This is a genomic window from Paenibacillus sp. E194 (assembly GCF_000935845.1).
GTDB lineage: Bacteria > Bacillota > Bacilli > Paenibacillales > Paenibacillaceae > Paenibacillus_B > Paenibacillus_B alvei_B.
In genome coordinates this window covers 1-43,298 of record NZ_JMDX01000017.1, presented here as the reverse complement: position 1 = coordinate 43,298, position 43,298 = coordinate 1, and the positions used below count along the sequence as shown (strand labels likewise).

Below are 43,298 nucleotides of genomic sequence, written 5' to 3'. Positions count from 1 at the left end.
AATACTAAGTTTGTTACTAGTAGTTGCGATAGTAGTCACGTTCTTGCCTGTTGGCACAGGTGTAGCGATGTCATCAAATGTAAATAATTTATTTCCGAATGGTGATTTCGAATCAACTGCAGCGCCGAGCGGTACTTGGACTCAATATACGGATACGAACCCTGTACCTGTTAATTGGGACACATGGATTCCTGTAGGTTCTGGTAAACCAACTGGTAGGACAGTAAGTGTAACGGTTGCTACCTATCATTCTTATAGTGGTCAGCAATCGATGCTGATTGATGCTTCTCAAACAAGCCGCGTGTCAATTAATGCTAAGGCACCTGTTGCAGCAGGCAAATCGTACCGCTTGCAAGTGTGGTATAAAACCGAAAATATTGCAGGTGGCAGCGGCGCTTATTTCCGCACTTCTGTGCTGAATCCTTCTAACACAAAATTAATAGATGGACCTACTTCAACGAAGGTGTATGGTACGAACGATTGGACGATGCAGCAAGTTTTTATAACGGTGCCGGCTGGTGGTGCCAAATTTTTTGTTGAATTGTTTTTAGAAAATAGCACCGGCAAAGTGTGGTTTGATAACATTCGGCTGGAGGAATATGACGGCATAACGGGGTTAGCGCTTGAACCGACGGCAACGATGATGACGGTTGGAGAGACGAAGCCGCTCACATTAACCGTCACTCCAAAAAATCTTCCATCTCCCAAAGTAATATGGAGTACTAGTGATGAGAACGTAGCTACTGTTGATCAAGATGGTAATGTAACAGCAGTTGCTGCGGGTGTAGCAACAATCACTGTTGCAACAGAAGACCAGATGATAAAGGCACAAAGTAACATTGGTGTAGACTCCACAGAAACAGCAGCTGCTTACGACCAATTGCGTACGCGCTGGAAGCAGAAGTTAGTAGGAGCTGTAGACGATAACCTCGCTTCTGATCTCGCTATTCAGGCACTAGTAGCTGAGATGGACAATAGTGTATCCAATGCCGCTAAGACGGGTTATCTCGATACACTTAGTGCTAATGATAGCAGCCGCAAATACTTATGGTCGGATCTTGTCGATAACGTGGACACGAAGGAGCAGCATGCCAACAACATCGTTAGCGAGTTTACTCGTATTAAAACAATTGCAATCGCTTACAGTACAGAGGCTTCCCGTTTCTATCACGATCCACAGTTGCGGGATGCAATTATAGGAGCTCTGGATTGGATGTACGCTAAGCGTTATAACGAGCGTTTATCCTACAGCAGCGCCAGCAGCTGGTGGGGATTTGAAATCGGTGCACCGCAGCTGTTAAATGATTGTCTGATCCTTATGTATGATGAGTTGAACGATCAGCAAATAGGCAACTTCATGCGGACAATTGATAAGTATTGTCCTAACCCAACAAAGCGGGTGCAAAATAGCTCCGTGATCGAGACCGGTGGCAATTTGCTGGACAAAGCGCTTGTTGTAACTTTGCGCGGCGTAATTGGTAGAAATAGCGCTAAAATTACGCAAGGACGGGATTCGATCGGTTCAGAGTTTAATTATGTCACAAAAGGTGATGGTGTATATGAGGATGGTTCACTGGTGCAGCATGCGAATATCGCTTACACTGCTGGCTATGGTGCAGTCTGGCTCAGCCGCACGGCGGACATCACTTATTTGCTCAACACTTCACCATGGCCTGTGACTGATCCACGTGTGGCTAACATTTATAAGTGGGTAAGTGATACATTCGAACCGGTTATTTACAAAGGGCTGTACATGGATATGGTTAACGGGCGGGGGATCTCCAGAAAAGACTCGGGTACGGCTCGCGGTACGATTGTAGCTTTAGCAAGTTTAGCTGAGGGTGCACCACCAGAGGTTAGTGCTAATATTCGCAGTATGGTTAAGGAATGGGTAAGCAAGGATACAACCTTTGATGATTACTATAGAGGCTTGCCGATTTATAGTGTGATGTTGTTGAAGAAAGTGATGAACGATGATACTGTCGCACCGCGCGGTGAATTGTCGCGCAGTTATATGTTCAACGGTATGGCCCGTGTCGCGCATCATCGTCCGAACTACGCTTTTGGGCTAAGTATGTTCTCAGACCGCATTTCTGCCTTTGAAATGGGCAATAAAGAAAATGTAAAAGGTTGGGATACTGGTCTTGGCATGACCTATATCTATAACGATGACTTATTGCAATATCGCGATGGATTTTGGGCAACGGTTAATAGTTTCCGTTTGCCAGGCACGACAACAGACGGTTCTGGAGAAGGAAAGATGCCGGGCGAATGGGCGTACTATTACAATACGAAAAGTCATGTTGGCGGTGCGACACTAGATCATTCATATAGTGCAAGTGGCATGGATTTCTCATTAACGAAAGTAACGGGCAGCGATTTAAGTGGTAAGAAATCATGGTTTATGTTCGATGATGAAATTGTTGCCCTCGGTACAGATATTAGCAAAACATCGGCCGCTACAAAATCAGTAGAAACGATTGTTGATAATCGCAAGTTGAATAGCAGCGGAGATAACGCATTTGTGATTAACGGTGAACAGGTGCCTACAGCATTGGATTATGCAGCAGATATTAACGATGTGAACTGGGCGCACTTGGCGGGCAATGGTGCAGGTTCTGGTGCGGATATGGGCTATTACTTCCCAACAGCACCCACACTGCATGTCGTACGCGAGGCGAGAACAGGCTCGTGGTCTGAGATTAACAACGGTCAATCGAAAGATAAGCTGACACGCAACTATGCAAGCATTGCCTTTGATCATGGGAATAATCCACAAGCAGCTAGTTACGAATATGTGTTGCTTCCGGGTAAGACAACGGCACAAACACAAGCTTATAGTGAACAATCAGCAATCAAAGTGCTAAGCAATACATCAACCGTACAGGCTGTTAGCAATACGCAGCTTGGCATCACCGCAGCGAATTTCTGGAGTGCGGATACTGCAGGAAGCATCCAAGCTAAATCCGCAGCTACTGTCATCATGAAAGAAGACAGTGGCGAAATGACAATTGCGATATCCGATCCAACGCAAAAGCAAAACACAGTAACGATTGAAGTCCATCAACCGAACTTGACATTGCTAACTGCAGATACCGGGATGAAAGTTACACCGATACAAGATGGAGTTAGCATTGAAGTCAACACTTCGGGATCGCTTGGCAAGACGTACACGGCAACATTTGATCTCGGAAAGACCCACATTGTAACCGCGGAAGGTGCAACAGCAGATAAACAGACTGCGAAGAAAGGTGAGACCGTAACGGTAGCACTGGATACACCTATGGGTAAAGCGTTCGACAAGTGGATCGTTACGCCAGCAAGCTTGACGTTAACCCAAGATACAACGAATACCAACATGTATACGTTTATCATGCCAGGTGAAGCAGTTAAAGTAACAGCAACGTATAAAGACGATACACAGGTAGGAGGCGGATCGACGCCATCACCGGATCCAACACCAACATTGCCGACACCAACACCTAAACCTAAACCAACTGAACCAGTGAATCCAGTGAAACCTACTGATCCGGTGTCCCCTAAGATAGATTTGTCGGATATCGCAGATCATTGGGCTAAGGCTTCCATTGAAAAATCAGTTGAACTTTGTTTTGTAAGTGGCTATGAGGATGGAACCTTCAGGCCGAATGGTACGATAACTCGCGGTGAGATTTCAGCAATGTTAGCTAGAGCGCTAAAGTTGGAACCAGTAAATACAGGGTTTATTTTTGCGGATCAAAGTCAAACGCCAGTATGGGCACAGCCATACATTCAAGCACTTGCTAAAGCAGGATATATTTCAGGATATGAAGATGGTACATTCCGTGCGAATAAAGATATCACCAGAAGTGAACTCGTTGTAATGATTGTTCGTGCACGGGGCCTTGAAGTACATCCAAATGCAACTCTGACGTTTACAGATGCAGATCAAGTGCCAGGCTGGGCTAAGCTTTATGTAGCAACTGCAGAAGAAGCAGGCCTGATTAAAGGAAATGGAGATGGTAAATTCAATCCTAATGCTGCTGCAACCAGAGCTGAAGCAGTTACTTTGATTCTAGGCATGTTAAATGATTTGAAATAAGAGATGCTGTCTATTCAAGCCATCCGCAATAGACACGTCTTAAGGTCACCGACTTAAGTAGGTGCCAAACTGTATCATCTAAGTGAAGGTGACTTCCCAGCAGGCTTGAGGTTATATGAAGATATTTCCAGTTTACAGTTAGTAGAGGTTAAAATAACCAATCGAAAGCCAAGGTCCGATTTTTAGGATCTTGGCTTTCGATGTTAAGGTCAAAATATTGCATATATATATATAAATAATGCGTGTTTCTACCTATCTTTGATTTGCTATTATTAGCCTAAGTTAGGTTAGGTTTTTAATTTCTATATAGATATGTATTATATCTTTTTATATTTTTCAAAATGTTGCGAAGGGAAAAATGAGAGGGGGGAAATGGTTATGAACAGCAGTGGAGTTATAAGAACAGAGCAAGTTAAAGCGGCAGCGTTGGTGCGGCCGACTGAGCGGCAGTTGGCGATACAAGAGATGGAGTTCTATGCTTTTGTACATTTTACAGTAAATACGTTTACGGATCAGGAATGGGGCAGTGGGCAGGAGCAGCCGGATATTTTTAACCCGACACAGTTGGATGCACGGCAGTGGGTGCGTGCTTGTATGGCCGCAGGGATGAAAGGGCTGATTCTGACTTGTAAGCATCACGATGGTTTTTGTTTGTGGCCGAGTGAGTATACAGAGCATTCGGTGAAGAATAGCCCATGGAAAGATGGCAAGGGTGATGTCGTTCGTGAGGTGGCAGATGCTTGTCGTGAAGGCGGGTTGAAGTTTGGGATTTATTTATCGCCTTGGGATCGTCATGAGCCGTGTTATGGGGATTCGCCAGCTTATAATGAGTACTTTACCAATCAACTGCGCGAGCTGTTGACAAGGTATGGGGATATTTTCTGTGTGTGGTTTGATGGGGCTTGTGGTGAAGGTCCTAACGGCAAACGGCAAATATATGATTGGAATGGCTACTATGCACTGATTCGTGAATTGCAGCCAGAAGCGAGTATTTCGGTTTGTGGACCGGATGTGCGCTGGTGTGGCAATGAGGCGGGGCATTGTCGCAAGTCGGAGTGGAGCGTAGTACCTGCGCAGCTGCAGAATAAGGAGAGAATTCAGGAAAATTCACAGCAGGAAGATAATGCTGAATTCGCCAAGCGTTTCACTTCAGAGGATGAAGACTTGGGTAGCCGCGACATTATCGCCAACGTATCGGAGCTTGTCTGGTATCCAGCGGAAGTGGATACGTCGATTCGTCCGGGATGGTTCTATCATGCGAGTCAAGATGATCAAGTCAAGTCGCTGGATGAGCTGCGGCATGTGTACTATGGTTCGGTCGGAGGCAATGCTACGCTCTTGCTTAATATTCCTGCCGATACGCGTGGTCTGCTCCACGAGAATGATGTGCAGCGGTTAGAGGAGCTCGGGGCTTGGATTCGCAATACGTTTGAGACGAATGTAGCGCGCGATGCTGCTGCTACGGCTAGTGAAGCGATGGCTAGACATGAAGCTGCCAATGTATTGGATGGCAATCGAGATACATTTTGGGCTCCTGAGCAAGGTACAGAGGTGGCGAGTATCACTGTCGACTTAGGAACAGTGCAGACGTTCGACCATATCGTACTGCAGGAGTATCGCTATACGCAGAGGATTGAGCGTTTCAGCTTGGAGTATTGGCAACCCGATGATGCTGAGGCTGCAGAGGAAAGTACGGATACAGCAGCAGGTACAGGGGCATGGCAGCCAATTCTGAATGGTACGATTATCGGTCACAAGCGAATTTGTCATTTTCCAGCCATAAGCAGCAGTCGCTTGCGTCTTGTAATCACTGGCTCGCGCTGGTGGCCAAATTTGTCCTCATTCGAAGTGTACAATAGTCAAATTCAGGGTGGTGAAGATGAATGAATAATCGAAATGCTCATCCGGAAGTGGTCACCTTCGGGGAAAGTATGGCCTTATTGATCGCCGAGGGAGGAAAAGGTCTAGAATACACATCGAATTTGACGCCATCCTTTGGCGGAGCTGAGACGAATGTAGCAATCGGGTTGTCAAGGCTTGGACATTCTGCAGGCTGGTGCGGCAGGCTTGGAGATGATCCGTTTGGGCAGCGGATTTATAAGATGGTTCGGGGAGAAGGCGTAGATGTTACACGCACTTCATTCACAGATGAGGCTCCAACAGGACTAATGATTCGAGAGAATGCGGGTGGAAGAAGCTCTGTTTATTATTACCGCAAGCTATCGGCGGCTAGTAAAATGACACCTGAGCATTTGGATGAGGAATATATTGCTGGAGCAAAGATTTTGCATGTTACCGGAATCACACCTGCGTTAAGTACAACCTGCGCGGAGACGGTGGCGGCAGCGATGGACATCGCGAAGCAGCACGGAGTCAAAGTGAGCTTCGATCCGAATTTGCGCTTGAAGCTATGGGATGTAAATGCAGCCCAAAAGGTTCTGTTGCCATTGGTGCTAAAAGCGGATTATTTCTTACCGGGATTAGATGAATTGAAACTGCTGTATGAGACGGAATCGATGGATGAGATCGTTGCCAAGCTCGGTGAGTTGTCCGCTGTAAGCATTATTAAAGGTGGCGAGGACAAAACCTATATTCTGGAGAACGGCAAACTGTCATCAGTTCCTTACTATAAGGTTGATCATGTAGTCGATACGGTAGGAGCTGGAGATGGCTTCTGCGCTGGATTTCTAGCTGGTTTGCTGCGGGAATATAGCCTTGAAGAGGCGGTTCGTCTCGGTAATTTGATAGGCTCGCAGGTAATCCAGACGGTTGGCGATTGGGAAGGTCTCCCTAGTGGAGCACAAATCGAGCGATTGCTAGCCGGTAAGATGCATGTTGAACGATAACGCGTTTTGTGAACGGAAATGAATGTCCGATGAAAGTGAAAAAGCGATGGGAGTGGAGAACGATATGAAGAAAATGCAGATTATTCAGAAGATTATGCAGGAAGGTGTCGTTGCTGTACTTCGCGGAGAAACGGCAGAAGAAGTTGTTGCAATGGCCGAGGAAGCGATACGCGGTGGAATTAAAGTGATAGAGATTACGATGACGGTTCCGTTTGCATTGAAAGCGATTGAAAAATTAGCTCAAACCTATAAATGGGATTCGTCGGATGAATCTACTTATGCGATTATTGGCGTAGGGACCGTGCTGGATGCTGAAACGGCACGCGCGGCGATTCTCAGCGGCGCCCAATTCGTAGTGTCCCCGTTCCTTAGCGCTGAGACCGTAACCATGTGCAACCGATATCGCGTACCGGTTATGCCAGGAACGATGACCATTAAGGAAATTAATGAAGCGCTTGAGCTTGGAGCCGATATCGTCAAGCTGTTCCCAGGCAACCTGTATGAGCCATCCGTAATCAAGGCGATCAAAGGCCCATTGCCGCAGGCTAACATTATGCCAACCGGCGGTGTATCGTTGGATAACCTAGGTGAATGGGTGAAAGCCGGAGCGGTAGCGGTAGGGATCGGCTCCGATTTGACGAATGAAGCAGTTAAGAACAAAGATTTCTCGTTGATTCGGAAGAAAGCTGCCGCTTATGTAAATGCCTATCGTCAGGCAAAAGAGATATAAAATATTCGAAATAATATACGAGGATCGGACGATTCAGCATGTATGAATCGTCCGATTTTTTTGTGCATCATGACCAGCAAAGTAGAGTGACGAGTATAGGCTGTTGCAATTCGAATTGATCATGATGGAAGCAACTGAAGCGTACGAGTCAAAAAGCGACACACACATGGTCATAAAAGTGCATCTATTTTTAGGTGGAATGTCGATATAATGGTGCGAAGTACAGTATTGGGGATACGAGCTATTACACAGGATTCTGTAAAGAAATGAGGGTAGCTTAATGAATCATATAAACAATTATTACTTGCTTGAACGGACAGCGGCTAGCAAATGGACGGAAGCATTTCCAATCGGCAACGGGCGCTTAGGGGGCGTTGTATATGGTGGGATACTGCGCGAGCAGATTCAATTGAATGAAGATTCGATTTGGTATGGTGGTTCCAGGGATAACGATAACAGAGCAGCGCAAGCGGCATTGCCGGAAATTAAAAACTTGTTGCTGCAGGGTAACGTGCGCAAGGCAGAAAAGTTAGTGTTGAAGCATATGACGAACGTACCGCAATATTTCCACCCTTATCAGACATTAGGCAACTTGTTCTTGGATTTTGATACGGATATAGATGTTCATGCAATCAATCATTATTGTCGTGAGCTAGACTTGGATAATGCTTTGGTTCAGGTAAATTATGAAGTGGGACGGCATGCTGAGGAAGGAAGTACGGCAACGGTAACTAAGGCAACGGGTGAAGCTCAGAAAGAGGCAATTCAGTATAGCCGTGAGATATTTTCTAGTGCCGCTGATCAAGTGCTGGTAATCCGGATGACTACGACCGATGCCGCAGGCTTAACCTTTGCAGCTAAATTCGACCGTAGACCATTCACGGGTGAAATCGTTCAGACAGATGATGGACAGGCTATTGCCATGCAAGGAAAAGTAGGAGCAGATGGCGTACATTATGCCGTTGTGTTGCGGGCAGTAGTTGAGGGTGGACAGTGTCAGACGGCGGGCAGTTATCTTGATATTCGCCAAGCTCGTGCAGTCACGCTTATTGTTGCAGCGCAGACCTCATTTCGCTGTGCTGATGCTTATGCTGTTGCTTGTCAACAGGCAAAACAGGCAGCAAAAGTGCCATATGAGACATTGAAGCAGCGGCACTTGGATGATTATAAGCCGCTGTTTAACCGTGTGACGTTGGATTTGGAAGCGGAGGAAGGAGAAAGAACTGAGCCACAGCAGAAGATTACTAGACAGCAATGCTTGTCCACGTCGCAGCGACTAGAACGATACCGGCAAGGTGCCGCTGATAATGGGCTGGAGGCGCTGTTTTATCAGTACGGGCGTTATTTACTGCTTGCCAGCTCCAGACCGGGAACTCTACCAGCTAACTTGCAAGGGATTTGGAACGATAGTTTTACTCCTCCATGGGAATCAGACTATCATCTTAACATTAACTTGCAAATGAACTACTGGCTTGCCGAGACGGGGAATTTAGCGGAATGTCACATGCCGCTATTTGATTTTATTGAACGCTTAGTCATCAATGGACGCCAAACTGCGCGCAACATTTATGGTGCACGCGGATTTGTTGCTCACACGAGCAGCAACCTGTGGGCGGATACAGGCATTTACGGTGAATATGTGAGCGCCAATATGTGGCCGATGGGTGGCGCATGGATTGCGCTGCATATGTGGGAGCACTATTGTTATAACGGCTCACTTTCGTTCTTGCGCGAACGTGCGTATCCCGTGTTGAAAGAAGCGTCGTTATTTTTCTTAGACTTCTTATTGGAGTTGCCATCAGGACAGCTGGTGACCGTACCATCACTATCACCAGAAAACTCATATCGTAGTGAACAGGGGGAAGTCGGGGCGCTATGCTATGGTCCATCGATGGACTCGCAAATTTTGTATGCGTTGTTTACAGCATGCATCCGTGCTGGTGAGTTGTTGCAACTGGATGAAGGGTATATGGAACAGGTGTGCCAAGAGGACAAAGATTTATTGGCACAGTGGAAGCAAGTACGCAGTAAGCTGCCACAGCCGCAAATCGGACGCCATGGACAAATTATGGAGTGGGCGGTTGATTATGAGGAAGTAGAGCTGGGGCATCGCCATATTTCTCATCTATTCGCTTTGCATCCAGGGGAACAGATCATTCCTCATCGCAGTCCTGAACTTGGACAGGCTGCGAAGTTCACGCTGCAGCGGCGCCTAGCCCATGGTGGAGGACATACGGGCTGGAGTCAAGCGTGGATTGCAAACTTCTGGTCTAGGCTGGATGAAGGGGAACAGGCACATCTGAGTTTACGCAATCTATTAAGCAAAGCGGTACACTCGAACTTGTTCGGCGACCATCCTCCATTCCAAATTGATGCCAACTTTGGTGGAGCAGCAGCGATGCAAGAGATGCTATTGCAGTCGCACGGGGATGAAATCCGGTTACTGCCAGCTCTTCCGCTTGCATGGCGGAAGGGTCATGTTACTGGCTTACGTGCCCGCGGTGGATTTACCATTGATATTGCTTGGCAGGCAGGCAAGCTGCAGCAGGCGCAGATAACGTCTACGCTTGGTAAGCCTTGTGTTATTTATAGTACGGTTCCGCTTACTTTTTGCACTGGTAAGCCATCAATGGCAGTGGCAGTAACACAGCCCGCGCCACATACGTATCAGCTGGATATCCCGCTTGGAGCTATGGTTACAGCAAGCTTAGCGTAGGTCATTTTTTCGATTTAACATAAAAAGGAAACAAGATAGTTAAATAGGCAAGAAAGTCAAAATTGTTCACAATCGAGCAAAATAATTGACTTACTATTGTTGGGTGCATTCACTATGATTGTTGTAGATCCAATATCGAATGATCGCATTGTTTATTGTGATGATTCCAAGTCTATGAAATCGGGAGGAATTAGAAAAAATGCAAACTATGGAGACGCGCTACGCGTATGCGCCACAATCGATCGCACGCATGACAACAGAAGAATTGCGCAAGGAGTTTCTAGTGGAGCAGGTGTTTGTTCCCGGTGAAATTCGCTTGACTTACTCGCATAATGACCGTTTGATTTTTGGTGGCGTAACACCTACGAAAGAGCAGTTGGAGATTAAGCTTAATAAAGATTTGGGTGTTGAGTATTTTCTAGAGCGCCGTGAACTAGGTGTCATTAATATAGGTGGTCCTGGGTTTATTACGATTGATGGTGTACGCGAATCGATGAACAATCAGGATGGCTATTATATCGGTAAAGAGACGAAAGAAGTATTGTTTGCTAGTGCAGATGCTAGTAATCCAGCGAAATTCTATATTGCTTCTAGCCCGGCTCATCACAAATATCCGAATGTACGTATTTCCATTGATAACATTAAGCCAATGGAGACAGGTGCTGATAACACAATGAATAAGCGCAAAATTTATCAGTACATTCATCCGAATGTGTGTCAGTCATGCCAGTTGCAAATGGGCTATACGCATCTAGAAGAAGGCAACGCTTGGAATACGATGCCATGCCACACGCATGAGCGACGCATGGAAGCGTATGTATACTTCGATTTGGAAAGTAACAACAAGGTATTTCATTTCATGGGCAAACCTGATGAGACGAAGCATCTCGTAGTTGGCAATGAGCAAGCGGTTATCAGTCCAAGCTGGTCCATTCACACTGGCGTTGGCACTAGCAACTATACGTTTATTTGGGCAATGTGCGGCGAGAATATCACATATACCGATATGGATATGGTCGCTATGGACGATCTAAAGTAGATAGATGAATAGATATGGTATATAGAGAAGGGAGTATTATAATGTCACAATTTTCGGTAGATCGTTTTCGCCTTGATGGTAAAGTCGCTCTCGTAACAGGTGCAGTGTACGGGATCGGATTCGAATTGGCAAGCGCTATGGCGCGTGCGGGTGCAAAAATTGTATTTAATGACCGTAAGCCAGAAGGAGTAGAGCGCGGTATAGCTGCTTATAAGGAAGTCGGCATTGAGGCACACGGATATGTATGCGACGTGACCGACGAGCAAGGTGTACAAGCGATGGTGCAACAGATTGAAGCGGAAGTAGGAGTCATTGATATTCTTGTCAACAATGCTGGCATTATTAAGCGGATTCCAATGATAGAAATGACTGCGGAAGAGTTCCGTGAAGTCATTGATATTGACTTGAACGGACCATTTATTGTTTCCAAAGCGGTTATTCCAGGAATGATTAAAAAAGGTGGCGGAAAAATTATTAATATTTGCTCGATGATGAGTGAATTAGGACGGGAAACGGTGTCTGCTTATGCTGCTGCCAAAGGCGGCCTCAAGATGCTAACCCGCAATATCGCTTCTGAGTATGGCAAATATAACATCCAGTGTAATGGTATCGGACCAGGCTACATTGCCACGCCGCAAACAGCGCCGTTGCGTGAACTTCAAGCTGATGGCAGCCGTCATCCGTTTGATTCCTTTATTATTGCGAAGACACCTGCAGAGCGTTGGGGAGAAACGGAAGATTTAGCAGGTCCTGCAGTATTCTTAGCTTCGCCAGCTAGTGACTTTGTCAATGGACATGTTTTATATGTTGACGGTGGAATCCTTGCCTATATTGGTAAGCAGCCTTAATTTCGAATAGTAAGATGAAAATATAGAGACTAACAGGAGTACGTTGCTGTTAGTCTTTGTAATTTATCTGATGTGTACGATGAGAGTTATGAGGTTTGTTGTGCTGTGAAAACTGTTGAAGGAAGCGTGAATAATCGTGATGGAGAAAATACGTAGCATGCATTGGAATCATCGTGACGATGTAGCGGAAGCCCTGTTGACGTTAGTGCAGCCGCTAAGGTCACGGTTAGCAGAACAGCCTGGACACTTAGCATTAGGAAGCCACGGCACGGTCTACACCGAAAATCGAAGAGATGCCGAAGGATTCTTAAGAATCCTGTGGGGATTGGGGCCCTTCCTCGTTCATTATGATGACGAGCAGCTTCAGCATCAATGGTTGCGTGGACTAGCGGAGGGTTGCAACCCACACAGCGAGCATTATTATGGCAAGACGATGGATGGAGATCAGCTGCTGGTCGAGATGGCATCTATCGCGACTACACTGCTGCTTGCACCGCACAAAACTTGGGATACTCTTTCGAAGACAGAACAGCAGCATTTGGCGGACTGGTTATGGCAAATTAATGAACGCCGTTTGGCACCGAATAACTGGCACTTCTTTCGCATTTTAGTGAATGTGGCACTGAAGCGGCTTGGTATGAAGTATTCTCAGGAGAAGATCGAAGAAGATTTTGCCCTGATTGAGTCTTGCTATGTTGGCGATGGCTGGTATTTTGACGGAGTGGATCAGCAGTTTGATTATTACATCCCATGGGCGTTCCATTATTATAGTTTAATCTACGTTACGTTTATGGCGGATGAAGATCCGGAGCGGGCAGCTAGGTTGAAAGAGCGGGCTATTCTTTTTGCGCGCAGCTATCAGTATTGGTTCGATAGCAAGGGAGAGGCGATTCCTTTTGGTCGCAGTCTAGCGTATCGATTTGCGCAAGCAAGCTTCTGGAGCGCGCTTGTGCTGGCCGATGTTGAAGCTCTGCCATGGGGCGTCATTAAAGGTTTGTATGCGCGCAATATGCGAAGCTGGATGAATCATGATATTTTTACGACAGATGGCGTGCTAAGCGTAGGCTATCACTATCAGAACTTGGTGATGGGCGAGGGCTATAACGGTGCGGGTTCCCCGTATTGGGCATTCAAAAGTTTCCTATTGCTTGCTGTTTCGGATGACCATCCTTATTGGCAGGCAGAGGAAGTAGAGCAAGAGGTATCACCAGGCCGATTGCCGCTGCCGAGCATGAAGGCGTTGATTGAACATACGCATCATTCACAACATGTGCTTATGTATCCGGTAGGCCAATTTATTGGCTATCAGAACCACGCTTGCGCCAAGTACTCTAAATTTGCCTATTCGACTGTATTTGGCTTTAGTGTGCCGCGCAGTAATTATTACTACTATGAAGGTGCTTTTGATAGTGTGCTTGCTGTTAGTGAGGATGGTGTACATTTTCGTGATAAGCCGCTCGATTCGAGCTATGAGCTGCATGAAGATCGACTTATACATAACTGGCAGCCGCAAGTCGGAGTTACGATTCGCAGTACGATTATCCCTTGTGGTGACAGCCATGTACGCATTCACGAGCTGGAAACTAGCCGCGCCTTAATTGCCTATGATGCCAGTTTCTCAGCGCCGTTCGCCACGGTTAGCAGTGACGATACAGCCGTAGTGAAGACAAGCTGGGCAAGTTACGATTCGCCTGTCGGGAGCACCATCGCCAAGACGGTTAGAGGATTCACACAAGCGGAGATGATTCGTACCGAGCCTAACACCAATGTATTCTATGAACGTACTCTGATGCCTGCACTGCGAGCTGAACTTCAGCCAGGGACACATTTATTAGTTAGTGTGATGGCAGGAGTTCCTGCTGGTTGTGAGTCGCAGCTGCCTGAGGTGAGGCTGACATCGGATCGCGTAATTGTGCACTATAACGAGCAGACGACAACGGTTAAGGTGAAATAGAAGGAAAGCGAAAACAACAAAAAAGTCAAAATTGTTCACATTTCACACAAATTAAGGCGTACATTCTGTGGAATGTATCCGCTATCATAAGAAATGCATTAAGTTATTTTTCTGGGAGAGGGCTGAAATGCAGATGTCTACAGAGGGAACGCAAACAACGGTCATACAAGCAAATAAACGTTACACACAAGCAATTGAAAATATTCTAGCGAAAACGCTGAACAATATTGATAAATTTGGAACTCAGTTTCCGCATGTTAGCCTTAATGGAAAATATCAACTGAATGATAACAACGACTGGACAAATGGCTTCTGGTCGGGAATATTGTGGTTATGCTATGAATATTCACAAGATGAACGTTATCGGCAGGCAGCAGAAGCTACAGTGGCTAGTTTCCGTCAGCGGTTTGATCAAAAAGTTGTATTGGATCATCATGATATTGGCTTCCTGTTTAGCTTGTCTTCCAAAGCGCAGTGGATCATAACAGGCGATGATCGTGCTCGTGAGTTGACACTGGATGCAGCTGATCATTTATTGAATCGTTGGCGTAACACGAGCGATGGAAGCGGATACATTCAAGCTTGGGGAACGAAAGATAACGAGCAAGAAGCGGGTCGTATCATTATCGACTGTTTGCTTAATCTGCCATTGTTGTATTGGGCAAGCGAACAGACTGGTGATCCAAAGTATCGAGAAATTGCAGAAATCCAAGCAGAGAAAACTCGGCGCTATATCGTTCGTGGAGATGATAGCTCGTACCATACTTTCTTCTTCGATACCGAGACGGGGGTTCCAATCGGCGGCGCGACTCATCAGGGCTATAGCAACGGTTCGACGTGGACGCGGGGGCAAGCTTGGGGCGTATATGGCTTTGCACTTTCCTATCGTTATACGGGAAATGCGGCATTTTTGGAGACATCTAAGCGTATGGCGCGCTACTTCCTTGAGCATTTGCCTGAGGACAGTGTTGCATTTTGGGATTTCAATGCGCCTGTAACGGCTGATACGTATCGCGATAGTTCAGCTTCAGCGATTGTAGCTGCCGGACTGGTAGAGCTTATCTCACATTTGGATGCTGCTGACCCCGATCGTCCTTATTTCGAGAAGATGTTGGCAACCAGTATGGAGTCGCTGATTACTAACTATGCTACGATTGGTGACGATGCAGCGGAAGGTTTGCTTAAGCATGGCTCGTACTATGTCCATGGTGGTTTGTCCCCTGATGATTATATGATTTGGGGCGATTATTACTACTTGGAAGCGCTCATGCGTCTTACACGCGGTATTCCTGGCTACTGGTATGAGCGTAAATAGAAATAGGAAGAGAAAGTCGATGATTTGGCTTGAACAGTAACGGAAATGATGAAGGATTGAAGGAAGGGAAGTGACGCTAACCTCATGTTCCATTTAACTTACTATAAACGAATGTTACTTTCCTTCATGCTATTTATTATCGTACCGATGGTTGCTGTATCTGCGCAATCTTTTTATCTAATTAAAGAATCGATGCTGGATAAGCTGCATGCAACGAACGAGAACATGTTAAACGTAATCGGTGCAGAATTTAGCAAAACAATCGATGATGCTACATTTGCCTCCCATTTCATTGTAAACGATGAAGGCTTCAAAACTAGCTTACGTCGATTCGCTGATGTGAAGCATTTAAATAGTTATGCTGACTATGAGAATTTCTCACAAATCAAAGCTGTATTTTCGCTTATCAATTCAAAAACGTTGAATAGGCAGACGCAGATGTACTTAATTAACCGCCAGCAGTTTATTATCCCTTCAGGAGATGATGAACCGGCGAAACTCCTACCACATTTACCTGAATTGTATAGCAAAATTAATTTCCAGCAGCCAGAAAGGCTGCAGTGGTTAGGACTACTCGAGGACAAGGGAGCTAGTAAATATTATATTGCTCGTGTCATCTATGATCGCGTTAGTAAAGAGCATACGGCCGTGCTGCTGATTGGAATTGAACAGTCCTATTTCGAAAAAGCATTACAATCTGTGAAGTCATGGGATGTTGCTCTCTTGGATGAGCATGGTGACCGGATTGCTGGCTCAACACAATTGCTTGCATCCGATTCAAATAAGGTGGACGATCGAATGCGCTCGGAAGTCGTGCTGAGCAAAAACGGGTGGAAGCTTGTGTATGAGATGAGCAACAACACGTTTAGAGGCATCATTTCAAAGACGCTTTATATCGGTTCTGCTGAAGTCATGCTTTTTGTCATTATATTCTCTTTGTTTGCACTGCTGATCTCTAAACGATTGCATCGTCCAATTGAGCAATTACAGCAGGTTGCAGGACAATTTGGCAACGGTAAGCTAGATGTTAGGCTGCAAGTTAAGGGAGAGGATGAGCTAGCAGCGGTTAGCAAGACGATTAACTTGATGTTGGATCAGCTGCAACAGTCCATTCATGACATGGAACGGCAACAGGAGCAGAGACGAGTGTTGGAGCTTGAGGCGCTGTTTATGCAAATTCGTCCCCACTTTCTGTTGAATACGCTTAACTCAATTAAGTGCAGCCTAATGTTGCAGAAAGATCGCCTGCATAGCGGCATGATTGACTCTTTAATGAGCTTACTGCGTGCCTATATGAATTTCAATGCACTTGCAACACTGCAAGAAGAGTGTGAGTTAATGGGTCACTACATTGATATTATGCAAATGCGCAGTGATATTCCAATCCAACTGCAAGTCAATGTAGAGCCGCAATTGCAGATGCTTAAGTTTCCAAAGTTATTACTACAACCGTTAGTTGAAAATGCAATTTTACATGGGTTTGTCGATACTGATGTAGATATAGAGGGCAATGATAGTGGGCGCCAGCAATCTCAAATTTGGATCTCCGTCTATCAGGACGCGGATACCATCGTCATTGAGGTTGCCGACAACGGAGCAGGTATGGATGAGTCTTTGTTGCATCGCCTGAATGAACGTGTGTTACGTTGCAGTGATGAACCTGATCCAAGTTATAAGCGGGTCGGATTGGTTAATGTTGCTCAACGCTTGAAACTATCTTTTGGTTCAGAGGCTACGCTTTCTTTTGCTCCTAACAGGTATGACGGTATAACGGCACGAATGCAGATTCCAGTGACATCAAGCGGGGGGACCACCAGTGATATACAAAGTGATGCTTATTGATGATGATGTGCCAATGCTCAAGCTATTGCAGCAAATGATTGATTGGGAACAATTACAGTTGAAAGTGGTAGCTGCCACCTATTCCAGCGTAAAAGCAGTACACCTGTTTCAGCAGACCGTTCCAGATATTGTGATAACAGATATTGGATTGCCGCAGAAGAATGGGATTGAGTTAGCAGAACAGTTTCGCCAACTCAAACCTGACGTGCGCGTCATTTTCTTAACCTGTCATGAAGACTTCAACTACGCGAGACAAGCGCTTAAGCTTCAAGCTGACGATTATTTAATTAAAGATCAGTTAACAGAAGAGCAGTTGCAACAAAGTTTGCATAAGTCGCTGCGCTTACTGAAAAAACAATCATCGTCGGTCAGTGTACAACCTTCAAGCTACAATCAACAGTTGCTCAAACAAGGTTTACTACAGAGTGTGCTTGATCGAACCAATGTTGACGAAATCCTTAAATATGCTGCTGGCATTGGAGTAAGGTGGAACTGTCCTTGGTATATGCTCAGTCTTGTGCATGTACAATATGCTAGTTACGATGAACATTACTCACAGCAATCGTTATCGTTAATTTGCTATGCCGTCTACAATATTGCGGAAGAATTAGCACGCAAGTTTGAAGGGATCACACCATTTTTGCAGCAACAGCATCTTGTCATTGTGTATAACTATCATGATAATTTAGCAGATAACAACGTGTTGCACTTCAACAGCTATTTGCAAAAATTGAAAGAACGAGTTGCACAATATATGAAATTGCAGATGGTAAGCGTCACGGTAAGTGATAAGCTGCAACTTAAGCAAATGGGTACTTGTTATCACTCCTTATTGCGCCATAAATATGAGTTCTATGTTGGGGAGTCGATGCAGATTGCCGATCGCCAGCAGGCGATGGGATCAACATGGCTGCAATTGCCTGCAGGGGAGTTGGACAACTATAAAGTTGAACTGAAGCAGGCGCTAGCTATTCATGATATAGATGGTATACAACGTATTATTGGGAATATGAAGCAACATTTTCAAGCAAGGATGATTGAACCTGCTTCATTCATGCATGAGCTGCAAGTATGCTTACGCGAGCTGACGATTGCAGCTTCGGTAAGACTCGATGAAGCAATCTTCAATTATATGGAGCAGTCACGAACCCTTGTTGATGTGCTTGCATTAACGGAACGCACGCTAACAGCGATGGCTATGCCTAACGATAAACAGGGGAAACAAGGGCGAGGTACACTAGCTAGCAGCTATGAACCTAAGTTACAGCAAATTCAACATTATATCGAACAAAATTTAGCTGATAGTATTACTTCTATTGATATTGCGCGCTATCTGTATTTGAATCCAAGTTACTTCTCACGCTATTTCAAACGCATGACTGGCAGCAATTTCACGGATTATGTACATCAGTATAAGATGAACATTGCTTCACAAATGTTGAAGACATCTGGGCATACGCTGGAACAGATTGCGCTGACACTAGGTTACTCAGACCGTACCTATTTCTCTAAAGTGTTCAAGAAGTATATGGGCGTAACACCGAGTGAGTATAAGAACGAATGCTCGTAAATCTATCAAAAATAACGGAAGAAAGAGATGATCATCTTATGACACCACTAACGCAATTTACGATTGAAATTCACGATGCAAATCATACCGTATTGGCAGCTGCTTCTGATCAGGGGCAAGCCCAGCTTGTATATCATCAACCTTATCAAGAGGGCGACCAAATTGTTGTTAAGAGTGAGCATCCCCACCAATATGTAATGTTGCAGCTTGATGATACGATGCCGGAAACGTTCGTATATTTAGCGACAACTTGCTATCGGCTTGCCATTCCATTTGGAGAGAAGAAAATCTCCTATAATCCGAAATCATATAGTGGTGACATCCATGCGCTTAGCGTTCGTCTAGCGACTGCAGCGGAAATCTCCAGTTACAAAAATGTGGCGCTTAATCCGTTCGACCAACATGAGAATGACAGTTGTTATCCGCATGCGGTTGCGAATGTGGAAACACGCGGTGAGTCCGTGTTTGCCGCACGTAATGCGATTAATGGCAATTGTTTTAATGCAGGTCACGGGGCATGGCCATTTGAGTCGTGGGGGATTAACCAGCAAGATGACGCTGAAATGAGCGTGCAATTTGGGCGCACTGTAGAAATTGACTGCATTGCTCTTACGCTCCGAGCAGACTTTCCTCACGATAACTACTGGGAGCAAGTAACCGTCTGCTTCTCCAATGGTGATTGTGAGACGATTCATCTAACGAAAACGCATTCCAAGCAGGTATTTAAGCTTACGCCGCGTCAGGTAGAGTCATTGGCAGTAAAGAACTTAATCAAGTCCGATGACCCGTCGCCGTTCCCTGCACTAACGCAAATTGAAGCTTATGGCAATGAAGTAAAGTAGGCGAAAAAAGATATAGAACCTAACCTGTTGCGAACAGGGGGGGCTATATCTTTTTTTTGTGATGTTTTAAAACAATGTTGAAATTATATAACTTTTAAGGGCAGCCATTTTGACTTCCCTTAATTCGCTTTTAAAGAAGATTATACATTAATCATTTTTTATTACATTTAACGTATGAAATCAATTTCATAAATCTAACCCCGTGCAGTGACAAGGTTTAACCACAGGAAATGTGCTATTAAAGGTTGATTGATTTTCATCGGATGGATTGCACAAAATACAATGGCTAAGAACGATAACCCCAGAAGCCTGTGCTCAAAAACAAACTATTGACACAAAAGTGTATTACACGTATAGTACATGCATAAGATGTATGAACCACTTAGTACACACACTTACCGTATGGAGTTGGTTGTATGACAGAAGAACAAAAATTAGGTATCAGCTTTAATGTTCGAGAACCGGTATATATTCAAGTTGTCCGTTACTTCAAGGAACAGATTGCTACAGGGCAAATCGGAGCGGGAGACAAAATTCCTTCACGGCGTGAACTGGCATCAGTAATGAAGATTAATGCGAACACGGCGCAGAAGGCATATAAGGAAATGGAGGAACAGGGTTTGATCGTAACAGAAGGAAATTCCCCGAGTCGAATTACACAGGATCAGCAAATACTAAGCTCGATTCGTGCTGAATTAATCGAAAGTGCAGTGGATATATTCATCAGTTCCATTCGGAATATTCAAATTCCAGTTGAAGAACTAGTAGATATCATAAAGACAAAATATACATCCGAGCGAAAGTTATCCCCAGAGGGTGGTGACACAAAATGATCCAAGTGAATCAGATGGTGAAGAAATATGGATTTAAGAAGGTACTTAATGGCGTTAGCTTCACTGCTGCCAGGGGAGAGATTACCTGCCTGATCGGAATCAATGGTGCCGGGAAGTCAACGGTGCTGAAGTCCATCATGGGACTGATACCATACAAAGGTGAAGTCTTAATCGATAATGTATCACTAACACCTGTGATGTATGAGAAAATTACTTTCATTCCAGATTCGTTAACGATGCCCTCCAATATGCGAATTGCTGATTGCTTGAGCTTTATGACTGACTTTTATCGGAATTGGAACGCTGAACGTGCAAAGGAATTGCTTAAGTTCTTCCAACTGAGCTCTTCGGATCGCGTATCCTCATTGTCGAAGGGAATGGCTGCGAAGTTAAATTTGTTGCTCGGACTTGCCTTGGATTGTGATTACATCCTAATGGACGAACCGTTCTCGGGGATTGATATGTTCAGCCGCGAGCAAATTGCTGATGTGTTCACGAGTGAATTGATCGAGGATCGTGGTGTGATTATTACAACTCATGAAATTAACGATATTGAGTATTTAATTGATAAAGCGGTCTTGCTACAGCACGGGAAGGTAGAACGTGAATTCTACTGTGAAGAAGTTCGCGAGCAGGAAGGTAAGTCCATTACGGACGTAATGAGAGAGGTGTACATAAAATGAGAGCTTTTGTGAAGCTATTGAATTTTGAAATGAACCGATTTGCCAAAATATATATTGGACTCATGGTGCTGACAGCCGCCTTGCAACTTGCAGCAGTCGCCATCGGTGCTAATCATTGGCTGGATTCTGCGAATGAGGCAATGAGAGTGAATCAATGGACCCTTGAGCAATATCACAATGTGACTGGATATATTCAGCTAAACAGTACGGTGTATGATCACTATAATAGACTTCTATATTTCGGACCCATATTTTTGAGCATAACAGTGCTGCTAATATATAGCTGCTTCATCTGGTACCGTGACTGGAGAGGTAAAAATACGGTAGTATATCGCCTGCTCACGTTGCCGTCCAATCGGGCGAATTTGTATTTTGCCAAGCTGGTTACGATCTTGCTATTCGCCTTTGGATTTGTCGCCCTGCAAATTGTCCTTGTTCCACTGGAGAATTTGATAGCACAGTCGATTCTTCCTGCTGAATTATATCGAAACATCTCGGTATTTGATTATTTGAAGCATCCTACTGTGCTTAAAGTTCTGATTCCGCCCTACTTTTCTGAGTTTGTACTATACTATGGACTGGTCATTACGGGCTTGATCGTCTTGTTCACAGCGATTCTAATGGAGCGGAGCTACAGACTGAAAGGGATCGGCTTTATCGTACTATACTTTGCGGTTCTAGCTGGATTAGCCTCAATACCCTATTTTATGGGTTATAGCAGATACGATAGCTACTTCTATCCAGGAGAAATCATAGGCACTTGTCTCGGATTAATAGTGATCATTGCTGGAGGTTCGCTTTGGTACAGCTTGTATCTATTGCGTAAGAAAATATCGGTATAATTGAAGGGTTATGGAGGTTAAGGTATGAGAAAATATATGGTTAACGCCATTCTTGTAGTGTTCGCGGTTATTACAATCGGGACGTATTATGTACAAGCTTCACAAAAGACACCACCTAATTATAAGCTGACGATGGTTCAAGGGGATGCTTCTCTCGTTGAAGGTATAGCTTTATACGGAAATTACATGAGTAAGGATAGTGTTTTTGGCATCGAACGAGCTTATATCACTACAAATGGTACAGATTATCCACATGAAAATTTAACGATAAGCCAAAGCTTAAACCGAAGACCAGTGAAAACGCAATTGGATAAATGGGTGGATCAGCATCGTCAGTTCATGCGTGGGAAGAACAACTTAGCTGGGTTCTATGAAAATCAGGACATACTTGCTTATGTGAATTGGACCGTAGATAAGCAGCAATCCAATGATCCATCAGCGAAGAAGAATGCAGAGGTCAGTATTTCTGTGCTTAACAAGCAGAAGGACAATACACAGGAAATCAGATCCGATATCAATGTAGATCATGATGTTTCAGATATCTTTGTAGAAAATGTACAGCTTGTTGATCAACAGCTTGTTGCAATTGTGTCTTTGAATCACAGTGCCAAAGGTTATGTATCTGAACCGCAGATTATCCGTGTTAATCTAGCAACAAAGGAGATGACGAATGAGCCGCTCGCATTACTAGGAGCTAAATCTGTAGCAGCAAATGGGGATAATCAAATCGTAAGGTTAGCTAATCAAAATTTGGATCACACGGATCAATGGATTTTAAGTGTTAGTAAAGATAATCATAAAAAGGCATATCAAGTGGATGTTAAAACAGGACAAATCTCGCCGCTTACGTTCCAAGGGCATGAAATGTTATTGAATAATATTATGTATGCCTATGGACAGAAAATTTATTTCCTGCAAAAAGCTGCATCGAGTAAGAAAAATATAGGATTCACTGTTATTTCTTACGATCTCGTGAGTAAAGAATATGAGACTACTCTGAAGAATACAAATATAGATTTAAGTGAAAACATTACCTATGATTTTAAACAAGACTATCTCTATATTGTGGGTCATAAGAATTTTAAAGGTAATCGTCTATATGTATTCAATTTGAAAAGCGGTAACCTTGAATACGAAGGAAAAGCAGTATCAACAGAGGCTGCAAATCAGGCCGAAGATGAAGCTAACATGGATTTGAATTTTATCGATCTCGGCCAGTTAGAATAGAAAAATAGAGATAAAGAGATATAAAAAGGCAACAAAGGCCGAGCTAATGACTTCTAATAGTCAATTAGCTCGGCCTTTTAGTTGAAAACTAGAATACAAAAATGATGTGGAAACTTAAGAATTATCGGGTACGGACGGTTACCTATCAGACATAAAGCTCGCATTAGAAGAAGGATCAGTAGTCTACAGTTTTCTAGGTTCAAACATTATGAAATTGATTCGTATATATGTTTTTTCAGCCATTGTCTGAAAACCTGCAACTGTTCCTCAGTATGGAAATAGTGTTCTCCATTCTCCATTACTTGCAAATTACAGTTAAAACGTTTATTAAATTCAGATACAACGTCAAACTCACATACGTTATCTTCTGAACCATAGAGAATGGAAGTTGGAATATGCCAAGCAACAATAGGATGTTCTTTCACATAACAGTAGTAGTCCCAGTAGAGAGTTTGTCCAATAGGTGTATCAATTTCTTTCTCTATTTTTAATCTACTCTCACTTACGTTAAACCATGTCATCATATTATTTATAATACGTTCCATATTTACCACAGGAGAGAGAAACAAGCACTGCTTCAACGGCTCATGGCTATATGCTAATAGACTAAAATACGCTCCCATGCTACAAGCAAAAAGGCTTATATGATTTGATAACGATTTTGCATAGGTCATAATTGTATTGAGGTCTTGAACACAGTTCTGAACGTTGCAAAGATAAGTATCATCCTTACGATCACCATGTTGAGGTAAATCAAAACTAAGTACTTGATAACCTGCTGCTGTTGCTTCTTCTGCAAATACAATAATCGAGTCATCTGCCTTGTTTGACATGTTACCATGCACCACCACAAATAACTTATCTGATTTGTCACCCCACAAAATCGCTGGAATATTTTCTATTTTCAAATTATTTTTTATCATTATAATTTATCCTCCATGATATTAAATCATTGCTGATTTATTTAGTTGCAACACCATTAAACTAATTAGTGTTGAATGAAGTCAAAGAAATGGATTTCCCATATAATACCTCCAAACCTGTATATATGGCTTAATTATACTATGTGTTTTCTATTAATATATTAATTTTCAACATCTATTTAAACGTAGCCATTTTTTTAAGCAAAGGTCAAAATTTTACCCGTGGAAGGTCATAATCCGTCCTTGGGTCTTTCCTTCTCGCTGAGTATGATGGTATCAACAATCAGTTATGTGGAAGGAGCATGTTTCAAATGGGAGAGCAGAACCAGAACAAACAAGGCAGAGGGCGCCTCACCATCCCTACCGACCTTGATGTCGTAGGAGAAACGCTGAAAACGATGGAGTTGTGGGGTGCTGATGCTGTGCGCGATGCAGACGGCACAACTTTCCCGCAAGAGTTAGCAGAATGTGGAGCGAAAGTATACGCTACTTACTATACAACCCGCAAAGACAACAATTGGGCGAAGGCAAACCCAGATGAAGTACAGCAATGCTATATTTCAACGAAATTTGTTCCTGCCACAGGCGCTGAACTTTCCATCCGTCTGTTAGAGGGAATCAGCGAAGACTTATTGCAAGTCAACAACCGCGATGATATTTACCGTTGGTGGGAAGTTATCGATCGTACCACTGGCGAGGTCGTACCTACGAATCTCTGGAGCTATGATGAAGCTAGCGGCTGTGTAATGATTACGAACACGATACCTTACCATGAGTATAGCGTGAGCTTCTTAACCTATCTGATTTGGGATCCCGTTCATATGTACAACGCCGTCGTGAACGATTGGAAGGATTTCGAACGACAAATTACGTTTGACGTACGTCAGCCTAAGACACGGGAATACTCCAAAGGCAGACTTCGTGAATTTTTGCGGGACAAGCCTTATGTAAATGTAGTACGATTCACAACGTTCTTCCATCAGTTCACGCTTATATTCGATGAACTGCGTCGGGAGAAATATGTGGACTGGTACGGCTATTCCGCGAGCGTCAGCCCATATATTCTCGAACAGTTCGAGCGTGAAGTTGGCTATAAGTTCCGTCCGGAATATATTATTGACGAAGGGTACTACAACAACCAGTATCGGATTCCGTCCCAACAATACTTGGACTTTATGGCCTTCCAACGTCGCGAAGTGGCGGGGCTCGCTAAAGAGCTCGTTGATATTACCCACGAAGAAGGTCGCGAAGCGATGATGTTCTTAGGGGACCACTTTATTGGTACTGAGCCTTATATGGATGAGTTTAAAACCATTGGGCTGGATGCAGTCGTCGGCAGCGTCGGCAATGGTTCAACACTGCGTCTAATTAGCGACATTCCTGGGGTGAAATATACAGAAGGGCGCTTCCTGCCATACTTCTTCCCGGATACGTTCCATCCTGGCGGGAATCCAACGGCGGAAGCTCAAGAGAACTGGTTAACGGCAAGACGAGCTATTTTGCGTAAGCCTGTAGATCGCATTGGCTATGGCGGATACTTGAAGCTGGCGCTGGACTTCCCAGACTTTGTGGATTATGTAACACAAGTTGCCGATGAATTCCGCGATTTATATGAGAAGGCACGCACGAAGCCGATGTGCTTAGCTAAAGTTGCTGTACTGAACTGCTGGGGGAAAATGCGCTCTTGGGGCTGCCATATGGTGCATCATGCGCTGTACCAGAAACAAAACTACAGCTATGCGGGCATTATTGAAATTTTGAGCGGAGCTCCTTTTGATGTATCGTTCATTAGCTTTGACGACATTCGTGAGCAGCCGCAGCTGCTAAAAGATATCGATGTCATTATTAATGTCGGTGACGCTGACACCGCACATACCGGCGGTGACAACTGGAAAGACCCGTATATTGTTGAGCAAATCCGTGCATTTATTGCTGGCGGAGGCGGCTTTATCGGGGTAGGTGAACCTTCTGCGGTTCAACATCAAGGTCGTTTCTTCCAGCTGGGCGATGCTCTTGGCGTAGAGCTGGAGCGCGGCTTTACCCTCGGCTACGATAAATATAATTGGGACGAAAAGCCGTCTCACTTTATTACCGCCGATATGAATGGTGACATTAACTTCGGTGAAGGCAAGAAAAATGTATACGCAACGAGCGCTGATATTTTAGCTTGCAAGGATAAAGAAGTGCAGTTTGCAGTCAATAACTACTTCGGCGGTCGATCTGTCTATATCGGTGGACTGCCGTATAGTGCGGAGAACGCCCGCTTGCTGCATCGTGCAATATTATGGTCATGCAGCAAGGATCACGAATTGCACAATTGGTTTAGTTCGGATGCCCATACGGAAATCCATGTCTATCCGGAAACAGGTACGTATTGTGTTGTCAATAACACGGCAGAGCCGCGCAACACAACTGTGTACGCGAATGGCAAGAGCTTCGAATTGGAGCTCAAGGGCGGCGAATTGCGTTGGTTTGATATGTAAGTTTACGTCGTATTACAATTGAATAACAATTAGATTAGGCTGGGCAATTAGTGAGATAATTGTTCCAGCCTAATCCTGTTTTTGGCTGACATAGAATAAGTATTAGCCAAATGTTCTTATTCTTCTTTACTATCATCATCACCTATTGCTATATTCATTACAGCCACACCATTAATAATCAGATCGTTTAATTATGTAATATTTTCCTGAAGTCTATAATTTTGAAAATGCGAATTCATCGATAGAAGGGGATGAACATGATGGAAGGTAGGAGCGAAGAGAGCGATAGATATATGGAAGCCTATCATGTATGCGACAATGCAAAGATATATAGTAAATATTCGCGAAACAGCACGCCGAGCGTCATTTTTATTGCCGGATTAGGTGATAGCAGTGAGACATGGGAGATCGTGCAGAACCGAATATCAGAAGCAGCGTCGACCTTTTCTTATGACAGAGCAGGTATTGGCAGAAGCCAATCCGTATCAGGAACGCGAACATGTCGTTGTTTAGTCGAAGAACTTTCCGAATTGCTGCAAGTGCTTAACATAGAACCTCCTTATGTATTGGTGGGGCATTCCTTTGGCGGCTTAGTCGCTAGATTATATGCAGGTCTTTATCCGCAAGACATAGGTGGAATCGTGCTGGTAGATGCAGCACCAGAATACAAAGAGTTGGCATACGAAAAGGTGCTTCCGAAAGAACGGATTGCGGAAAATAGGGAATATCTGATGAACCCATTGCAGAATAGTGAGCGAATCGACAAGATACGAAGCTATGAACAAATTGCCGAACATGTACAACTATATGACATTCCACTCTCTATTATCATAAGAGGGTTGCCCGATGAGTACCATGAAGGATGGCCTCACATGGCAATATTAGAAGTGGAACAAAAGCTGCAATCCGAGTTTCAGCGATTGTCGACGACAAGCAAGATTCGAATAGCCAATCAGAGCGGACATTACATTCATCATGATGAACCTGAGATCGTAGTAGAGGAAATCATGAAAATGCTAGAGGAGAGTAGAAGTTGATCAATTCTCTCAAATCCCCGTAGAATGGGTATGAACGAGCCACTCTACGGGGATTTTATACATAAATTATAAAAATGGCACAGAATGCGCCCCCTATATCACAACTCTATGCAATATCGAATTTCTTCTGCTTTCTGCTCAAATCCGAGCGACTCATACAATTGCAATGCTGTTCGATTATCGGTTAATACCTCAAGGCTTGCACGTGGTATGTCATGAGACTTCGCATATTGGAGTGCTTGAGCAAGCAGGGACTTCGCAAGGCCCTGTCCACGCCATTGCTCGCGAACGAATACATTTTCGATGTGAGCTGTCTCGTCTTCTCTCCATATCAATAGACCGGCTACGACCGTATCTCCTTGCCGGACAACCATGGATGTCCAGAGTGGATACTGCCTGTATTCATTCAGTCTTTCCAATCCAAGCGGATTATCTGGCCAAATTTCTGTATCGATATCCAGATAGGCAAGAGCTTCTTCAGCTGTATCCAAATTCCAATGGGAAATTTGATAAGCTTCTGGCAATTGCAGCTCTGGAATTGGTGCTTCTATCATTCGTTTCATTTGATATAGACTAATCAGATGACGGAAACCACGCTGCAGGAAGAATTGACTGTTCACCTCTTCAGTTGAATCATTACCAACACAGAGTCTCGTTCCGTATTCGGCAGGAAGTGTTGCCTTCAATTCGACGGCTCTTGCGTACAACAGCTCATAAATGCGGTCAAGCAACACATAGTCATGCTCACGTTCTGGGATCGCTTTAATATTCACGTAAATGGCATGCTTGTTCTCTTGGGCGCGACCGGGCGGTACAATATTGATGATGCCGACTTGTCCCTTGGCAACCATCTTGCCATGCTCAAAGGCACAATACACGTTGCTCCAGTTCGTCTCCTCGCCTACCCACCAAAATATCGCATTCGGACGCGATGTAACAGATCGATATAACTCCCCTAACAATGGCATGTCCTCTTGCTGAAAATGTCGAATCTGTAATTCAGTGGTTGTATGCTCCATTCAATACCTCTCTCTGTAAGTAGTAATTTTGTGCTGGCAGGTTGTTCTGCTCCTCATCCACTATAGTATACAAAAACCGGGTTGACAATATATTCCTCGATCACGTATTATCTATTTTAACATCCATCTAATTTAATAATTATCTAATTTGATTGTTGTTTAATTCGTGCATGTTTTGCGGTTACTGCAACATTACTTAAATAAGCTGAGGAGGAGTGAATGCCTGTATGCAGTTAGACAAGGTGGTTGCCTATCATAAGGCGTTGGCGGATCCAACACGTGTCAAGATGCTCATCCTACTTGCGGAAGGTGAACGGAATGGTCAGGTGTTAGCGGAGAAGCTATCCGTTACTCCTGCCACGATTACTCATCATGCGGCCAAGCTTCGCGAAGCGAGCCTTATCAACGAACGAAGAGAGAAGAACACGATTTATTTTTCATTAAATGACTATTTTCTAAAGAACAATGCCACTGCGGCTGTGAATTTCATTTATCGCGGTGCTGATGGAGGAGTAGGGATGTTGAATGAGGAACAGCAGCGTTTGAGGGATTCGGTGATTCGCAATTTCTTCTCGAAAGAGGGCAAGCTCAAAAATATCCCATCGCAGTTGAAGAAGAAGCTTATCATCCTGGAGCATATGGTGACTAATCTGGAGGCGGGACGCAGTTACACCGAGAAGGAAATCAACGAATTCATTAAGGCCTACCATGAGGATTTCGCAACGATTCGCCGGGAGTTCATTATGCATCAATTTTTATTCCGAGAAAAGGAGATTTACGAGCTGAACCCACAGGAATTGTGGGCAAAGTGGGTGAATCTTGCTTGAATACGAGAAACGACCGTTCTGCTGCATACTGTGGGGAATCTGCGAGTATCCAGCGATTCTTCAATCAGATCGAGCAATGCGAACTGCCGGTTCATAGTTTAATCGTGTGTCACCATGGTTCTACGATTGCAGAGTTCTGGCGTGAGCCGTATCGCAAGGATTGCCCGCAACTGTTGTATTCCTTAAGCAAGAGTGTGACCTCCATTGCGGTTGGCATTGCATGGGACATGGGGCTTATCCGTCTAGACGAATCGGTCATTTCATTCTTTCCCGAGCGGCTGCCAGAGCGAGTATCCGACAAGCTATCCGCGATGACGATCCATCATCTGCTATCCATGACAGCAGGTCATAAGGCGAATATCTATCCTGTTGTGGTGAACGAACAGGACTGGGTCAAGGCATTTCTAGCGCAAGAGGTGGATCATGAGCCAGGCACCCAATTTCAATATAGTACGCATTCGACCTATATGTTGTCTGCTATATTAGAGCGAATAACGGGACAGAATCTTGTAGACTTTCTTATGCCTCGATTATTCGAGCCATTAGGCATCGCTAGACCTGTATGGGAAACTTGTCCGATGGGAGTTACTGCTGGGGGGATGGGGCTAAGTCTAACAACGAATGATGTGGCGGCATTCGGTCAGATGCTGTTGAATAAGGGCATATACCAAGGAAGGCGCATTGTGTCTGAATCATATATCGAGATGGCGACAAGCGAGCAAAGCGATAATCGCAAGGGAGCCAATCGAATCGATTGGGCTCAGGGCTATGGCTATCAGTTCCATCGCTGTCGAGACGGCTGCTTCCGGGCAGACGGGGCATTTGGTCAGTTATGCTTTGTCTCCCCGAAGGAAGGAATTGTCATAGCTGCGGCGGCTAGCTATCCGACCATGGATATGCTGCAAACACTTCTGAATCTCATTTATGAACATCTCCTTGGCGAAGTTGACAGCAGTGGTGATACCCGGGAGCATCGGCATGAAAGCGTGGAGCAAAAGGGAGATCCATTAAGTATCAATCATACCAGTCGCCCTCCCGCTGAACCTTGTTCTCGGACGGTTCCGTTACACAGAGAAGCGCGACATACAGTAGGGAGACAGCATGCGCATCAAGTGCCGGAACTGCATCAGCATGTGTACGTCATGCAACCGAACGCTAGTGGATTGAAGAAAGTTCGCTTCGATGCTCAGGGTGAGACGCTGCAGCTTCAGTTGTCCTATGGAGACGAGCGGGATATTGCTTTGCCTATAAACGTTGCGCAGCCGATGCGTACGAAGGCTGTATTTCACAAAGATCTATCCATGCCGCTGCAGGAAGTCGTTGTGTATGCCTCTTGGGTGAACGAATGTACCCTGCAAGCGAAGCTATTTTATATCGAAACGCCTTACATGGTGACCTATATTATGAGGTTCCAGCCGCAGTCGATTGAGTTGGAGTTTGATATCAATGTGTCTTTTCATTTATCCAATTATACAGCCATCGGGTACCGGGCAAGCATATAGTTCGATATATGGGGTCGTGACGTTTGCATCAGCGTTTCGTATGCGTATAATTATGGACAGCACGATAAGGGAAGGAAACGACATGATATGAACCAGAACTCCAAGAAGAGCATCATTGATAAATTGAATGTGAACAAATATCCGATGAAATTAATTATGAACAAACCTGACGATATTACGGAATTCGACGGGTTGGATTATGACACTGCGATCAAGCGGGACAGCTATGATCTTATTTTTGCCTTCATCTACTCGCTAGAGCAATTTACAGAGCTGGTACAAATGGTTATCGATAAGCAGTTGCTGAACAGCAAGGGATATCTATTTACCGCTTATCCGAAGAAAAATAATCCTAAATACGAGCAATATATTGAACGCGACAGCTTCTTCAGCATCGGATTCGTTAATGAGGACGGCTATGTAGGAAGCAGCGAACTAAAATTCGCACGGATGGTCAGCTTGGATGACGTCTTTACCGTAATCGGCTTGAAGTCCGAAGCCAAAAAAGCAGCCAAATCAGCATCTTCGAAAAAGAGCCAATGCGTTGATGATTATGTTGAGCATGTTGCAGATATTCAGGCATATTTAGCAGGCAGTGCGGAACTGGAGTTTTACAACAGCCTGACACCGGGATATCAAAAGGACTGGGCGCGTTACGTGTACAGTGCTAAGCGGAAGGAAACACAGGACAAAAGGCTTGAAGAAATGAGGTCGATCTTGGCCGAAGGATATAAATCTGTTGATTTGTATCGCAGACGGGATAAGTAGTGCATCTTGTGTTTGTGGGGGAGAGACAATGAGTCACGCTTTTGCAAAAGAGATTCACAACTGGGATTCATGGGGAGCGGTGTATCAATCGATTGAAGATTTTCGACAGCTTATTGAAGTCATTTATCAAAAAGAAAATCTGAGCGGGGCAGAGCATATATTCCATTTAACTCCGGGTACAAATGCGGTATTTCGTGCTGGCAGCTATGTGATTAAGATATTTGCACCCAAGGAATCTGGAGCAAATACAGATGCTGATTATCAAGCAGAAATAACTGCCATGGAGCGCGCTACCCAGCAAGGCATCCACGCACCGAATGTGATCGCAGCGTCCTATATTCAAGATAAGTATTTGTTCCGATACATCATCATGGACTTTATTCAAGGTCAGGAAGCAGGTAAGGTTCTCTCAGGTTGGACATTACCCCAGAAGGAAGCGTTCGTGAAGCAGCTGCTTGCTAATTTGGACAAGCTGAATATGCCGCCTTCGGAGCAAGTCGATGCAAGTGTAATAAAGCAAAGGGTTGTGCGCAATACAAGATGGAACCTATTTTCAGAGTCTGTCAGGGCACAAATTGCTGAAATCGTGACACAGAGCCCGATATCCCAGCCCGTATACGTACATGGAGATATTACAGCGGAAAATGTAATGGTAGATGATGGAGGTCAATTGTTCATTATCGACTTTGCAGACAGTACGATAGCTCCTGCCGAGTATGAGTACCCGCCAATCCTGTTCTCCTTGTTTGATTTTGATGCTGATCTGATTCAATTGTTTAGGAGAGAGTTAGGATGCGGCCGCGAAGTGTTCATCGATAAGCTGTTTCTGGCCATATTGCTGCATGAATTCGGGTTTATATTTGTAAAAATGATTTGTGAGAAATATTCGGGGCAGGAGGCACAGGCCTTAACGGATATTTACGAAGTGAAGAGAATGCTGCAGGCGCATTTGCCAATGTGATGATGGCAACGACAATTGAAGATGAGGAATAAACCAAAGAGAGCGCACCGGACCTGTAGGGGAGCCGGATGTGCTCTCTTCTTCGTATCTTTAGAAATAGTCAGAGAAGTAAGGGATCTGCCGAATAATTAGCTTCTCCAGCAGGTCGATGGTGGCCTCGTTGGCTTGGAATCGACCGATTTTCGCCAAGTAGGATGGACGCTTGTACCCCATAAGCATCGTGGTCAAGGTTTGAATATCGAATTCGGCATCCCGTTGATTCCCGCCTTTGGTAAGATGCCCGTTGCCCTGCTCATCTACGGTTAATGTGAATACTCCCTGATTCCATTCCAGCATCGGGTCATGAAGTACGAAGGTGAAGCTGCATTCAGCTTCTTGAGGCTGGAACGGATACTGCTCTAGGAACAATCCGATATCCACGATTCGTGCCATATAGTAAGGCGCAATAATTTCTTTAATATCGCTGTCCTCGAGCAAGAATGCAAGCGGCTCATCTGTGTAAATATGTCCCTTCACTCGGGTCACCATGGAGAAGTGCGCGCTAATAAAATTCCATAACCCGTTGCGCGCCTCTTGATTGACATACACCATTTCTTTCATATAGAACACTTCCTCGGCGATCCAATAGAGCAAGTATCCTGTCGGTTCATGGTTGCTGTCATAGTATACCGCGACAGTCATATCATCGAGATCCCAACGCAGGTATTCTTCCCACGCCAATTCGTTGCGCAGCATAGCGCCGTGTGTCTGCAAGGCAAAGCGATGATAGACTTGACGTACGTCTGGATGCTCAATGGTGACGCGTTCGACATTTCCAGGGACCGTCTTGAGCTTCGGCAGCTGTGTATCCTTCACCTCGAACGAGATTTTATCAGAGATGATCTCCCAGCCTTTGCGGCGGTAATAAGGGATGGAATAAGGATATAAGTAGGACACGGATTGCTTACGCTTGCGCATGTTCGTCAGCGCTTGGCGCATTAATTTATTCATTAAGCCAAGATTGGCGTATTCTGGGTAGGTTCCGACACCTGTTACTCCGCCCATTTCGTAGATTTGACCGAAAATATTTACTTGGAATGGATATACAGCGAGTTGAGATATCAGCTTGTCGCCATCGAACCATCCTAATACATCGGCCTGCTTCAGTACGGGCAGCTTCGCTTGTGCAATTTCGCGATTCTCCCAACCAAGCGCCTGGAGATCATGGTTGGTCACTTGGAATACATAGCGCAGCAGATCGTTGAATTGCTCGCCGTGACGAATTTCAACGTCCCTCATCTTCAGTCTCTCTTGCAGTTCTTGGCGGCTCATGAATGAGAACCTCCTTTTAATGGATGAATCACCTTATAATATCTTACACTAATTTCTCATGCTTCAATCATGCAATGGTATGCACTCTGGAGTCTGTACTGACAAACAATAAACGCCACCACAAGATGTGATGGCGCTGCATTCTGCGACAAATCGCTTACTTTCGTTCCATAACGGCAAAGTAGTTATTCTCATCGTCAGCAAAGTTGAATACTCTAGCGCCAGGCATTGTTACTACATCACCAACTGTAATGCCTTTGTTCTTGAAATCTTCATACAGTGCATCGAGATCGTCGGAGAACAGCATGATCGAAGGTGTTCCTAGGTTGAGATCTGGCTGCATTTCGGCAATAAGCTGCTTATTGTGGAGCACGAAGGAAGTCTGTGCGCCTTGTGCAGGAGCAATTTCAATCCACTTCATTCCCTGTCCGTTGTTATCTTCCGACACGACAATGAATCCGACTTTTTCAGTCCAAAATTGAACCGCTTGGTCTTGATCATTGACATACAGCATAACTTGTCCGATTTGATTGATCATAGATCATTCTCCAATTCTAACGTTTTGTGATTGAATTCTTATCGATCGTACAATTTTTAGGCAATGAATGCAAGCGGATGTGAGTAAGTGAGCAGCCCTCTATCGTAGGCAGATATATTGGGCTATTCCTGAATGTGATTGAAATCACAAAGTATGTAAACAAGTTCAATATAATAGAAGTACTTGGGGATGAAGTCTAAAAAGTCAAAAGGGAAGCCACGAGATAAATGTTTCGTGATAGTTGAAGGATTGGCTTTGTGTGGAATGGGGTAATGAAGGAACTACAACTAAAATCCAGGAGAGTGAGAGCTCATGCAGAAAAATCACGTGACCGAGTATCAAGAATATGTAGAGAACAAATTTACGAAACGAATTATTCATAAGGATGAGGAAAATGTGATATTCGTATTGAACTTCAGTCCGGGAGCCGAATTGCCGACGCATCGTCATCCGGGCGCAAACGTCAATATTCTAGTTCTGGATGGAAGCGGGATCGTGAATAGTGATGGGGTGGAGACTGGAGTTGCCGAAGGTGACATCCTTCATATTAGTGGAGACGAGAGCTTCTCTTACCGCAGCGGAACAGATGCCGTTTCCTGTCTATATGTCGTGTTGACGAAAATGCCAAGTGAGCGCTATGCCCAAAATATTTGATCAAAGCGTTGGATGAAGCAATTGGTGGATTCGTGCCCCGAGAGATTGCTTGCGTAGCTATAAAATAAAGATGATAAAAAACTCATTTCTCTTCACATACAACAGCAATCAAAAAACCGTTATTTTGAAAAGAGATTGATCAAAATAACGGTTTATTATTTGATTAAATATAAATTTTTATAATAAAATTTGATCATTTCTTATTTAACTAAAGCACCCGATCGTTTAAGTTTATATATTCACAAACTTTCCCCATAATTGGTTATTATCAAAAAAAGAGAAACCCAATATGGATATTAGCGGTTTTTTACTTTCTGAATGGTCTTATCCCTAAACCCTTTTGTCGTCTGCGCCCGGAATAAGTCTTTCCATCATTCAGCTACTTTTGGATGTAGCATAAATTGGACTGATTTTATCCATTGCTACTCCTTGCTTTTTATATTTAAAAATAAACAAGCCATTGACTAATAAAACCAATGATCCAAATGCCAATGCTGCCATAGAGTTCCATTCAGAAATCAAACCAGATAGTATAGTCGCTATCATTGCTGCAATTCCACCAAAAACGTATATGGAACTTCGAACCCTGGCGATCAAATAGTCTGGAGTAATCCCCTGTTGAACAGTTATCTGAACAACAAATGCCATAGAAAGTGCCCCATCAAAGATTATCATTCCGAAACACATGGTGATAAATGAATTTGATATCAATAATAAAATACCAAATGAAGATATAATCATTAAAGTACTGAGAAAGTATAACCAGTTTGCATTTTTAAATTTGTTCATTATAAGCACGCCAATGACATTACCTATACCAGCACAAGATAATAGTATTCCAATATACTCTTCTGAAAAATGGAGAGTATATTTAGAATGAATGGTAACACTAAGCACAATAAAACTGGTTGAAAATCCGAGAACCAAAGCTGAAATCGTCGATACAATTTGAGCTCCATTAGCATAGAGGTACTTTACACCTTCTTGGGAATCCCGAATGAAACTCTTCAGTTTCTGTTTTCCCTTCATGGGCTTATCATCCGTTTCCTTAGGTACATTTCGGAATTTTATAAGTGAAATAAATAACATTGAAACAAGTAATAAACTACCACAAATAGTTAAGGTAATGTTCGGGCCATATTTCGCAAGTATAATTCCACCTAAGGCTGGACCAATTAAGGTTACAATCGCATCAGCGGCTTCTAATGAATTATTAGCACTTAATAAACGTTGCCTCCCAACAATCTTAGGTACCATAGCTGAAAGGGCAATATTTAACATCAATCCCACTAAACCCATGAAAAATAATATTGGCCCAATAACAAAAAGGCTCGTTATGTCGATTGTTATTAAATATGCCAATAGAAACAATAATATAGCATATATGAAATTACAGATCGAAGAAATTAAAACAAGGTTCTTTTTCTCAATCCAAGTACCTATTGGAATAGAAAAAAACACGGAACTAATTCTCTGAAATATAAGCACTAATGAAGTCATTAATGGTGATCCAGACAGACCCAATATGATAATAGGCATGATTAGTTCGCGAAAACGTTCACTTAGGATTTTAGATATATTATGAAACCATAACTTCCCAAAATCAGCATTAATCAATAAATTATTCACTTTTGAACACCTCTTAAAATTGATTTACTACCTTCCTCTTATTTAAAATCTGATTAATCAATCTACTAGACTCATAGTATATCCTCCTTGCAAAACTTCATAGATATATTAGTACATAGAATATTCCTTAGAAACGATAATACTATAAATTTGGAGTTATATTTTCCTCTCTTATTCAACAAAACGGCCATTGTGAACATAAGTTAAGCACTGCTCTTTCACTAAACTGTCCCTATACTTAAAGAAAAAAATCCTGTAAAAACAGGATTTTAATCAAACTTTATTAAAAATTTATCTTAGGGTAACGACATTCAAACATATGTAAATAAAGAGTTCAAACATATTATATATTTAGTACCTTTGAATATTATTTTGTAAAAAAGATTGATTATTTCGGAAAGCGAATCTTCAACTAACGCACCCGTTAGTTGAACAAGAACCATTATTTATATGACACATCATTATCCTACTATTAAATTTCCATTTATCTAAAAATTATTTCCTTTACATCATTTTTTTGAGGTATGGAATCTTTCGCCATACAAAATGACTTAGCAAAAAACTTAGAATGATTCCTAAAAATGCCGTTATAAGAAATTTAGCCATGACCGGTATTGATAGGTCATTCAATGTATATTGAAGGAAGACAACTACTGGCACATGGATGAAATAAACAACAAATACATTGTTTGATAACATCTTGGACCAACGATTAGTGCCGTTAATTTTTTCTCTAAATAAAATTAGAAGACCGATTACAAGCGAAATACACAATAACGTCTCAATTAATGATAGAGCCAACGAACCGAAGTTTGGGCCCCCTTTTAAAAGAAAAGGATCTACCGTATTTCCTCCAGAATACAAAATGGTTACTATTAATATTCCAATAATAAGCCAGATGTATCCTACTCTTGCACTCAAAGTTAAAAACCATTTGCGATGAAAGGCCATAATGCCTAAACAAAAAAAACTCACATACTGTGGTACATGTGCAAATTCTGTTTGAATAAATCCTAAAAAAGCTATCCAATGATCAATAGGTAACCATATCCTTGTAATAAAAGTCACTAAACTAACGACCAACCACAGGGAGAGAATCTGATAAACCTTAATGCTTCCATCAAATTTTTTTATGGTTTTCTTAGATGTAAAGAAGGTCCAGACTGAAAAAACAACCGCATACACAAGTAAATGCTCTAAAAACCATAAATGTCCAAATTGCATATCAGGCCATGATGGCCCGGACCAGTTCGAGGGTTCATTACCAAGTCCAAAAAATATATTAACATAGTAAGAAAAAAATGAGATGGGTTCATAATCTCTGAAATTAATGTAATATAAATACATCAGAATAGGAATTATCACGAGAAATCCAAGTAGTAATGGAATACCAATTCTAATAAGCCGTTCTTTTAAAAACCGTTTCGGCCCTTTTCTCGAGATTGATTGAGGGAGAAAATAGGCTGATAAAAAGAAAAACATACTCATAAAAAATGCTGCATTTACAGAGAAAAATCTGCCCAACCAGTTGATAGATTCATCATCCAAAAAAACCACCAACCACCTGGTCCATAGGCTTGTCCAGCATGGTGAGCTACTACAAGCATAATTAAAGCTATTTTTAGATTATCGATGAAATATAAACGATCGCTCTCTTTATTCACCTATAAACCCCTTTCCCATTAAAAGTTACACTGAGATAATAGCAATGTATTTTTCACCACTACAGGAAAATAATTTTATAAATGATCAATCTTTTTTATAAGACTACATCTTATGATGGAATTCGGAACAGTTAGATCATGCTGATCGTACTTATCGTTCTCTAGCCTTCGAATGGAGCTGGGAGTTCCGACGCAAAGCCGAAGTGATGCGCAATGATGTCCACGATCCGTTTGGAAGCTTGTCCATCGCCAAAAGGATTGCTGGACTTGGTCATGTCTTGGTACGCCTGCTCATCCGCAAGTAGTTGGTTCGCAATGGTGAATATCCGATTCTCGTCCGTTCCAGCTAGTGCAACCATGTTAGCTTTAACCGCTTCTGGTCGTTCCGTTGTATCTCGCATCAGCACGAGCGGCTTGTTGAATACCGTTGTTTCCTCTTGCAGACCACCGGAATCACTCATAATCAGATAAGAGCGGGCGAGCAAATTTATCATATCTGGATACTCCAATGTGTTCAGCAAGTGAATCCGTTCATGACCAGACAGTAGAGTATGTGCTGCATCCCGCACGACTGGGCTCATATGGACAGGATAAATGACAGCCGTATCAGGGTGTTCCTCTACAATACGGCGAATCGCTTGGAACATATTTTGCATCGGTACCCCATAGTTCTCCCGGCGATGAGCAGTAACCGTAATCAGTCTTCCGCGGTGATGAATCAGCTCATTTAATGAAGCTTCATGGAACGTATAATCCTCTTGGTATGTCTGCAGCGCAGCATCTACAGCCGTTTGCCCCGTTATATAAATATGCCCAGCATCATACCCTTCACGAAGTAAATTGTCCTTCCCAACTGAGGTAGGTGCGAACAGCAGATCGGTTACGACATCTACAATTCTGCGATTGACCTCCTCTGGCCACGGGGAGTATTTGTTGTGGGAACGCAAGCCTGCTTCTACATGCCCGACAGGGATTTTGTGAAAGAAGGCTGCTAGTCCGCCGCACATCGCCGTCTGCGTGTCGCCATGAATAAGAATCATATCCGGTCTATCTTCTGAAATGATATTATCCAGCCCTGCGATTGCAGCAGAGGTGAAGTAGGCTAGCGATTGATTTTCCTTCATTAAGCTTAGGTCAACATCCGGTGACAACGAGAAATGAGAGAGTGCCTGATAGAGCTGCTCTCGATGCTGTCCCGTGACGACAACCTTGGTATCGAACCAATCGGAATGCTGCTTCAACTGTTGAACGACTGGGCACATCTTCGTCGCTTCCGGTCTCGTTCCGAAGATGACCATGATTTTTTTCTTTGTCTCCAATGGAAAGTCCCCCTCTTAAGCAATTCAATCTATTCCTCATATTACCATGGGCCGAAATGGAAGTCATATGTAAGGAGTATGCTTCCCTATATAGGAATGAAACGGACATTGGAAATCCTGTACCTGTGGAGAAAAGGTGGCGTGCAAGTGATATGTCTTCATTTATAGGACAAGCCATTATTGAGGGTTGGTCAACTTCAAGTCAAACGAATGAAATGTCAATAAAAAAGAGACTACGATCCTGCAAGATCGTAGCTCTTTTAACAAAAGAGCCAGTGGGCAACCACGGCGAGCATATTCTACTTTTCAGCGAAAAGCCACGATTAAGGGCCCAACCTAGTCTCGGGTGTTTTTTTCGCTTGTTGTACGCCTCTTGAAACGCTTGGTAAAGCGCAATCACGCCAGCAATTGACGGCCTTATCACCTCATCCAGGACACTTAAGAAGAATGTCACGGCTATCACCTCCCTTGCGAAAGGCTTAGCCGCGACCCGTGGAGTCTAAAATACGTTACTTATATTCACGTCAGCTTTAAGATTTTTTTCTAAAAAACAGAAGAGAAATCAGGATAATTACTAGAATTGCAAAAATATTAAAGATCACTTGGAATGTTCCAACTTGTGTCCGAGAAATAATAAAACCCATAATAGCAATAACTAGAACCACTAACCCAAAAAAGATATTTTTTTTATTCAAATTAACCCCTCCTCCCGGCGAAAAATATATTGCAGAATAACATATTCATTAGTATAATATACACTAAATATTGGGAAAGGAGGAGAGTATACCCATGAATTATTTTTTCAAGAAGACTATTTCTGGGGTCGTAGCTTTGGTGCTGTTGTTAAATTTGATAGGTGTTGCTTCGGCAAGTGCTAGTAACGAAAACACATACCAATTTAGCCAAACTGAATTTGCTGAGTTGGAAAAAACCCTATACCTAATTGAAGCTATACCTGATGAAGTAATTGAACAAGGACCCCAAACAACTGCCGAATGGCTGAGTGCTTACACAGGTGATATGTATATTACAGATGGAGATAAATTCTATAATACATCAAAAGTAGAGACTTTAGGGGTAATTGGGTGTATTTCAGCAGTAGGACTGGCTATTGCCGAAAACCTGTTCTCATTTACAAAGATTGCAAAAATTAAAGACGTTATTAAAGCAGGTGGAGGAGTAACAAAATTTATTGGTAACTTGGTTCCTGCTTTTAAAGTTGCTAGAAGTGAGTGGGGTTACAGCATAAGTGAAGCAATTGGATATGCTGTTAAAACCGCTGCACAAGATGCAGGCCCTGAATTGATTAGTGCGGCAATTGGTTTTTTTAGTATAGGGGACATCTATTCTTCTTGCTTTGAATAAAAACTACCATTCAAAAGGAATTTGTATATTATTAAAAAAGTAAAAACAACTCAACACAAACAAAAAAAGAGCTCTTTTCTAGTGTCGCGTGACCAGAAGAGGCTCTTTTTTGTAGTTCAGTAAGGAGTTAACTTATCCGAGCCGTACCAGCGTCGTTGACACCACCCGCAGCGTGGGTTTTACGTCATTTGTTGGCTAGATCCCTAACCGTGCTCATTCATTTACATATTCTGCGCGATTACATGCATCTATTTATACTATTTCAGAAAATATATGATAAATAATAGGAACAAATATTCCTATTTAGATTGTTGTACCCTGATTTTTCCCACCTTATAAGTAGGATGAAATTTATTCGAAAATTATCAAATTCTTTTATGACTATAAGAGAAAAACCATGGGGAATGATGGGTCAATTATTAATTTTTATAGATCAAAACTGAAGAGGATAGTGCAATACCCAAGTGCGGGAGAGCGCATCGCTGGCAAGCGATGAGTTCAAGTATTCAAAACATTGATGTGAAATTGATGTAAAACATCAACAGAAACGTACGGAAATCAGCCTTCCAGAACGGAAGTCCATTGGCAAAAAGCCCGTCAAATCATGGGTTCCGCGGACTGCTACAGATTGCATCCCAAGAGAGCATGTTCCCGCAAGGAACTCAACTTCTCTTTGACGCGGGAGAGAGAAATAGATACACTCTTCACAAGGTGAAATATGGATTATGAACGAGGTTAGAGAATGAACCAAGTTAATCAGGCTCAAGCAATCGACTATCTCATTCGAATATATGTCATGTTTCAACACCTGCTAGCAGGTGATCTCGACTTAGAACGGGTACAGAACCGTGTGTTTCTCTTCATGGAGAACTTTCTATATCTAGGCAAGGTGCATGTCAATGTAGAGCCACAAGGCGATGACCGACCACTTTCTAATCATATAGTGCAAGGCTATGAATTTGTTAGTATTCGAAATGGTATGATTCTTATTCGTTACCACCTATGGAAGGAACCTAACACACACCTCCTTTTGTGCGGATAGAGACGCTCAATGTAAGGAGGATTGTACGAGAATGACAAGTAAACGGTTTGAAAGATGGAGCGAGAAATATCGCAATCGAAAGCTGATGCCCTACTTGGAGCAAGTGAGAGAGATGAGGAAGCTTCATGCACATGCATGGAGTGATTCGGAAATCATACAGCATGTGAAAACGATGAAAATAAGGATTCAAGAGGGAGCAGCATCGGCTCGTGATGTCATAGAGGTAGCAGCACTGGTTGATCAGGCCGTATGGAGAGTAAAAGGAATCCGATTATATGATGTGCAATGGCTCGCAGGCATGGCTTTGCATGAAAGCTGCATCATTGAAATGCAAACTGGTGAGGGAAAAACGTTAGCCGCCGTTCTCCCTGCCTTTTTGCAAGCTTTGTCCGGACGCGGGGTACATGTTCTTACATTCAATGATTATTTGGCCAATAGAGATGCAGAATGGACAAGGCCAATTTATGAATATTTGGGCGTGACAGTCGGCTGTATTACGGAGGGCAGCAGTGCTGAGGATAGAAAGCGAGCCTACGCTGCTGACATTACGTATTTGACTGCAAAGCAGGCAGGCTATGACTACTTGAAGGATTCGCTGGCTAGGGAGACAGAGCAACTTGTCCAGCGTCCATTTCATGCTGCACTAGTTGATGAAGCTGACTCGATTCTGCTTGATGAGGCGAGAGTCCCTTTGGTCATAGCAGGTGAGAGGGGAGTTTCGAAGCGGGAGGCGTTGGCTTACGTAGGCATTGTTGAGCAGCTCGTCTCTGGAGTGGATTATGAGACGGATCAGGAATTGCGCAATGTATACGCTACGAACTCCGGTATTGATAAAGTGGAATCCATGCTTGGTGCGGCAATTTATACGAGGATCACAATATTGACGTA

The 43,298-nt window shown here is 43.4% G+C and carries 33 protein-coding genes; 25 read left to right on the top strand and 8 right to left on the bottom strand.

Annotated elements, in window-relative coordinates:
- The 16 genes from AZ66_RS29620 to AZ66_RS04070 all read left to right on the top strand — a co-directional run.
- Nucleotides 1-4,081: polysaccharide lyase family 8 super-sandwich domain-containing protein (locus AZ66_RS29620; RefSeq protein ID WP_156159892.1), on the top strand; the 4,081-nt coding region annotated here is incomplete at its 5' end.
- Between the two features lie 372 nt (nucleotides 4,082-4,453).
- The gene (locus tag AZ66_RS04140; RefSeq protein WP_044353702.1) at nucleotides 4,454-5,968 is read left to right on the top strand and encodes an alpha-L-fucosidase; all 1,515 of its coding nucleotides are present in this window, start codon (nucleotides 4,454-4,456) and stop codon (nucleotides 5,966-5,968) included.
- Nucleotides 5,965-6,927, top strand: coding sequence for a sugar kinase (locus tag AZ66_RS04135; protein WP_044353701.1), 963 nt, complete (start codon nucleotides 5,965-5,967; stop codon nucleotides 6,925-6,927). The genes AZ66_RS04140 and AZ66_RS04135 overlap by 4 nt, the downstream gene beginning before the upstream one ends.
- Nucleotides 6,928-6,991: 64 nt before the next feature.
- Nucleotides 6,992-7,657 carry a bifunctional 2-keto-4-hydroxyglutarate aldolase/2-keto-3-deoxy-6-phosphogluconate aldolase gene (locus AZ66_RS04130; RefSeq protein WP_044353700.1) on the top strand — a complete coding sequence of 222 codons (666 nt, stop codon included), beginning with the start codon at nucleotides 6,992-6,994 and terminating at the stop codon, nucleotides 7,655-7,657.
- A 280-nt stretch (nucleotides 7,658-7,937) separates the two neighbouring features.
- A complete protein-coding gene (locus tag AZ66_RS04125) occupies nucleotides 7,938-10,373 on the top strand; it encodes a glycoside hydrolase family 95 protein (protein ID WP_044353699.1) in 2,436 nt (811 codons plus the stop codon).
- A 208-nt stretch (nucleotides 10,374-10,581) separates the two neighbouring features.
- Nucleotides 10,582-11,412, top strand: a complete 831-nt coding sequence (gene kduI / locus AZ66_RS04120; RefSeq protein ID WP_152523895.1) for a 5-dehydro-4-deoxy-D-glucuronate isomerase — start codon at nucleotides 10,582-10,584, stop codon at nucleotides 11,410-11,412.
- Nucleotides 11,413-11,453: 41 nt separating this feature from the next.
- Entirely contained in the window at nucleotides 11,454-12,260 is an 807-nt protein-coding gene (locus tag AZ66_RS04115; protein WP_021262976.1) for a gluconate 5-dehydrogenase, read from the top strand.
- Nucleotides 12,261-12,417: 157 nt separating this feature from the next.
- Entirely contained in the window at nucleotides 12,418-14,214 is a 1,797-nt protein-coding gene (locus AZ66_RS04110; RefSeq protein ID WP_044353698.1) for a DUF2264 domain-containing protein, read from the top strand.
- 133 nt (nucleotides 14,215-14,347) lie between these two features.
- Entirely contained in the window at nucleotides 14,348-15,529 is a 1,182-nt protein-coding gene (locus AZ66_RS04105; RefSeq protein ID WP_044353707.1) for a glycoside hydrolase family 88 protein, read from the top strand.
- Nucleotides 15,530-15,754: 225 nt separating this feature from the next.
- Entirely contained in the window at nucleotides 15,755-17,371 is a 1,617-nt protein-coding gene (locus AZ66_RS04100; protein ID WP_231586722.1) for a sensor histidine kinase, read from the top strand.
- Nucleotides 17,346-18,941, top strand: a complete 1,596-nt coding sequence (locus AZ66_RS04095) for a response regulator transcription factor (RefSeq protein ID WP_052648376.1) — start codon at nucleotides 17,346-17,348, stop codon at nucleotides 18,939-18,941. Before AZ66_RS04100 ends, AZ66_RS04095 begins: the two co-directional genes overlap by 26 nt.
- Nucleotides 18,942-18,979: 38 nt before the next feature.
- Nucleotides 18,980-19,783 (top strand): hypothetical protein, encoded by an 804-nt coding sequence (locus AZ66_RS04090; RefSeq protein ID WP_044353696.1) that lies wholly within the window; start codon nucleotides 18,980-18,982, stop codon nucleotides 19,781-19,783.
- A 416-nt stretch (nucleotides 19,784-20,199) separates the two neighbouring features.
- Nucleotides 20,200-20,616 carry a GntR family transcriptional regulator gene (locus AZ66_RS04085; RefSeq protein WP_044353695.1) on the top strand — a complete coding sequence of 139 codons (417 nt, stop codon included), beginning with the start codon at nucleotides 20,200-20,202 and terminating at the stop codon, nucleotides 20,614-20,616.
- A complete protein-coding gene (locus tag AZ66_RS04080) occupies nucleotides 20,613-21,299 on the top strand; it encodes an ATP-binding cassette domain-containing protein (protein ID WP_044353694.1) in 687 nt (228 codons plus the stop codon). The genes AZ66_RS04085 and AZ66_RS04080 overlap by 4 nt, the downstream gene beginning before the upstream one ends.
- Complete coding sequence (locus AZ66_RS04075) at nucleotides 21,296-22,141, top strand: hypothetical protein (protein ID WP_044353693.1); 846 nt, start codon at nucleotides 21,296-21,298, stop codon at nucleotides 22,139-22,141. The genes AZ66_RS04080 and AZ66_RS04075 overlap by 4 nt, the downstream gene beginning before the upstream one ends.
- Before the next feature lie 24 nt (nucleotides 22,142-22,165).
- Complete coding sequence (locus AZ66_RS04070) at nucleotides 22,166-23,368, top strand: hypothetical protein (RefSeq protein WP_044353692.1); 1,203 nt, start codon at nucleotides 22,166-22,168, stop codon at nucleotides 23,366-23,368.
- Nucleotides 23,369-23,574: 206 nt separating this feature from the next.
- Here AZ66_RS04070 and AZ66_RS04065 read toward each other — a convergent pair whose 3' ends face one another.
- The gene (locus tag AZ66_RS04065; RefSeq protein WP_044353691.1) at nucleotides 23,575-24,291 is read right to left on the bottom strand and encodes an alpha/beta hydrolase; all 717 of its coding nucleotides are present in this window, start codon (nucleotides 24,289-24,291) and stop codon (nucleotides 23,575-23,577) included.
- Nucleotides 24,292-24,602: 311 nt separating this feature from the next.
- On the opposite strand from AZ66_RS04065, the gene gnpA reads away from it, so the two are divergent.
- The gene (gene gnpA / locus AZ66_RS04060; protein WP_044353690.1) at nucleotides 24,603-26,774 is read left to right on the top strand and encodes a 1,3-beta-galactosyl-N-acetylhexosamine phosphorylase; all 2,172 of its coding nucleotides are present in this window, start codon (nucleotides 24,603-24,605) and stop codon (nucleotides 26,772-26,774) included.
- Between the two features lie 257 nt (nucleotides 26,775-27,031).
- The gene (locus AZ66_RS04055; RefSeq protein ID WP_082061445.1) at nucleotides 27,032-27,811 is read left to right on the top strand and encodes an alpha/beta fold hydrolase; all 780 of its coding nucleotides are present in this window, start codon (nucleotides 27,032-27,034) and stop codon (nucleotides 27,809-27,811) included.
- Nucleotides 27,812-27,909: 98 nt separating this feature from the next.
- Here AZ66_RS04055 and AZ66_RS04050 read toward each other — a convergent pair whose 3' ends face one another.
- Nucleotides 27,910-28,830 carry a GNAT family N-acetyltransferase gene (locus AZ66_RS04050; RefSeq protein WP_044353689.1) on the bottom strand — a complete coding sequence of 307 codons (921 nt, stop codon included), beginning with the start codon at nucleotides 28,828-28,830 and terminating at the stop codon, nucleotides 27,910-27,912.
- 227 nt (nucleotides 28,831-29,057) lie between these two features.
- Between AZ66_RS04050 and AZ66_RS04045 the strand changes: the two genes are divergently transcribed.
- The 4 genes from AZ66_RS04045 (at nucleotide 29,058) to AZ66_RS04030 (ending at nucleotide 32,888) form a co-directional block, all read left to right on the top strand.
- The gene (locus AZ66_RS04045; protein ID WP_044353688.1) at nucleotides 29,058-29,657 is read left to right on the top strand and encodes a DUF2087 domain-containing protein; all 600 of its coding nucleotides are present in this window, start codon (nucleotides 29,058-29,060) and stop codon (nucleotides 29,655-29,657) included.
- Entirely contained in the window at nucleotides 29,654-31,159 is a 1,506-nt protein-coding gene (locus tag AZ66_RS04040; RefSeq protein WP_044353704.1) for a serine hydrolase domain-containing protein, read from the top strand. The genes AZ66_RS04045 and AZ66_RS04040 overlap by 4 nt, the downstream gene beginning before the upstream one ends.
- 87 nt (nucleotides 31,160-31,246) lie before the next feature.
- The gene (locus AZ66_RS04035; protein ID WP_044353687.1) at nucleotides 31,247-31,927 is read left to right on the top strand and encodes a YdeI/OmpD-associated family protein; all 681 of its coding nucleotides are present in this window, start codon (nucleotides 31,247-31,249) and stop codon (nucleotides 31,925-31,927) included.
- 28 nt (nucleotides 31,928-31,955) lie between these two features.
- The gene (locus AZ66_RS04030) at nucleotides 31,956-32,888 is read left to right on the top strand and encodes an aminoglycoside phosphotransferase family protein (RefSeq protein ID WP_044353686.1); all 933 of its coding nucleotides are present in this window, start codon (nucleotides 31,956-31,958) and stop codon (nucleotides 32,886-32,888) included.
- A 90-nt stretch (nucleotides 32,889-32,978) separates the two neighbouring features.
- Here the strand turns inward: AZ66_RS04030 and AZ66_RS04025 are convergent, their stop codons facing one another.
- Together AZ66_RS04025 and AZ66_RS04020 are read right to left on the bottom strand one after the other, a co-directional pair.
- Nucleotides 32,979-34,199, bottom strand: a complete 1,221-nt coding sequence (locus tag AZ66_RS04025; protein ID WP_021262958.1) for a GNAT family N-acetyltransferase — start codon at nucleotides 34,197-34,199, stop codon at nucleotides 32,979-32,981.
- A gap of 157 nt (nucleotides 34,200-34,356) precedes the next feature.
- On the bottom strand, nucleotides 34,357-34,737 hold the full coding sequence (locus AZ66_RS04020) for a VOC family protein (protein WP_044353685.1): 381 nt from the start codon (nucleotides 34,735-34,737) through the stop codon (nucleotides 34,357-34,359).
- Between the two features lie 312 nt (nucleotides 34,738-35,049).
- Between AZ66_RS04020 and AZ66_RS04015 the strand changes: the two genes are divergently transcribed.
- Nucleotides 35,050-35,391, top strand: coding sequence for a cupin domain-containing protein (locus AZ66_RS04015; protein WP_044353684.1), 342 nt, complete (start codon nucleotides 35,050-35,052; stop codon nucleotides 35,389-35,391).
- 375 nt (nucleotides 35,392-35,766) lie between these two features.
- Here the strand turns inward: AZ66_RS04015 and AZ66_RS04010 are convergent, their stop codons facing one another.
- The 4 genes from AZ66_RS04010 to wecB all read right to left on the bottom strand — a co-directional run bounded on the left by AZ66_RS04010 (nucleotide 35,767) and on the right by wecB (nucleotide 40,003).
- Entirely contained in the window at nucleotides 35,767-37,020 is a 1,254-nt protein-coding gene (locus tag AZ66_RS04010; RefSeq protein ID WP_044353683.1) for an MFS transporter, read from the bottom strand.
- A 504-nt stretch (nucleotides 37,021-37,524) separates the two neighbouring features.
- Nucleotides 37,525-38,568 (bottom strand): acyltransferase family protein, encoded by a 1,044-nt coding sequence (locus tag AZ66_RS04005; RefSeq protein WP_052648375.1) that lies wholly within the window; start codon nucleotides 38,566-38,568, stop codon nucleotides 37,525-37,527.
- Complete coding sequence (locus AZ66_RS31225) at nucleotides 38,523-38,684, bottom strand: hypothetical protein (protein ID WP_156159891.1); 162 nt, start codon at nucleotides 38,682-38,684, stop codon at nucleotides 38,523-38,525. The genes AZ66_RS04005 and AZ66_RS31225 overlap by 46 nt, the downstream gene beginning before the upstream one ends.
- Nucleotides 38,685-38,845: 161 nt before the next feature.
- Nucleotides 38,846-40,003 carry a non-hydrolyzing UDP-N-acetylglucosamine 2-epimerase gene (gene wecB / locus AZ66_RS04000; RefSeq protein WP_082061443.1) on the bottom strand — a complete coding sequence of 386 codons (1,158 nt, stop codon included), beginning with the start codon at nucleotides 40,001-40,003 and terminating at the stop codon, nucleotides 38,846-38,848.
- Nucleotides 40,004-40,792: 789 nt separating this feature from the next.
- Here wecB and AZ66_RS03990 point away from each other — a divergent pair.
- Together AZ66_RS03990 and AZ66_RS03980 are read left to right on the top strand one after the other, a co-directional pair.
- Nucleotides 40,793-41,368, top strand: a complete 576-nt coding sequence (locus AZ66_RS03990) for a hypothetical protein (protein WP_021262952.1) — start codon at nucleotides 40,793-40,795, stop codon at nucleotides 41,366-41,368.
- A 1,073-nt stretch (nucleotides 41,369-42,441) separates the two neighbouring features.
- Nucleotides 42,442-43,298 (top strand): DEAD/DEAH box helicase (locus AZ66_RS03980; protein WP_156159890.1); only part of this gene is annotated, 857 nt, incomplete at its 3' end.

What these genes read in the sequence shown, in the direction of transcription:
- AZ66_RS04085 (WP_044353695.1), top strand. Translation starts at nt 20,200, where the DNA reads ATGACAGAAGAACAAAAATTAGGTATCAGCTTTAATGTTCGAGAACCG.
- AZ66_RS04090 (WP_044353696.1), top strand. Translation starts at nt 18,980, where the DNA reads ATGACACCACTAACGCAATTTACGATTGAAATTCACGATGCAAATCAT.
- AZ66_RS04030 (WP_044353686.1), top strand. Translation starts at nt 31,956, where the DNA reads ATGAGTCACGCTTTTGCAAAAGAGATTCACAACTGGGATTCATGGGGA.
- AZ66_RS04110 (WP_044353698.1), top strand. Translation starts at nt 12,418, where the DNA reads ATGCATTGGAATCATCGTGACGATGTAGCGGAAGCCCTGTTGACGTTA.
- AZ66_RS04055 (WP_082061445.1), top strand. Translation starts at nt 27,032, where the DNA reads ATGATGGAAGGTAGGAGCGAAGAGAGCGATAGATATATGGAAGCCTAT.
- AZ66_RS04015 (WP_044353684.1), top strand. Translation starts at nt 35,050, where the DNA reads ATGCAGAAAAATCACGTGACCGAGTATCAAGAATATGTAGAGAACAAA.
- AZ66_RS04105 (WP_044353707.1), top strand. Translation starts at nt 14,348, where the DNA reads ATGTCTACAGAGGGAACGCAAACAACGGTCATACAAGCAAATAAACGT.
- gnpA (WP_044353690.1), top strand. Translation starts at nt 24,603, where the DNA reads ATGGGAGAGCAGAACCAGAACAAACAAGGCAGAGGGCGCCTCACCATC.
- AZ66_RS04130 (WP_044353700.1), top strand. Translation starts at nt 6,992, where the DNA reads ATGAAGAAAATGCAGATTATTCAGAAGATTATGCAGGAAGGTGTCGTT.
- AZ66_RS04135 (WP_044353701.1), top strand. Translation starts at nt 5,965, where the DNA reads ATGAATAATCGAAATGCTCATCCGGAAGTGGTCACCTTCGGGGAAAGT.
- AZ66_RS04140 (WP_044353702.1), top strand. Translation starts at nt 4,454, where the DNA reads ATGGTTATGAACAGCAGTGGAGTTATAAGAACAGAGCAAGTTAAAGCG.
- AZ66_RS04065 (WP_044353691.1), bottom strand. Translation starts at nt 24,291, where the DNA reads ATGATAAAAAATAATTTGAAAATAGAAAATATTCCAGCGATTTTGTGG.
- AZ66_RS03990 (WP_021262952.1), top strand. Translation starts at nt 40,793, where the DNA reads ATGAATTATTTTTTCAAGAAGACTATTTCTGGGGTCGTAGCTTTGGTG.
- AZ66_RS04020 (WP_044353685.1), bottom strand. Translation starts at nt 34,737, where the DNA reads ATGATCAATCAAATCGGACAAGTTATGCTGTATGTCAATGATCAAGAC.
- AZ66_RS04045 (WP_044353688.1), top strand. Translation starts at nt 29,058, where the DNA reads ATGCAGTTAGACAAGGTGGTTGCCTATCATAAGGCGTTGGCGGATCCA.
- AZ66_RS04080 (WP_044353694.1), top strand. Translation starts at nt 20,613, where the DNA reads ATGATCCAAGTGAATCAGATGGTGAAGAAATATGGATTTAAGAAGGTA.
- AZ66_RS04125 (WP_044353699.1), top strand. Translation starts at nt 7,938, where the DNA reads ATGAATCATATAAACAATTATTACTTGCTTGAACGGACAGCGGCTAGC.
- AZ66_RS04070 (WP_044353692.1), top strand. Translation starts at nt 22,166, where the DNA reads ATGAGAAAATATATGGTTAACGCCATTCTTGTAGTGTTCGCGGTTATT.
- AZ66_RS04100 (WP_231586722.1), top strand. Translation starts at nt 15,755, where the DNA reads ATGTTAAACGTAATCGGTGCAGAATTTAGCAAAACAATCGATGATGCT.
- AZ66_RS04075 (WP_044353693.1), top strand. Translation starts at nt 21,296, where the DNA reads ATGAGAGCTTTTGTGAAGCTATTGAATTTTGAAATGAACCGATTTGCC.
- kduI (WP_152523895.1), top strand. Translation starts at nt 10,582, where the DNA reads ATGGAGACGCGCTACGCGTATGCGCCACAATCGATCGCACGCATGACA.
- AZ66_RS04050 (WP_044353689.1), bottom strand. Translation starts at nt 28,830, where the DNA reads ATGGAGCATACAACCACTGAATTACAGATTCGACATTTTCAGCAAGAG.
- AZ66_RS04115 (WP_021262976.1), top strand. Translation starts at nt 11,454, where the DNA reads ATGTCACAATTTTCGGTAGATCGTTTTCGCCTTGATGGTAAAGTCGCT.
- AZ66_RS04035 (WP_044353687.1), top strand. Translation starts at nt 31,247, where the DNA reads ATGAACCAGAACTCCAAGAAGAGCATCATTGATAAATTGAATGTGAAC.
- AZ66_RS04025 (WP_021262958.1), bottom strand. Translation starts at nt 34,199, where the DNA reads ATGAGCCGCCAAGAACTGCAAGAGAGACTGAAGATGAGGGACGTTGAA.